This window comes from Streptomyces sp. NPDC096311 (assembly GCF_044763085.1).
GTDB lineage: Bacteria > Actinomycetota > Actinomycetes > Streptomycetales > Streptomycetaceae > Streptomyces.
The window spans coordinates 374,263-431,933 of sequence record NZ_JBIWFN010000009.1 but is presented as its reverse complement, the minus strand read 5'-3'; the positions used below and the strand labels follow the sequence as shown (position 1 = coordinate 431,933).

The window sequence follows — 57,671 nt, the reverse complement described above, 5'->3', positions numbered from 1 at the left end:
TTGTCCGTGTGGTGGAAGTGGAGGCCGCGCAACTGGCGCAGCGCCGGACTGCGCCGGCGGATGGCGTTGAGCGCCCTCAGCAATGGCGCGATGCTACGACCCTCCCGCTCCGCCGACTCCCAATCCCGCGGACGCAGTTGGTACTTCTCGGAGTTCAGGTACTCTTCGCTGCCCGCACGCAGCGGGGTGTTCTCACAGAGCTCGAATCCGCTGTAGACGCCCCAGGTCGGAGACAGCGTCGCGGCGAGCACCGCACGCAGTTCGAAGGCCGGCCGCCCGCCGTGCTGAAGGAACTCGTGCAGGATGTCCGGGGTGTTCACGAAGAAATTGGGCCGCATGGAGGCGGCCGCCTCCCCCGACAGCTCACTGAGGTAGTCGGTGAGCTCCTGCTTCGTGTTGCGCCAGGTGAAGTACGTGTACGACTGCTGGAAGCCGACCGCCCCCAGCGTGCGCATCATCGCGGGCCGGGTGAACGCCTCGGCCAGGAAGATCACGTCAGGGTCGGTGCGGTTGATGTCCGCGATGACCCGCTCCCAGAAGACGACCGGCTTGGTGTGCGGGTTGTCGACGCGGAAGATCCGCACGCCGTGGTCCATCCAGTGGCGCAGCACCCGCAGCGTCTCCTGGACCAGCCCCGGCATGTCCTGGTCGAAGGCGATCGGATAGATGTCCTGGTACTTCTTCGGCGGATTCTCCGCGTACGCGATCGACCCGTCGGCCCGGTGGTGGAACCACTCGGGATGCTTCTGCACCCACGGATGGTCCGGGGAGCACTGGAGCGCGAAGTCGAGCGCGATCTCCAGCCCCTCCCGCTCCGCCCGGCGCACGAACGCGTCGAAGTCCTCGATCGTGCCGAGGTCCGGATGAACGGCGTCGTGCCCGCCCTCCGGGGAGCCGATCGCCCACGGCACACCGACGTCGTAGGCCCCCGCCGAGAGCGTGTTGTCGGGCCCCTTGCGATAGGTGGTCCCGATGGGATGGATCGGCGGCAGATACACCACGTCGAAACCCATCCGCGCGATGGCGGGCAGCCGCTCGGCGGCGGTGCGGAAGGTGCCGTGCACCGGCGGATCGAGATGCCCGCTCTCCGAACGCGGAAAGAACTCGTACCAGGAGCCGTACAACGCCCGCTCGCGCTCCACCAGCAGGGGCAACGGCTCCGAGCTGCTGACCAGCTCACGCAGCGGATGACGCGTGAGGACCCTGTCCACTTCAGGGGTACGGGCGGCGGCGAGCCGGGCCGCCGAGGAACGGCCGGTGTCCCGCAGCGCGTCCGCCGCGGCGAGGACGACATCCCTTCTGCCCTTGCTCTTCGGCACTCCGGCGGCAGCGCGCTCGTACAGCCGGGCGCCCTCCTCCAGGACCAGTTCCGTGTCGATGCCCGCCGGGATCTTGATCCCCGCGTGATGGCGCCAGGTGGAGACAGGATCGCTCCAGGCCTCCACGGTGTACGTCCAGCGGCCGGTCGTCCCGGCACGGACGGTGGCGCCCCAGCGGTCGGTGCCGGGGGCGAGCTCGCGCATCGGGGTCCAGGGGCCGGTGCGGCCCTCCGGATCGCGCAGGACGACGTTCGCGGCGACGGCGTCGTGACCTTCGCGGAAGACGGTGGCCGTGACCTCGAAGACCTCGCCGACAACTGCCTTGGCGGGGCGGCGGCCTTGCAGGACGAGCGGCCGAACGTCGACGACGGGAATGCGTCCGACGCTCTCGCCGCCTTCGGCTGACTGTCCGGAGGGTTGCTCCGGGGCGCGCGGGACGGCGTCGACCTTGCGTAGGGGGGGTGTGTCGGAGGTGGTCGTCGGGGGTGGCGACGTGTGGTGCGTGGCGGGCATGACCGCTCCTGTCCGCGTCAACGTGGGTGGGCGGATGACGGTGTGGGGAGGTGGGGCCTGCGGGGTGTACCGGAGGAGCCTTCCCACCCTATTCGGGTGAGCAATCCGGCAGGTTGCTAACTACTTACGCGTATGTCTACACACAAGACCGGCCTCGTCCGACGGGCGAGGCCGGTGCCTGCTGCGGCGGTTCTTTACGAAGAGCCGATCTGCAGAAGCCTGTTCGGCGAACCGAGCCCCGCACCGCCGACCTTCCCGTACACCGCCCGCTGAACCAAGGCTTTGCCCACTTGGGCCGGGGTCGCCTTCGGATGGCCGCCGAGATACAGCGCCGCCGCGCCCGCGACATGCGGGCTCGCCATCGACGTACCGGAGAAGGTCGCCTTCCCGGTGTCGCTCGTATACGACGCCGACGTGATCGCCACGCCGGGCGCGAACAGGTCGAGCGCCGCGCCGAAGTTGGAGAAGCTCGCCCGGGCGTCGGCCCGGTCGCTCGCTCCGACCGTCAGCGCCTCCTTGACCCGGGCGGGGGAGTACAGCCCGGCGGCCAGTCCGTCGTTGCCCGCCGCGACCGAGTACGTCACCCCGGAGGCGATGGAGTTGCGTACGGCGGCGTCCAGCTGGGCGTTGGCGTGGCCGCCCAGGCTCAGATTGGCGACCGCGGGCTTGTGCGCGTGCCGGGTCACCCAGTCGATACCGGCGATGACCTGCGCGGTGGTGCCGGACCCGGCGTTGTCGAGCACCCGCACGGACACGACCTTGGCCTTCTTCGCCACACCGTAGGTCGTCCCCGCGATGGTCCCGGCGACATGCGTCCCGTGTCCGTTCCCGTCCCCCGCCGCCTTGTCGTTGCCCACGAAGTCCCAGCCGTAACTGGCCCGCCCCCCGAAGTCCTTGTGCGTGATCCGGATCCCCGTGTCGATGACGTACGCCGTCACGCCCGCGCCCGCCGACTCCGGCCACGTATAGCCCTTGTCGAGCGGCAGAGCGGGCTGGTCGATCCGGTCAAGACCCCAGGACGGCGGGTTCTTCTCGAAGTGGTCGAGTGCCACCCGGGTGTCCTGGACGACGGAGGCCACACGGGAGTCCGCCGCGAGCCGCCGCGCCTGCTTCTCGCCCACCTGAACCGCGTACCCGTTGAGTGCCGTGCCGTACGTGTGGCTGATTCGTGCTCCGTACTTCTCGGCGATGCCCTTGCCCGCCGACGACGGAGCCGTCGTACCCCCCTTGAGTGTCACGATGTAACTACCGCTGACGGAACCGGGTTCGCCGGCGCCGAGTATCCGCCCCTGCGGGGCGGCGTGCGCGGGCAGGGTGATGGCCGAAAGCACCGCGGCCGTCGTGACCGCGGTGAGGCATCCTGCCCAGCGCAGACGCCGCTGTCTCGTCTGTGCCATGACGTGAGTTCCCCTCCTCAAGTCGGCGTACGCCGACCGGGACCGACCGGTGTGCGACCGGGGTCACGCGTACGCCACTTGGCAGCCTCTCGTGTGGTGTGAAGCACCACAAGGCCGCCCATGCGGGCGGAATCGGCCATACCCTCCGGGGGTGGGGCGGAATGGTTGCGTCGATTCCCGGTCGACGGTCCCTCTCGCCGACGCCCTCAGCCGAGCCCGTCGGCCGCGGGCCGGTGGGGGCCGTTTGCGCAGTTCCCCGCGCGCCCGGAGCGGGGCTGCGCCCCGATCCCCCGCCCGGGTGATTCGTTCGACTGGCGGCCGGTGGGGGCTGGTCGCGCAGTTCCCCGCGCCCCTGAGGCGGGGGCTGCGCCCCGCCCGGGATCCCCACGCCCCCGACCCACCCACGCGCCGCCACCCACGACGCCGGAGTTCATCGATGCGCCGTGTTGTGGAAACACCCTCGCCGCTACCGTCGTCGGTGACGTACTTCCCGCCGCATACGTCTTTTGTGAAGGTGGAACTTGTGAAGGCAATCCGCAGATTCACCGTTCGCCCCGTACTGCCCGACGCCCTTCACCCGCTCAGCGACCTCGCCCGCAATCTGCGCTGGTCCTGGCACGCCGAGACCCGCGACCTCTTCCAGTCCGTCGACCCCGAACGCTGGACCGCCTCCGACGGCGACCCCGTACGCCTGCTCGGCAGCGTCGCTCCCCACCGCCTCGCGGAACTCGCCGAGGACCGCCGCTTCCTGCGCCGCCTCGCCGCCGTAGCCGACGACCTGCGCGACTACGTGACCGGCGAACGCTGGTATCAGACCCAGACCCAGATTCCCGACCTCCCCGCCGCCATCGCCTACTTCTCACCCGAGTTCGGCATCACCGCGGCCCTGCCCCAGTACTCCGGCGGCCTCGGCATCCTCGCCGGCGACCACCTCAAGGCGGCCAGCGACCTCGGCGTACCCCTCATCGGCGTAGGACTCCTCTACCGGCACGGCTACTTCCGTCAGTCCCTCTCCCGAGACGGCTGGCAGCAGGAGCACTATCCCGTCCTCGATCCCAACGAACTCCCTCTCGTACCCCTGCGCGAATCCGACGGCGCCCCGGCCCAGGTCACCCTCGCCCTCCCCGGCGCCCGCCCCTTGCGCGCCCGCATCTGGCTGGCCCAGGTCGGTCGCGTCCCCCTCCTCATGCTCGACTCCGACGTCGAGGAGAACGACCTCGGCGAACGCGGGGTGACCGACCGGCTGTACGGCGGCGGCAGCGAGCACCGGCTGCTGCAGGAGATGCTGCTCGGCATCGGCGGGGTGCGCGCCGTACGGACGTACTGCCGGCTGACCGGCCACGCCCAGCCCGAGGTGTTCCACACCAACGAGGGCCACGCGGGCTTCCTCGGCCTCGAACGCATCGCCGAACTCGCCGAGGGGCAGGACGGGCACGACGGGCTGGACTTCGAGGCCGCTCTCGAATCCGTCCGCGCCGGTACCGTCTTCACCACCCACACCCCCGTCCCCGCCGGCATCGACCGCTTCGACCGCGAGCTGGTCGCCCACCACTTCGGCCCGGACGCCGAACTCCCCCGTATCGACGTCGAACGCATCCTCGGCCTCGGCATGGAGACCTATCCGGGCGGTGAGCCGAACCTCTTCAACATGGCCGTGATGGGGCTCAGGCTCGGCCAGCGGGCCAACGGGGTGTCGCTGCTCCACGGTCACGTCAGCCGCGAGATGTTCTCCGGGCTGTGGCCGGGTTTCGACCCGGACGAGGTCCCGATCACCTCGGTCACCAACGGCGTGCACGCACCGACCTGGGTGGCACCGGAGGTCTTCCGTCTGGGCGCCCGCCAGATCGGCGCCCAGCGCACCGAGGACGCGATGACGGTCGGCGGCTCGGACCGCTGGGACGCGGTGGCGGACATCGCCGACCAGGAGATCTGGGACCTGCGCCGGGTGCTGCGCGAGCAACTGGTCCTCGAGGTACGCGAACGCCTGCACGCCTCCTGGCGCCAGCGCGGTGCCGGAACGGCCGAACTCGGCTGGATCGACGGGGTGCTGGACCCGGACGTCCTCACGATCGGCTTCGCCCGTCGCGTCCCTTCCTACAAGCGTCTGACCCTGATGCTGCGCGACCGCGACCGCCTGATGGACCTCCTCCTGCACGCCGAACGCCCGATCCAGATCGTGGTCGCGGGCAAGGCACACCCCGCCGACGACGGCGGCAAGCGACTCGTGCAGGAACTGGTCCGGTTCGCGGACGACCCGCGTGTGCGCCACCGGATCGTCTTCCTCCCGGACTACGGGATGGCGATGGCGCAGAAGCTGTACCCGGGCTGCGACATCTGGCTGAACAACCCGCTCCGCCCGCTGGAGGCCTGCGGCACGTCCGGGATGAAGGCGGCACTCAACGGCTGTCTGAACCTCTCCGTCCTGGACGGCTGGTGGGACGAGTGGTTCCAGCCGGACTTCGGCTGGGCGATCCCGACGGCGGACGGTACGGATGGGGGTCCCCCCACGCGTTCAGCAGTGGGGGAGGACGACGACCGCCGGGACGACCTGGAGGCGGCGGCCCTCTACGAGCTGCTGGAACAGCGCGTGGCGCCCCGCTTCTACGAGCGGGGTCAGCACGGTCTGCCCGACCGGTGGATCGAGATGGTCCGCCAGACGCTGACCCATCTCGGCCCGAAGGTCCTGGCGGGCCGGATGGTGCGCGAGTACGTGGAGCGCCTGTACGCCCCCGCGGCCCGCGCCCACCGCGCCCTGGCCCCGGAGACGGCCCGCGAACTGGCCGCCTGGAAGTCCCGCGTCCGGGCGGCCTGGCCCCGGGTCACGGTGGATCATCTGGAGGCCTCCGCCGCCACCACGACCGCCGAACTGGGCACCAGCCTCTCCCTGCGGGTGCGGGTGGCGCTGGCCGACCTCGTCCCGGACGACGTCGAGGTCCAGGCGGTCTCGGGCCGCGTCGACTCGCAGGACCGCATCGCGGACGCGAGCTGCGTCCCGCTGAAACCGGCGGGCGGTCCGGACCTGGAGGGGCGCTGGGTGTACGAGGGTCCGCTCTCCCTCGACCGCACCGGCCCGTTCGGCTACACGGTCCGTATTCTCCCCACGCACCGACTGCTCGCGTCCGGCGCCGAGCTGGGCCTGGTGACGATGCCTTCGGAGGAGGTGGGGGAGGAGGCCGGGGTCCTGATGCGCTGAGCGAGCCGCAAGCGGAAGGCGGACAGCGGGCCTACGGTTCGAACCCCGCGCACAGCCGGCGCAGTACCGTCCCGCAGCGCCGTGCGTAGGCGTGCTGGAGCCCCCGGGTCGCCGGTCCGCCCGCACGGGTGTACCACTTGGCCGCACGGCTGAAGGCGGTCACGGTCAGCCAGACCGTGCCGTCGCCCGTGCGGTCGACCACGAAGGCCTCCTCGCCGCGCTCGGGGTGGCCGGGCAGGGTGCCGTAGGCCCAGCCGGCCCGGCGGTACTCCTCGACCGTCCAGACCACACGGCAGGGGGCCTTCAGGGGGCCGAGCCCGACGGTGACGTCGACTCCGGGGGCCGCCTTGTCGGCGGTGGCGGTTATACCCACGCCCATCGCGCGGTGCATCTCCCAGGTCATCACCGCTTCGGACGCGGCGCGGAAGACGGCCTCGCCCTCGCCGACGCGGGTGCGCAGGTGCAGGGGGTGGAACCCCGGCGGGCAGCGGCCGTCGCGCGTTGCGCCCACGTCCTCGTATGTGAAGGGGTTGTCCGGGGAGACCATGGGGGACAGCGTAGGGCGGTACCCGGAGGTGCTTTCTCTCCGGGTACCGCCCAAGTGCTCAAGCGGGTCTCGAGGACCCCGTGGGCACTAGCTCACGTTGACCGCGGTCCAGGCCGCGGCCACCGCCTTGTACTCGGCGCTGGTCGAGCCGTACAGGGCGGACGCCGCGGAGAGCGTCCCCGTGCGGGCCGACTTGTAGTTGGTCGTCGACGTGAAGTACGTCGTCAGCGCCTTGTACCAGATCTGCAGGGCCTTGTCCCGGCCGATGCCGGTGACGGCCGTGCCGTTGTACGTGGGCGAGTTGTAGCTGACGCCGTTGATGGTCTTGGCGCCGCTGCCCTCGCTCAGCAGGTAGAAGAAGTGGTTGGCGACACCGGACGAGTAGTGCACGTCCAGGTTGCCGACGCTGGAGGACCAGTAGTCGGCGGAGCCGCCGTCCTTGCTGGGCTTGTCCATGTAGCGCAGCGGGGTGCCGTCGCCGTTGATGTTGATCTTCTCGCCGATGAGGTAGTCACCCACGTCGGAGGAGTTCCCCGCGTAGAACTCGACGCCGGTGCCGAAGATGTCGGAGGTCGCCTCGTTCAGACCGCCGGACTCGCCCGAGTAGTTGAGACCGGCCGTGTTGGCGGTGACGCCGTGACTCATCTCGTGACCGGCCACGTCCAGCGAGGTCAGCGGGTGGTTGTTCCCGGAGCCGTCGCCGTACGTCATGCAGAAGCAGCTGTCGTCCCAGAACGCGTTGACGTACGCGTTGCCGTAGTGGACCCGGGAGTACGCGCCGACACCGTTGTTCTTGATGCCGCTGCGGCCGAAGGTGTTCTTGTAGAAGTCCCACGTCTCCTGCGCGCCGTACGCGGCGTCGGCCGCCGCGGTCTGGTCGGTGGTGGAGCTGGAGGCCGCGCCGGTGCCCCAGACGTCGTCCGCGTCGGTGAACAGGGTGCCCGCGGAGGAGGAGGTGGTGTGCGACTTGTTGTACGTCTTGTGGCCGCCGCGGGTGCCGTCGGTCAGCTGGTACGTCGAGCCCGACAGGGTGGTGTTGAGGCTGACCGTGCCCGAGTAGAGGGTCTTGCCGGTGCCGGTCTCGATGCCCTGGTACTCGTAGAGCTTCTTGCCGGTGGCCGCGTCGGTGATGACGTGCAGCTCGTTCGGGGTGCCGTCGTCCTGGAGACCGCCGATGACCGTCTCGTAGGCGAGGGTGGGCTTGCCGGTGGCGGCCCAGATCACCTTGCGGGGAGCGCGGTCGGCCGTGGTCTTCTCCGAGCCGGCGGCCTTCGCGGCGGTGAGAGCCTGCTTCTCGGCCTTCGCGGTGGTGACCTGCGGCTTCAGCGAGGCGACCTTGATGGCCGTCTTCACGGCCTTGGTGACGCCCTCGGTCTTGCCGGCCTTGGACTCGTGGACGACCAGGTCGCCACCGAGGACCGGAAGGCCGTTGTACGTGCGCTCGTAGCGGGTGTGCACGGTGCCGTCCGCGTCCTTGAGGACGTCTCTGACGACGAGCTTCTCCTTGGCGCCGAGGCCTATCTGCTGGGCGGTCTCGGGCGCGGCCGCGTCGGCCTGCTGGATCAGGCTCGTGCGCGCGGCGGCGGAGAGCTGGACCGTGGCGCCGGGGATCTTCGCCTTGGCGGCGGCCGACTCGGTCTGGGCGGAGGCACCGGTGGTCAGACCAGTGGTGAGCAGGGCTCCGGCAGCGACAGCGGTGGCGATGGCCAGAGTGGTGCGCTTGTGACGCGCGTAGAGGGGGGTCACGCAATCTCCTCTTGTGGGGGCGACCGGACGGCGTGGGGTGGCCGTACGGAAGGTGCGAAGTTGCGGTGCGGGTGAGCCGTGCGGTGGAAGAGTGACATCCGGGACGCGTACATGTCAGGAGGGCGATGGAATCTTGGCCGAAAAGCGTCCGGTGGATGAAGATCGCCGTTCGCTACGCGGATCTCGATCTTCGTCAAACGACAGCAAACGCGGAGTCATGGAGCGGCAAAGAGGGCGCCGCCCCGGGAAGTCGAACCCCGGGGCGGCGCCCTCTCGATTCCGCGTGTTCAGACGCGGTCTACGGGAACGTCAGCTTCCAGCTGTTGATGTAGCCGGTGTCCTGCGCGGCCTTGTCCTGGACCCTCAACTTCCAAGTGCCGTTGGCGACTTCGGAGGACGCGTTGACCGTGTAGGTCTCCTGGACGTTGTCCGCCGAGTCGGAGGAGCTGAAGGCCTTCAGGGGGTACACCGTGCCGTCCGGAGCCAGCAGGTCCACGACCAGGTCGCCGCGCCAGGTGTGCACGATGTCCACGTCGACCAGAAGGTTCGACGGGGCGTTGCCGGTACGGCCGGTGACCGCGATCGACGACGTCACGGCCGGCCCGTTGTCCGGAATCGATACGTCGCCGGTGTTCTCGAACGACGTACCGGTGCCGCCGCCACCGCCCGGACGCGAGCCGACCTTCACGGCCGCCCAGGCGTTCTGCACCGCCGTGTACTCGGCGCTCGTCGTGCCGTACAGCTCGCCCGTCGCCGCGAGCGTGCCGGTGCGGGCCGCCGCGTAGTTGGTGGTCGAGGTGAACTTGGTGGTGAGCGCCCGGTACCAGATCTGCAGGGCCTTGTCCCGGCCGATGCCGGTGACCGGAAGGCCGTCGGCGGTCGGCGAGTTGTAGCTGACGCCGTTGATGACCTTGGCGCCGCTGCCCTCGCTCAGCAGGTAGAAGAAGTGGTTGGCGACACCGGACGAGTAGTGGACGTCGAGACCGCCCACGCTGGAGGACCAGTTGTCCGCCGAGCCGCCGTCCTTGCTGGGCTTGTCCATGTAGCGCAGCGGGGTGCCGTCGCCGTTGATGTCGATCTTCTCGCCGATGAGGTAGTCACCGGGGTCGGAGGCGTTGTTGGCGTAGAACTCCACGCCGGTGCCGAAGATGTCCGAGGTCGCCTCGTTCAGACCGCCGGACTCACCGCTGTAGTTGAGACCCGCGGTGTTGGAGGTGACGCCGTGGCTCATCTCGTGCCCGGCCACGTCCAGCGCGGTCAGCGGGTCGGCGTTGCCGGAGCCGTCGCCGTACGTCATGCAGAAGCAGCTGTCGTCCCAGAACGCGTTGACGTACGCGTTGCCGTAGTGGACCCGGGAGTACGCACCCACGCCGTTGTTCTTGATGCCGCTGCGGCCGAAGGTGTTCTTGTAGAAGTCCCATGTCTCGGCGGCGCCGTAGTGCGCGTCGGCGCCCGCGGTCGCGGCGTTCGACGTGGTGCCGTTGCCCCAGGTGTCGCTGGTCTGCGAGAACAGGGTGCCGGTGCCGGACGTGCCGCGGTTGAGGTTGTACGTCTTGTGGCCGCCGCGCGCGCCGTCGGTGAGCGTGTAGTTGGAGCCCGACTGCGTGGTCGTCAGCGTCACCTGGCCGCTGTACTGGGTGTTGCCGATCCCGGTCTCGATGCCCTGGTACTCGTAGAGCTTCTTGCCGGTGGCCGCGTCGGTGATGACGTGCAGCTGGTTCGGGGTCCCGTCGTCCTGGAAGCCGCCGACGACCGTCTCGTACGCCAGGGTCGGCTTGCCGTCCGCCGCCCAGATCACCTTGCGGGGCGCCCGGTCGGCGTCGGTCTTCTTCGAACCGTCGGCCTTGGCGGCGGAGAGGGCCTGCTTCTCCGCCTTGGAGGCGGCGACGGCGGGCGTGAGCGAGGCGACCTTGAGGGTGGCCCGCGTCGCCTTGATGACCCGCTCGGTCTTCCCTGCCTTGGTGGTGTCGACCACCAGGTCGCCACCGAGGACCGGGAGTCCCGCGTACGTGCGCTCGTAGCGGGTGTGGACCGTGCCGTCCGCGTCCTTGATGACGTCGCGGGCGACGAGCTTCTCCTTGGCCCCGAGGCCCAGGTCCTTGGCGGTGGCCGCCTTGGCGGTGTCCGCGTCGCGTATCAGCTCCGCGCGCTGCGAAGGCGTGAGCTGGACGGCGAGAGAACCACGGTTGATCTTGCCGAGGGAGGACTTCTGGGGGGCCGCGCTCGCGGCGCCCGACTGGACGGCCGCGGCCAGCAGGGCGGAGACGCCGACGAGGGCGACGGCCGCGACGCGGCGCTGGGTGGTGTGGGAGGTGCGTCTGTGGGAGGAACTGCTGCTCAACACACTGACTCCTTCTGCGTGGCCACGGCTCGCGCGGCCAGTGGGGATCCGGTCGGGGTGGGTACCCGTCCGGGCAGAACAGGGCAGAACAGGGCAGAACAGGGTGGAACAGGGTGGAACGCGGGACCAGTTGCCTGAGGGTCCACGGCCACGACACGGCGATGGCGCTGTGAGGTTGCTGTGAAGTTGCCGTGGGAAGAGTGGCAGGAGATTTCGCTTTCTGTCAGGACCGCGTCAGGAAGTTGGCCGGAATTCGTCCGTTGTCCGGGTGTTCATGTTCGGCATGCGGACTGTTCGCCGGAGTGCGTCTGGTCTGTGGCGCGGCGCGCAGCCGCGGCCCTGCCGCCCCGCGCGCAGGACGACCGGACGTGACCCGATTCGTCGCGCCCTGAGCGGGTCGGGCGAAGTCCGCTGCGGTGCGGCAGCGCCCTGAAGGCGCGCGGGGAACTGCGCGACCAGCCACCAGGGCGCCGCAGACGCGCGACGGCACATCCCGGTACTTCCAGCGGAGCGCTCAGTCCCCGTGCCACGTCCGCCAAAGTGCCGCGTACGCCCCCTCGGCCGCCACCAGCTCGTCGTGCGTGCCGAGTTCGGTGAGCAGTCCGTCCTCCATCACGGCGACCCGGTCCGCGTCGTGCGCGGTGTGCAGCCGGTGCGCGATGGCGATCACGGTGCGCCCCTCCAGTACGGCGGCGAGCGCACGCTCGGTGTGGCGCGCGGTCGTCGGATCGAGCAGGGCCGTCGCCTCGTCGAGGATCAGGGTGTGCGGGTCGGCCAGCACCACCCGGGCCAGGGCGAGCTGCTGGGCCCGCGACCCGTCCGTCCGGCGGCCGCCGGTACCGAGCTCGGTGTCCAGGCCGTCCGGCAGCTCCCGGACCCAGCCGTCGGCACCGACGGCGGCCAGCGCTGTCCACAACGCCGCGTCATCGGCGGCGGGTTCGGCGATCAGCAGGTTGTCGCGAACGGTGCCAAGGAACACGTGGTGCTCCTGGGTGACGAGGACGACCTGCCGGCGCAGCTGCTCGGGATCGAGGTCGGCGATCGGTACGCCCCCCACGGTCACCGACCCGGACCGCGGCGCGTCGATGCCCGCGAGCAGTCGGCTCAGCGTGGTCTTCCCGGCGCCGGAGGGCCCGACGACGGCCAGCCGTTCCCCGGGCCGCACGGTCAGGTCGACTCCGCACAGCACCTCGCCCCCGCGGTCGTAGGAGTAGCGGACATCCGTCACGTCGATCCGGTCGTCGACCGGGGTGGGCGAGCCCGACGCCACGGCCCGCGGCGCGCGGGCCAGCCCCTCGACGCGGGCGAACGAGGCGCCGCTGCTCTGGAGCTGCTCGACCTGCATCAGGATCTGGTCGAGCGGCTCCGCGAGCTGGCGCAGATACAGGGTCGCGGCGACCACCGCACCCAGGCTCATCGCTCCCCTCGCGTGCAGGGCACCGCCCACCAGGAGGACGGCGACCACGGGAACGACGTACGACACCTCCACGGCCGGGAAGAACACGCTGCGCAGGAACAGGGTCCGCATCCGCCTGAGCCGGGACGCCTCCAGCGTCCGACGGCTCGCGGTGATCCGCCCGCGCTGCAGCCCGAACGCCTCCACCGTACGGGCACCGGACGCGGTGGCCGCGAGGATCTCGGCGACGTCCGAGGTGGCGGTGCCCTCGGCGAGATACGCGGTGCGCGCACGGCGCAGATACCAGCGCAGGGCGAACCAGATCCCGACGAGCCCGAGCACCCCGCAGGCGCCGAGCAGCGGGGCGATGACGAAGACCGCGCCGAGGATGAACAACGCCTGGGCGCAGGAGATGAGCAGTTCGGGTCCGGCGTCGCGCAGGGTGTTGCCCACCACGGTGACATCGGCGGTGCCGCGCGCGGTCAGGTCACCGGTGCCCGCCCGCTCCACGACCGAGGCGGGCAGACTCAGCGCCCGCTCCACGAACTGCTCCCGCACCCGGGCCAGCGTCCGCTCCCCGAAGCGGTGCCCGACGTACCGGGCCCACCGCGCCAGCAGCAGCTGCGCCAGCGAGCACACCAGGATGACCGAAGCCAGCCGGTCCACGACGTCCACACCGTCCCCGGCCCGTACGTCGTCGATGATCCGCCCGAGCAGCCAGGGCCCGACCAGACCGGCCGCGGCGGCCAGCGCGTTGAGGCCGAGCACGGCGGCGAAGGACCGCCCGTCCGCCCGGATCAGCCGCAGTGCCGCCCGGCGCACCTCGGCGGGTTCGGCGACCGGCAGATGCGCGCTCATCGCAGGACCTCTTCCGTGTCGCGGGCCACCAGTGCCCGGTATCCCGGCTCCCCGTCGAGGAGTTCGTGATGGCTGCCGCTCGCCGCGACCTTGCCGTCGACCAGGAAGTGCACGGTGTCCACCTGGTCGAGCATCAGCGGCGAGGTGCTGGTGACGACGGTCGTACGGCCCGAGCGTGCGGCCCGCAGCCGGGCCGCCACGGCCGCCTCGGTGTGCGCGTCGAGCGCCGAGGTGGGTTCGACGGCCAGCAGTACCTCGGGGTCGGCGAGCAGCGCCCGCACCAGGCGTACGCGCTGTCGCTGGCCGCCGGAGAGGCTGCGGCCCTGGGCGGCGACGTCCGAGTCGAGACCGTCGGGGAGACCGAGCACGATGTCGTCCGCCGCCGCCGCGCGCACCGCCCGGGCGATCGCCTCCTCGTCGTGCTCCCGGCGGCCGGAGACCAGCTCGCGCAGGGTGCCCGCGAACAGGTCGGCCTCGTTGTCCGCGACCAGGATCCGCTCGCGCACCTGCGCCAGGGCGATCTCGTCGAGCCGGACGCCACCCCAGGTGACCGCCGACTCCGCGTACCGGCCGAGGCGGTCGACGACGGCCTCGGACTCCGCGGGAACCGCTCCGACCAGCGCGGTGAGCCGCCCCGGCAGCACCCGTACCCCGGAGTCCGGATCGTGCAGTACCGCCGGGGAGGCGGGCGCGTCCCGGGCGTCGGGGCGGTCGGCGACGGGCTCCAGGGACAGGAACCGCACGACGCGCCGGGCGGCGACGACGGCCCTGCTGAGCTGGTAGCCGCTCTCGATGAAGAAGTACACCGGCATCACGAGGACCGCGACATAGCCGTACACGGACACCAACTGGCCGATGGTGATCTCCCCCTGGGCGGCGAGCCGGGCCGCGAGCCAGGTCACGAGGGCGAGGAAAAGGGTCGGCAGTCCCGTGCCCAGGGCCTGGATCCAGCTGGTCGCCGCACCGACCCGGTACCCCTGCGCCCGCAGCCGCTGCGAGTCGCGGCGGAAGGTGTCCGCGAACAGCCCCTTGCCACCCAGGCCGTTGAGGACGCGCAGACCGCCCGCGAGGTCGCCGATCCGCGCGGTCAGCACACCCTGCCGCTCGCGGTACTCGGTCTCCGCACCCTGCAGCCGGCCCATCAGCGGGCCGACGAGCCCGGCGATCAGCGGCACCCCGAGGAGTATCACCACCGACAGCTGGAGCGAGACCGACATCAGCAGCGCGGCCACCACGCCGTAGGTGACGATCGCGGCGATGCCGGGACCCACGACGGTCAGCGACTGGCTGATCGTCTGGACGTCACCGACGCCGATCGTGACGACCTCCCCGGCGCCGACCTGGCGGCCCAGCGCGGCACCCAGCCGCGCCGACTGTCCCACCACGACCTTGACCGTGCGGAAGTTGGCGTCCATCCGGACCTTGGTCATGGTGCGGTGCCGCATGATGCCCAGCCAGGCGTTGAACACGCCGATGCCCAGCACGGCGGCCGTCCAGCCGAACAGGGCGCCCCGGTCGCCCGGCTCCAGGCCGTCGTCGATCGCACGGGACAGCAGGTACGGCGGCAGCGCCAGGAGCGTCATCCACACCGTGGCGAGCAGCGCGCCCGCCGCGCTGCGCCCCGACTGCCGGGTGACCAGCCACCACAGATACCGCCACCCGCCCCGGCAGTCGGGCGTCCCCGGGTCCTCGTGAGCGTCGATCATGCAGCCCTCATGCCTTTCCCTTGCCGTCCGCCGTACGAGTCGTTCGCCGTCCGCTAGACGAGGCTGTCGCGCCACGCCTGGTGCAGGTCCGCGAATCTGCCGGTGGACGCGACGAGTTCGGCCGGGCTGCCGTCCTCGACCACCCGCCCGTGCTCCATCACCAGCACCCGGTCGGCGATCTCCACCGTGGACAGGCGGTGGGCGATGACCACCGCCGTCCGGCCGCGCAGGACCGTCGACATGGCGCGCTGCACCGCCCGTTCCCCCGGGATGTCGAGGGAGCTGGTGGCCTCGTCGAGGATGAGGACGGCCGGGTCGGCGAGCAACGCCCGTGCGAAGGCGACGAGTTGGCGCTGCCCGGCGGAGATACGGCCGCCCCGTTTGCGTACGTCCGTGTCGTAGCCCTCGGGCAGCGCGCTGATGAAGTCGTGGGCGCCGATCGCCTTGGCGGCCCGCTCGATCTCCTCGCGGCTCGCGTCGGAGCGGCCGATGGCGATGTTCTCGGCGACCGTGCCGGAGAACAGGAAGGCCTCCTGGGTCACCATCACCACCCCGCGCCGCAGCTCGGGCACCGACAGCTCGCGCAGGTCGACGCCGTCGAGCAGGACCCGGCCGTCCGTGGGGTCGTAGAAGCGGGCCAGCAGCTTGGCGAGCGTCGACTTGCCCGCGCCCGTCGAGCCGACCACGGCCACCGTCTGCCCCGCGGGGAGCGTGAGCGAGAAGGTGGGCAGCACCTCGCCGCCGGTGCGGTAGGCGAAGCGGACGTCCTCGAAGACGACCTCGCGGCCCGGCTGCGCGGAGGCGAGCGCGGGCAGCCGCTTCGGTTCGGCCGGTTCCGGCACGGACGGCGTCTGGGCCAGCAGGCCCGCGATCTTCTCCAGCGAGGCCGCCGCGGACTGGTAGGCGTTGAGGAACATGCCCAGCCGGTCGATCGGGTCGTACAGGCGGCGCAGGTACAGCACCGAGGCGGCCAGCACGCCCAGCGCCAGCGAACCCCCGGCCACCCGGTACGCGCCCCACAGCACGATCCCCGCGACCGCCGTGTTGGCGACCAGCCGGGAACCGACGACATAGCGGGCCATCTCCAGCAGGGCGTCCCCGTTGGTGCGCTCGTGGCGCTTGTTGAGGACCCGGAACTCGGCGTCGTTGGCGTCCTCACGGCGGAACGCGCGCACCGGCCGGATCCCGTTCATCGTCTCCGCGAACTTCACGATGACGGCGGCGATCGCGGTCGAGCGCAGGCGGTAGATACGGCCGGCGCGGCGCCGGTACTGCCGTACGAGGAGGTAGAGCGGCACGAAGGACGCCACCGCCACCGCGCCCAGACCCAGGTCCAGCCAGAGCAGCATCGCCGAGATGTAGACGAAGGACAGGATCACCGTGATGAGCTCCTGCAGGCCCTCGCTGAGCAGTTCGCGCAGCGACTCGACGTCCGTCGTGGAGCGGGAGATCAGCCGGCCCGAGGTGTAGCGCTCGTGGAAGTCGATGCTGAGCGCCTGCGCGTGGCGGAAGATCCGGCCGCGCAGGTCGAGCAGCACATCCTGGTTGACGCGGGCGGACGCCTGGGTGAAGGCGTACTGGAGTCCGCCGGCGGCCAGCGCGCACAGCAGATAGCCGACACCCACCGCGATCAGCGGGCCGTGGTCGTGCGCGCGGAACGCCGGTACGGCACGGTCGATGGCGTACGCGACGATCAGCGGGCCCGCCTGGATCGCGGCCTGCTGGAGCAGGAGCAGCACCAACGTCAGCACCACACGGGCCTTGAGCGGGGCGAGGAGGGAACGCAGGAGCGCGCCGGTGGCGCCCGGGGGAGTGGGCAGGGCGTCGCGGTCGAAGGGGTCCTGGTGCGGGTGGGACTCCCGCGCGTCCGGACGGTCCTTGCCGGGCACCCCGCCGTCGGGTTCCGGGCCCGCGTCCCGGCCCGGTTCCCGGTCCGGCTCCTTGTCCGGCGCTGTCGTCGTGGGCGCCGTCATCGGTCGGCCTCCTCGTCACCTGACATCAGATGGGCGTACTCGGCGTTGCTGCGCAGGAGTTCGTGGTGGGTGCCGACCGCGGTGATACGGCCGCCGGAGAGCAGGGCCACGCGGTCGGCGAGCAGGACCGTGGACGGGCGGTGCGCCACGATCAGCGCGGTCGTCTCCGCCAGGACGCGGCGCAGCGCGGCCTCGACCGCGGCCTCCGTGTGGACGTCCAGCGCTGACAGGGGGTCGTCGAGGACGAGGAAGCCGGGGCGGCCGACGACGGCCCGCGCGAGGGCGAGGCGCTGGCGCTGGCCGCCGGACAGGCTCAGGCCCTGCTCGCCGACCTGGGTCTGCGTCCCCTGCGGGAGCGCGTGTGCGAAGTCGGCCTGGGCGACGGCGAGGGCACGGTCCAGATCCGCTTCGCCCGCGGTGTCCGGGGCGCCCATGAGCACGTTCTCCCCGACGCCGGCCGAGAAGAGGGTGGGCTCCTCGAAGGCCACGGCCACGCGCGCGCGAAGCTCCTCGCGGGGCATCGCCGTGATGTCCTCGCCGTCCAGCGTGATCCGCCCGGCCGTCACCTCGTGCAGCCGTGGGACGAGGGCGGTGAGGGTGGTCTTCCCGGTGCCGGTCGCGCCGACCAGGGCCATCGACTCACCCGGACGGATGTGCAGATCGATGCGGTCGAGGACGGGGGGCGCGTCCGCCGGGGCGTCGGGATAGCGGAACTGGACGCCGTGGAAGCGGAGTCCGCCCTCGCCCTTCCTGGCGACGACCGTGGATGTCCCGGTGGACTCCGGCTGCTCGTCCATCACCTCGAAGTACCGCTCCGTCGCCGTCGCCGCCTCCTGGCTCATCGCGAGGAGGAAGCCGATGGACTCGACGGGCCAGCGCAGCGCGAGCGCCGTGGACAGGAACGCCACCAGCGTGCCGGCGGACAGCCGGCCGTCGGCGACCTGCACCGTGCCGAGCACGAGGGCGGCGCCGATGGCGAGTTCGGGGAGGGTGACGATGACCGTCAGGATGGCGGCGAGGAGGCGGGCCTTGGCCAGCTCCGTGCCGCGCAGGGTGCGGGACAGCTCGCGGAAGGCGAGGGCCTGGCTGCGGTGGCGCCCGAAGCCCTTGATGATGCGGATGCCGAGCACGCTCTCCTCGACGACCGTCGTCAGATCACCCACTTGGTCCTGGGCCCGCCGCGCCACCAGCGAGTAGTGCCGCTCGAAGAGCCAGCAGACCACCATCAAAGGCACCGCGGGAGCGAGCAGCACCAGGCCGAGGGTCCACTCCTGGGCCAGCATGATCATGACGCCGACGAGGATCGTCACGGAGTTGACCAGCAGGAACGTCAGTGGGAAGGCGAGGAACTGGCGCACCAGCATCAGGTCCGTGGTCCCCCGGGACAGCAGCTGACCGGAGGCCCAGCGGTCGTGGAAGGCGACCGGGAGCCGTTGCAGATGCCGGTACAGATCCGCCCGCATGTCGGCCTCGACGCCCGACAGGGGCCGCGCCACCAGCCACCGCCGAAGCCCGAACAGCACCGCCTCCGCGATCCCGAGCAGCAGCAGATACAGCGCGCCGAGCCAGATGCCCGCCGCGTCGTGTTCGGCCACGGGACCGTCCACCATCCACTTCAGGACGAGCGGGAACACCAGCCCCGTACAGGAGGCGAGGACCGCGACGAAGGCGGCACTGAACAGCCGCGTGCGCACCGGCCGCACGTACGGCCACAGGCGCAGCAGGCTGCGTACGGTCGAATGGCCGGCTCGGCCCGGGGTCACCGCATCTGGAGTGGACATCAGGAGCGAGCCTACGGTTCGGCACTGACAGAGCCCACCGAGTTTTGGCCGGGCCTGAATCGTTCCACGGATCCGGGACCGGTGCCCCGGGACTCGGTCGTATCGCCGCATCAACCGATCGGCTGATGCCGCTTCGAGCGCGATGGACGATGTGCCCGCTGCCGTGCCGACGGGATCCTCGGGACATGTCAGTCATCGAAGTCACCGGACTGCGCAAGTCCTACGGAGGCCGGCCCGTCGTCGACGGTGTCTCCTTCGCCGTCGAGGAGGGCGAGATCTTCGGGATCCTCGGCCCGAACGGCGCCGGCAAGACCACCACCGTCGAGTGCGTCGAAGGCCTGCGGATCCCCGACGCGGGCCGCGTCCGGGTCACCGGGCTCGACCCCGTCGCCGACCACGAACACGTCGCCCGCGTCCTCGGCGCCCAACTCCAGGAGAGCGAGCTGCAGGCCAAGCTCACCGTCCGCGAGGCCCTGGAGCTGTATGCGGCCTTCTCTCCGCACCCCGCCGACTGGCGGCCCCTGGCCGAACGCCTCGGCCTGACCGCCAAGCTCACCACCCGCTTCGCGAAGCTCTCCGGCGGCCAGAAGCAGCGCCTGTTCATCGCACTCGCGCTCATCGGCAACCCCCGGGTCGTCGTCCTCGACGAACTGACCACCGGGCTCGACCCGCGCGCCCGCCGCGACACCTGGCAGCTCATCGAGGACGTCCGGGCGAGCGGGGTCACCGTCCTGCTCGTCACGCACTTCATGGAGGAGGCGCAGCGCCTGTGCGACCGGATCGCCGTGATCGACAAGGGCCGGGTGGCCGCGCTGGACACCCCGTCAGGGCTGATCCGGCGCTCCGCGGGCTCCACCGTCATCAGCTTCACGCCGTCCGCGCCGCTGGACGAGGGTGACCTGAACGCGCTGCCCGCGCTCGCGTCGGTCGAGCACAAGGACGGCCGGATCACGCTGTCCGGCACCGACGAGACCGTCAACGCGGTCATCACGCTGCTCGCCCGGGGCCACATCACCGCCCACCAACTCCGCGTCTCCGACGCCACGTTGGACGACGCGTTCCTGGACCTGACGGAGGTCACCTCATGAACACCGCAGTCCTGCGCACCGAGTTGCGCCTCTTCCGCCGCGAACCGGGCGCCCTCTTCTGGATCCTGGTGTTCCCCACCCTGTTGCTGGTGATCCTCGGTTCCATCCCGTCGTTCCGCCGTCACCACGCCGACCTGGGGGGCCTGCGCACGGTCGACGTGTACGTCCCGATCGCCGTGCTGCTCGGCATGATCGTCGGCACGCTCCAGTTGATGCCGCAGCACATCACCGGCTATCGCGAGCGCGGCATCCTGCGCCGCATGTCGACCACCCCGGTACGGCCGTCCGCCCTGCTGTCCGCCCAGATGCTCGTCTACGGCGCGGCGGCCCTGGCCTCGGCCCTGTGCGCGCTGATCGTCGGCCGACTGGCCTTCGACGTACGACTCCCGAAGCAGCCGTACGGCTATCTCCTCGCCCTGCTCCTCGCGACCCTGGCCGCGCTCGCGCTCGGCGCCGTGGTCTCCGCGCTGTCCCGGACGACGAAGATCGCGGGCGCGATCGGGTCGGCGGTGTTCTTCCCGATGATGTTCTGCGCGGGCGTGTGGCTGCCGGTGCAGTCGATGCCTGACCTGCTGGCCCGGATCGTCGGATACACCCCGTTCGGCGCCGCCGCGCAGGCCCTGAACCGGGCGGCGGCGGGGAACTGGCCGGGCTGGGCGCACCTGGGGGTCCTCGCGGCCTGGACGGTGCTGCTCACGGCGGGTGCCTCCCGCTGGTTCCGATGGGAGTAGGCGAGGGGCCGTGCAGACTGGGCAGATGACCACCAAGGACAGGCAGATCGAGCGGCGTTGGGAGCAACTGCACACCTGGGGGCCGTACGGTCTGCTCGGCATCAGTGTCGTCCTCGCGCTCGCCTCCACCGGCGTGTTCGACCGTTCCACCGAGTGGTACGCCGCCTGGGCCCTGGTCGCCGTCGCGGTCGTCCTCCAGCTGTGGTGGCACGGCACCCGTTCCCGCCGGGCCGGCCGTGGCCGGATCCCGAGCCGGGCGGGGACGGCGTACTACGTCGTCCGCTGGGCCATCGCCTTCGCCCTCGCCTGGATCGACCCGTTCTTCGCGTTCTACGCCGCCGCCGGCTACATGGACGCCGACGAGCTGATCCCCGGCAGGTGGCAGCGGCTCGGACTGTTCGCGAGCGCGGTCACCGTGGCCGGTGCGCAGGCCGGCGGGCTTCCGTTCGGGAGCGGCGTCCAGTGGATCCTCTTCGCGGCGCTCCTGGTCGCCAACTCCGGCCTGCAGATGGTGGTCGCCCATCTCACCCAGCAGGAGGCCCAGCGCTCCCGCGAGCGCACCGAGACCATCACCGAACTCGAACGCACCAACGCCGCTCTGCAACAGGCCCTCGACGAGAACGCCGCGCTGCACGCCCAACTCCTCGTCCAGGCGAGGGAAGCCGGCGTCGCCGACGAACGCCGCCGGCTGGCGGCCGAGATCCACGACACCATCGCCCAGGGCCTGACCGGCATCATCGCGCAGCTCCAGGTCGTCGCGAACACCCCCGATCCGGGGGCCGCCCGCGTACATCTGGGCCGCGCGTCGGAGCTGGCCCGCCAGAGCCTGGGTGAGGCGCGCCGTTCGGTGCACAACCTCGCTCCGGTCGCCCTGGAACACGACGGCCTTCCCGAGGCGCTGAAGAAGACGGTCGCGGACTGGGCCCGACGCACCGGCGTCCGCGCGGACTTCACCCTCACCGGCACGGTGGAACACCTCCACGAGGAGATCTCGGCGACGCTGCTGCGTATCGCCCAGGAGGCCCTGTCCAACGCGTCCCGGCACGCGCGCGCGGCCCGGCTCGGCGTCACCCTCTCCTTCATGGGCGACGAGGTGACCCTGGACGTACGCGACGACGGCCGCGGCTTCGACCCCGCCGCCGTCCCCGAACGCACCGACAACGGCGGCTTCGGCCTGGACGGCATGCGGGCCCGCGCCGAACGCGTCGCGGGCTCCCTCACCTTGGAGTCCGAACCCGGCCACGGTACGGCGGTCTCGGCGCGCGTACCGTTGGTCCGCCATGACCGATGACTCGTTCGCCCCGGCCGATGACGCCGCGATCACCCTCCTCGTCGTCGACGACCATCCCGTCGTACGGGACGGTCTGCGCGGCATGTTCGAGTCCGCGCCGGGATTCACGGTCCTCGGCGAGGCCGCGAACGGTGTCGAGGCCGTCGCCCTCGCCACCTCCCTCGACCCGGATGTCGTCCTGATGGACCTCCGCATGCCCGGCGGCAACGGCGTCGAGGCCATCGCGGAACTCACCCGCCGCGGCGCCCGCGCCAAGGTGCTCGTCCTCACCACGTACGACACCGACTCCGACACCCTCCCCGCGATCGAGGCGGGCGCGACGGGCTATCTGCTGAAGGACGCCCCGCGGGAGGAGCTCTTCACCGCCGTCCGCGCGGCAGCGCAGGGCCGCACGGTGCTCTCCCCGGCGGTCGCCTCCCGCCTGGTCTCGGCGGTCCGCGCGCCCGCCCCGACCCAGGACTCCCTCTCGGCCCGCGAGCGCGAGGTCCTGGCCCTGGTGGCCAAGGGCACCTCGAACCGTGAGATAGCCCGAGTCCTGTTCATCAGCGAGGCCACGGTCAAGACCCACCTCACCCACCTGTACGCCAAGCTGGGCGTCAACGACCGCGCGGCGGCGGTGGCGGTCGCCTACGACCGAGGCATCCTGGGCCGGCACCCCGATTCCCGCGCCCCTTGAGAGCGCCGGCGCGCATCTTTCAGCCCGTCCGGCGTTCGAGGACGAGGACAGGTGTCTCAGCCCACCACGCGTAGCAACAGCACCGCCCGCGCGGGCACGGTGACCGTGCCGCCCGCGCGATGGATCACGCCCGGCGCCCGCGCCTGATCCTCCGTCGAGGTGTCGACCACGAGTTCGTAGCGCGAGGCCCACGGAGGCCCCGGCAGGACGAAGCTCACCGGACGGTCCCCGGCGTGCAGCACCGCGAGGAAGCTGTCGTCCACGACCGGCGCTCCGCGGGCATCGCGTCCGGGGATGTCCCGGCCGGAGAGGTACATCCCCAGGGTCGCGGCCGGCGCGTACCAGTCCCGTTCCGTCATCTCCGCCCCGCGCGGAGTGAACCACGCCAGGTCCCGCAACCCGTCCACCGAATGGGCCCGCCCGGAGAAGAACGCCCGGCGCCGCAGCACGGGGTGCTGGTGCCGGAGGGAGATCAGCCGGGACGTCAGGTCGTACAGCGCCCGCCAGCCCGGTTCCTCCAGCAGGCCCCAGTCGACCCAGCTGATCTCGTTGTCCTGGCAGTACGCGTTGTTGTTGCCGCGCTGGGTGCGCCCGAACTCGTCCCCCGCGACGAGCATCGGCACCCCGGTGGACAGCAACAACGTCGTCAGCAGGTTCCGCAACTGGCGCCGCCGCAACCCCTGTACCCGCTCCTCGTCCGTCTCTCCCTCCGCCCCGCAGTTCCAGGCCCGGTTGTCGTTCGTGCCGTCCCGGTTCCCCTCCCCGTTGGCCTCGTTGTGCTTGCGCTCGTAGGAGACGAGGTCGCGCAGCGTGAAGCCGTCGTGGGCGGTCACGAAGTTCACCGAGGCATAGGGGCGCCGCCCGCCCCACGCGTACAGGTCGCTCGACCCCGAGAGGCGGTACCCCAGGTCCCGTACGTCCGGCAGCGCGCCCCGCCAGAAGTCCCGGACCGCGTTGCGATAGCGGTCGTTCCACTCCGTCCACAGGGGTGGGAAGGCGCCCACCTGGTAGCCGCCGGAACCGACGTCCCACGGTTCGGCGATCAGCTTCACCCGACGCAGGACCGGGTCCTGGGCGATGACCGCGAGGAAGGGGGAGAGCATGTCGACGTCGTGCATCGAGCGGGCCAGCGCCGCCGCCAGGTCGAAGCGGAAGCCGTCCACCCCCATCTCCGTCACCCAGTACCGCAGCGAGTCCGTGATCAGGCGCAGGACGTGCGGCTGCACCACGTGCAGCGTGTTGCCGCAGCCCGTGTAGTCGGCGTACCGGCGGGCGTCCGACTGGAGCCGGTAGTAACCCCGGTTGTCTATGCCGCGCAGGGACAGCATCGGGCCCAGCTCACCGGCCTCCGCCGTGTGGTTGTAGACCACGTCGAGGATCACCTCGATACCGGCCGCGTGCAGCGCCCGCACCATCCGCTTGAACTCGCCGACCTGCTGTCCCGTCGTCCCGGAGGACGCGTAGCCCGCGTGCGGGGCGAAGTAGCCGATCGAGTTGTAGCCCCAGTAGTTCTTCATTCCGCGCCGCAGGAGGTGGTCCTCGTGGGCGAACTGATGGACGGGCAGGAGTTCCACGGCCGTGACGCCCAGCCCGGCCAGGTGCTCGATCGCCGCCGGGTGGGCGAGCCCGGCGTAGGTCCCGCGCAGTTCCTCCGGGATCCCGGGGTGCAGCCGCGTGAAGCCGCGGACGTGCAGCTCGTAGATCACCGAGTCCGCCCACGGGGTCTTCGGGCGGTGGTCGTCCGACCAGTCGTCGTCATCGTGGACGACGACGCCCTTGGGGACGTACGGCGCCGAGTCCCGGTCGTCGCGCACGGTGTCCGCGACCTGCTGCTGGGGCCAGTCCCGGACATGCCCGTACACCTCGGGCGGCAGACTGAAGTCGCCGTCCACCGCACGGGCGTACGGGTCGAGGAGCAGCTTCGCCGGGTTCCAGCGGGCGCCGGTCCACGGGTCCCAGCGGCCGTGCACACGGTAGCCGTAGCGGCGGCCGGGCAGCACGCCGGGGACGAAGCCGTGCCAGATCTCGTGGGTCAGCTCGGTGAGCGGCACGCGCGTCTCGTGGACCTCGCCGTCCCGCTCGTCGAAGAGACAGAGGTCGACGGCCTCCGCCCCGCCCGCCCACAGGGCGAAGTTGGTGCCCGCCGCGCCGTCGGGGCCGACGCGGAAGCGCGCCCCGAGCGGGGTCGGGGCGCCCGGCCACACGGACACGGCGGGCGACGGCGCCCGCTGGGCGCCGTTCAGCACGGGGGACGACTGCGCGGGCAGTTTCTCGCCCGTGGCCCGCCCCTCCGGCACTGCCTCCTGCTCGGCTGCGCTCGACACCGTTCAGCCTCCTGCGGCTCGGTGGACGGCCGGAAGAAGAGCGTGCGGCGTCCCGGCCGCGGCTCCCCTTCGCGTCGTCCTCCCCACTGTTCTGCCCAGCGCTTGGCTCGCACTCACGTTTCCCCAGAGGTGCACACTCGTTGGGCCCGCTGTGAAGCACGAACAGACACGCGCGCGGCACGCAGGGGCCGCACTGGCCGCCGTACTGACCTGGGCCGGCCTGCTCGCCGGAGCCGCCGGCTGCACCTCGCACGGGATGGAGGACGTGCTCGGCAAACCCCCCGCCGCCGAGGACGTCATCCGGATCTCTCCCGACGACAACAGCAAGGGCGTACGCCCGCGACAGGCGCTGCGGGTGCGGGTGCCCGACGGGCGTCTTGAGTCCGTGCAGGTCGTCAAGGACCAGGACGCGCAGGAGTCCGCGGTGCCCGGTCGCATCTCCGCCGACGGCCTGAACTGGGCCCCCGACGACCCGCGGCTCGCGCTCGCCGCCAAGTACACCGTGGACGTGGTGGCTCTCGACGGGCACGGGCGGCGCTCGGCGCGGCACACGACGTTCACGACGTACGTCCCCGAGGAGCGGTTCATCGGATACGTGACGCCGGAGAACCGCTCCACCGTCGGCACCGGCATGATCGTCTCCCTCGCGTTCAACCGGGAGATCGAGAACCGGTCCGCCGTCGAGCGCGCGATCCACATCGAGGCCAGCCCCGCGGTCGAGGTCCGCCCGCACTGGTTCGGCAAGAGCCGCCTCGACTTCCGGCCCGAGAAGTACTGGAAGCCGGGCACGAAGGTCACCGTCGGGCTGCGGCTGCGCGACGTCGAGGGGGCGAAGGGTGTCTACGGACTCCAGTACCGGACCTTCTCGTTCACCATCGGACGCAGTCAGGTCTCGCTGGTCGACGCCGCCGCGCACACGATGGAGGTACGCCGCGACGGCGACCTCCTCGCCACGGTGCCGATCACGGCGGGCGCTCCCAAGAGGACGACGTACAACGGGAAGATGGTCGTCATGGAGATGCTGGACGTGACGCGCATGAACAGCCGCACGGTCGGCTTCGGCGGCGAGTACGACATCCCGGACGTCCCGCACGCGATGCGCATCACCGATTCCGGGACCTTCGTGCACGGCAACTACTGGGCCTCGGGCGTCTTCGGCAACAGCAACGTCAGCCACGGCTGCGTCGGTCTCCAGGACGTGAAGGGCGGCAGCTCCGACACACCCGCGGGCTGGTTCTTCGACCGCACTCTCATCGGCGACGTCATCGAGGTCGTCAACAGCGACGACAAGGAAGTCGCTCCCGACAACGGCCTCGGAGGCTGGAACATGGACTGGAAGCAGTGGAAGGCGGGCGGCGCGGTGAAGTAGCCCGGCGAAGCAGCCCGGTCAAAGGGGGGAAGCACGTGTCGTAGGGCAGGGGACTCCAGCGCGCCCCCACACGGTCGAACTTGGGACTGAACGGTGACAAACCCGGGGAGCCATCTCTCAGGGCCGTGTGATTAATTAGCGCGATACGCGCGGCGACGCGCTGGGGTGCGGGCCTGATCAGGCCGTGCGAGGGGAGAACAGACTTGAACGGGCGACCGATATCGGGGGCGTCGGTTGGAACGCGGGCACGGGGGAGCCGGGGGAGCAAGGGGATCCTGGCGCTGCTGCTGGGCGTGCTGCTGCTCGCCCTGACCGCGTGCGGCGGGGGAGGGGACTCGGACGCCGGGTCCGGGAACGGCAAGGGCAAGAGCACGGGCAGCTCCACCAAGGCCGACACCAAGGTCTCGCAGGCCGTGGTGACCATCGCCCCGAAGGACGGCACGAACGGCGTGGCCACCAGCGGGGCCCTCAAGGTCAGCGCGGCCAAGGGCAAGCTGACCGAGGTCACGGTCAAGGACGGCAAGGGCAACGCGGTCGACGGCGCGATATCCGGCGGGGGTGCCACCTGGACGCCCTCGACCCACCTCGCCTCCGCCACCAAGTACAAGGTCCACGCGGTGGCCAAGGACGCCGACGGCCGTGAGGCCGCCGAGGAGTCCGCCTTCACCACGCTGACCCCGAAGAACACCTTCGTCGGTATGTTCACGCCCGAGGACGGTTCCAAGGTCGGCGTGGGCATGCCCTTCTCGGTCCGCTTCACCCGGGGCATCACGCACCCGGACGCCGTCGAGAAGGCCATCAAGATCAAGACCGAGCCGGCCGTCGACGTCCAGGGCCACTGGTTCGGCAACGACCGCCTCGACTTCCGCCCCGAGCAGTACTGGAAGGCCGGCACAAAGGTCACCGTCACCCTCAACCTCGACGGCGTCGAGGGCCGGGCCGGGGTCTACGGCAAGCAGGCCAAGACCGTGTCCTTCACGATCGGCCGCAGCCAGGTCTCCACGGTCGACGCCAAGACCCACAAGATGGTCGTCAAGCGCGACGGCAAGGTCATCAAGACCATCCCGATCACCACGGGCAAGCCGGGCTACGACACCTGGAACGGCCAGATGGTCATCAGCGAGCAGCTCCGGGTGACCCGTATGAACGGTGAGACGGTCGGCTACGGCGGCGAGTACGACATCAAGGACGTGCCCGACGCCCAGCGCCTGACCGACTCCGGCACCTTCATCCACGGCAACTACTGGGGCGGCGACGCCTTCGGCAACTACAACGCCAGCCACGGCTGCGTGGGCCTGCGCGACGTGCGCGGCGGCGGCGACCGCAGTGCCCCCGCCGCCTGGTTCTTCGACCACTCCATCACCGGTGACGTGGTGATCGTGAAGAACTCCCACGACAAGACGGTCGCCCCGGACAACGGCCTCAACGGCTGGAACATGTCCTGGTCGGCCTGGACCGCCTGACCGTTTCGCCTCGACGGGCCCGCTGTGCCAGGTCACTTCTGTGACCGACCACACTGGGCCCGTTGTCGTTAGTCTTCGTTAACCTGCCCTCATGACTGTGCATCTCGAAGTGGCCGAAGGCGTCGGCACCCTCCGCCTGGACCGCCCGCCCATGAACGCGCTGGACGTCGCCACACAGGACCGGCTCAAGGAGCTCGCCGAGGAGGCCACCCGCCGCGAGGACGTGCGCGCCGTGGTCGTCTACGGCGGCGAGAAGGTGTTCGCGGCGGGCGCGGACATCAAGGAGATGCAGGCCATGGACCACGCGGCGATGGTCGTGCGCTCCCGTGGCCTCCAGGACTCCTTCAGCGCCGTGGCCCGTATCCCCAAGCCGGTCGTCGCCGCCGTCACCGGGTACGCGCTGGGCGGTGGCTGCGAGTTGGCGCTCTGCGCGGACTTCCGTATCGCCGCGGACAACGCCAAGCTCGGCCAGCCGGAGATCCTGCTGGGCCTGATCCCCGGCGCCGGCGGCACCCAGCGCCTGTCCCGTCTGATCGGCCCCTCCAAGGCGAAGGACCTCATCTTCACGGGGCGGATGGTGAAGGCCGACGAGGCGCTGTCGCTCGGTCTCGTGGACCGGGTCGTCCCGGCCGACGAGGTGTACGCCCAGGCGCACGCGTGGGCCGCGAAGCTGGCGCAGGGTCCCGCGCTCGCGCTGCGCGCCGCGAAGGAGTCCATCGACGCCGGTCTGGAGACCGATCTCGAGACGGGGCTCGCGATTGAACGGAACTGGTTCGCGGGGCTGTTCGCGACCGAGGACCGCGAGCGCGGCATGCGCAGCTTCGTGGAGGAGGGGCCGGGGAAGGCGAAGTTCCTCTGATCCCCTTGCAGTTGACGCGATGTCTTGTCCGGTGTCCCCCGAAGGGCTGGTTTATGTCAGCCTTAAGGCAACCTTAAGTCTGCCTTGTCGGGGGCGACTGGCGATTGCCGCCAACTGGGGCATTCTGGCAGGTCAGTTGGGTCCTGAGGAGCCCTGAACTGCCGGGGGCATATGCCGACAGGATGTTGTGGAATGGGCGGTTCCGGGGGGCGTATTCCTCCGGAACGGCCCCGAAGCGGGCTCTGTGCGGCCATGATGGGGGGCATGGCGGGGCTGGAGGGTATCGAACAGCCGCGGCGGCACGGGAGTGCGACCGCGGCGCGCTGGTCGCCTGCGGTCGAGGACGAGCGGGCGCTCAAGGCGCTCGAGTTGTTCGGCAATCCGACGGAGGGCGAGGTCCCGCTGCCGTCCCGCCCCGAGTCCGCCGCCACCGCGCGGCGGCTCACCCAGGTCATCGTCCTGCGGCACTGGGGGCTCTCCCCGAAGATGACCGAGGACGCCGTGTTACTGGTGTCCGAACTCGTCGGCAATGCCGTACGGCACACGGGCGCCCGCGTCTTCGGACTTCGGATGCGGCGCCGCCGGGGCTGGATCCGCGTCGAGGTCCGTGACCCCTCCCGCGGTCTTCCCTGTCTGATGCCGGTCCAGGAGATGGACCTGAGTGGTCGCGGTCTCTTTCTCGTCGACAAGCTCTCCGACCGCTGGGGAGTCGACCTCCTGCCCCGCGGCAAGACCACCTGGTTCGAGATGCGCGTCGCCGACCGCTGACCGCTCACCCCCAGGGCCCGCGTCGCGACCCGCACCTTCATCAATCGGACCAATCGCACGTTTTCTTACCATTACACCCTTAAATGGTGCGGGTGATCACGCCCGCTCGTCCCCCTCAGCCGTCCCCCGACGGAAGCTCCGCCGGAAGCCCCCAGGGAAGCTCCGACGGCAGCCCCGACGGAAGCGTCGCGCGTGCGGCGCCGGATCCTCGTACGGTTCCGGATCGGCGTGCGGCGCTGCGGTCGGGTGTCGTGCTCGCCGCCGGGACACTCGCCGCGGGGTGCTCCACGACCGGCGTCGTCGCCCACCCGGCCGCCGTGTCCCGCACGGCCGTCTCTCCCTCCGCGAACCCCTCCGCGAACCTCTCCGCCAAGCCCGCCGCCGCGCCCGCGCCCCGCCGCTTCCCGCAGCAGCCCGCCGAGATCACCCACGGCCCCCGCGACCGTCCGCGGGTCGCCCTCACCTTCCACGGCCAGGGCGACCCGGCCGTCGCCAGGGCACTGCTCGGCGAGGCGGAGAAAGCCGGCGCCCGGGTCACCGTGCTCGCGGTGGGCAGTTGGCTCGATGAGCACCCCGACATCGCCCGCCGCATCCTCGACGGCGGCCACGACCTCGGCAACCACACCCTGCGCCACCTCGCCATCAACACGATGTCCGAGGCGGACGCGGAGGCCGAGATCCGGGGCTGCGCGGATCGGCTGCGGCGGCTGACCGGGTCCATCGGCACCTGGTTCAGGCCCTCCCGGACCCCGACCGCCTCCGCCCTCGTGGCGGGCGTGGCCCGCCGCGTGGGCTACCCGCACGTCCTCTCCTACGACGTCGACTCGCTCGACTACACCTCGCCGGGCGCCCCCGCCGTCACCCGCCAGGTCATCGGCGGGGTCCGCGACGGATCCGTGGTGAGCCTGCACTTCGGGTACGCGGACACGGTCGCCGCGCTCCCCGCCGTCCTGGAAGAACTCGGCCGCCGCGGTCTGCGCGCGGTCACCACCACGGAGCTGCTGAGCTGATGCACCGCAACCGGAACCTCACGAAGCGCGCCCTGCTCGCGGGCGCGGTACTCGCCGCACTCGCCGCACTTCCGGGCTGCGACGGCGAGTCCAAGAACACCGGCCACGAGGCCGTCGGCACCCAGGCCGCCGTCAAACCGGCCCAGCCGAAGCAGCCCGACGGCCTGCCCGGCATGCCGCCCGTGCTCGACCCGAAAGACGTCTACGCCGCCGACCGGCCGAACAAGCTCTCGCCGGTCGTCAAGGACTTCCCGTCCCGCGTGTACGTCCCCAACACCAACTCCAACACGGTCTCCGTGATCGACCCGAAGACGTACGAGGTCATCGAGACGATCCGGGTCGGCGCCCAGCCCCAGCACGTCGTCCCCTCCTGGGACATGAAGACGCTCTGGGTCAACAACGACCGGGGCAACACCCTCACCCCCATCGACCCGAGGACCGGCAAGGCGGGCAAGACCGTCGACGTGCACGACCCGTACAACCTGTACTTCACGCCCGACGGCAAGTACGCGATCGTCATGGCCTCCCTCGACCGCGAGCTGGTCTTCCGCGACGCGCACACCATGAAGCGCGTGCGGACCGAGCCGGTCAACTGCTACGGCGTCAACCACGCCGACTTCTCCCCCGACGGCCGCTACTTCATCGTCTCCTGCGAGTTCAGCGGCGAGCTGCTGAAGGTCGACACCGCGCGGATGAAGGTGGTCGCCCAGGAGAAGCTGCCCTTCCGCGGCGCCATGCCGCAGGACGTCAAGATCTCCCCCGACGGCAAGCGGTTCTACATCGCCGACATGGTGGCCAACGGCGTGTGGGTCGTCGACGGCGACAAGTTCACGAGGCCGTCCTTCCTCCCGACCGGCAAGGGCTGCCACGGGCTGTACGTCAGCCGTGACTCGCGCGAGATGTACATCTCCAACCGGGGCGAGGGCACCATCTCCGTCTTCGACTTCACCCAGAACAGGCTGACCAAGAAGTGGCGCCTGCCGCACGGCGGCAGCCCCGACATGGGCGGCGTCTCCGCCGACGGCAAGGTCCTGTGGCTGTCGGGTCGCTACAACTCCGAGGTGTACGCCATCGACACCCACACCGGCGCCCAGCTGGCCCGCATCCCGGTCGGCAGCGGCCCGCACGGCCTGGCCGTCTACCCGCAGCCGGGCCGCTACTCGCTCGGCCACACCGGCATCTTCCGCTGATCCACGCCCGGTCGACCCGAAGGCGGTGACACGCCGCCGTACGGGTGAAGATCCCCGGCCCGCCGCCGCAGAACCGAGATCGTGCTCCCCATGATCACAACTCGCCTGCGGCGACGGGCCGCCGTCGTCGTCGTCTCCCTCTCGGCCGTCTTCGCGACCTCCGCCGCGACGCTCCCCGCAACCCCCGCCGCCCCGCTCGCCAAAGCCGTCGCGCCCACGTGTCCCCAGTTCGACGACCCGGTCAAGGCCGCCGTCGACCACCGCGTGCAGGTCGACCGCATCACCCCCGAGCCGGTCTGGCGCAAGACCTGCGGCACGCTGTACCGCAGCGACAGCCGGGGCCCCGCCACCGTCTTCGAGCAGGGCTTCCACCCCAAGGACGTCATCGACGGGCAGTACGACATCGAGCAGTACGTCCTGGTCAACCAGCCCTCGCCGTACGTGTCGACGACGTACGACCACGACCTGTACAAGACCTGGTACAAGTCGGGCTTCAACTACTACATCGACGCGCCCGGCGGCGTAGACGTCAACAAGACCATCGGTGACACCCACAAGTGGGCCGACCAGGTCGAGGTCGCCTTCCCCGGCGGTATCGCGCGCCAGTACATCATCGGCGTCTGCCCGGTCGACAAGAAGACCAAGACCGAGATCATGAGCGACTGCGAGAGCAACCCGTACTACGAGCCCTGGCACTGACGCCTACCCGGCGATGAGCAGCGCCTCCGAGCCCACGGGACGGTAGCCGGCGGCCTGGAACGCCCGCATGCTGCGGGCGTTCCCCGGCGCGACCTGGGCCCACAGCGGCTCCGGGGCGAGCTGCCGAGCCGCCGTCACCAGGGCCCGGCCCAGCCCTCGCTGCCGTGCTCCTTCGTCCACCTCGACGGAGACCTCCAGCCGCCCCGCGATCCCTCGCCCCAGCACCAGCACACCGCCCTCCGTCGTCCACGCGCGCACGTCGGCACGGCGCCTGCGGGCGTACGCGATCCGCGGATGCTCGCCGTCCGTGATCTCCCGCAGCGGGAGCGTCGGCTCGCCCGGCAGGGGAGAGCCCACGAGCATCGCGTCGATCGTCTCGGACGTACGCCCCGTCCGCTCGACGAAGGCCGCCAGGAACCGCGCGTTCATCGGCGCGGCGAGGGCGTCGCACGGCACGGCGGCCAGCGTGTCGTGCACCCACCGCGGATCCTCGTCCGTGAAGACCACCGCGTGCGCGGTGAAGGCGAGCACACCCGCGTCCCGGTGGGACGCCTGCGCCACGACGGTCGTGCGACCGTCCGGCGGTGGGAAGACGCCCCGTGCGGCCGCGTCGAGAATGTCCCGAAGAGTCTCCACCACCGCGCTCCTTGAGTCTCCACCCACTGGAAGGCCCAGACTCGCAGACATGATCGACGACGGCACCGGACTTCTCACCATCGGCGAGCTGGCCCGGGCCACCGGACTGACCGTGCGCACCATCCGCTACTGGTCGGACGAGGGCGCCCTGCCCCCGGTGGCCCGCTCCTCGGGCGGCTACCGGCTGTACGACGCCGCGTCCGTGGCCCGCCTCGAACTGATCCGCACCCTGCGCGAACTGGGCCTCGGTCTGGACGCCGTACGCCAGGTGCTGGCCGGTGAGACGACGGTCGCGGAGGTGGCCGCCGCCCATGTGACGGCGCTGGACGCGCAGATCAGTTCGCTGAAGGTGACGAGGGCGGTGCTGTCGTCCGTGGCGCGACGCGGTTCGACCGCGGAGGAGATGACGCTCATGAACAAACTGGCGCGGCTGTCGGCCGCCGAACGCAAACGGATCATGGAGGAGTTCGTGGAGGAGCTGTTCCACGGGCTCGACTCCGTGGACCCGGCCATCCAGGAGCGGATGCGCTCCACCGCGGTGGACCTGCCTCAGGAGCCGACACCCGAGCAGGTGGACGCCTGGGTGGAGCTGGCGGAGATGGTCCAGGATCCGGAGTTCCGGGCGCAGATGCGCGAGGTGGTCGAGTTCAACGCGGCCGATCAGGACCACGCCGCGGCCGCCGGGCGATCCGTGTGGTTCCCCATGCGCATGCTCCAGGTGGGGACCGAGGCCCGCGCCCGGGGAATCGCCCCCGAGTCGCCGGAGGCGGCGGCGCTCCTGCGGGAGGTGCTGGGGGACGGCGACCCGGCCGCCGTACTCGCACGCATGGAGTCGGCGTCCAACGACCGGCTCGCCCGCTACCGGGAGTTGCTGTCCACGGTGAAGGGCGCGGGGACCCCGTCCGGGCACCGTGCGGAGTTCGGCTGGGTGGTCGCCGCACTGAGGGCCGGCGCGGACCGTTAATCTGACCTCCGTCAACACAGCTGTCATGCACTACGAAGGGGCGGATCGGTGGCGGACATCGAGGAAGCACGCAAGCAGTTCGAGCGGATCGATACGGACGGTGACGGTTTCATCACCGCGGCCGAGTTCAAGAGCGCCCTCGCCCAGGGCGGCGACTGGAACGTCACCGACTCGGTGGCGGAGGCCATCATCGCCACCCGCGACCTCAACGGGGACAAGGTCCTCTCGTTCGACGAGTTCTGGACCCACCTGAACAAGTGATCCGGGCCCTGACCAGGTGACCCGGGCACAGGGGCGCCCGCCGACCATCCGGCGGGCGCCCCTTCGTCATGCCGGCCTTCGGATGCGTACGCTCCAGCGTCCGTCCCGCCGCTCCAGGGTCAGCGGCAGGTCGAAGCACTTGCCGACCTGGTCGCCGGTCAGGACGGCCTCGACCGGTCCCCGGGCGAGTTCGCGGCCCTCCCGCAGGAGCAGCGCGTGCGTGGTGCCCGGCGGCAGCTCCTCCAGGTGGTGGGTCACCAGGACCGTCGCCAGGAGCGGGTGTGCGTGACGGAGGGTGTCCAGCGCGTCGAGCAGGTGCTCGCGGCCCGGCAGGTCGAGCCCCGTCGCCGGTTCGTCGAGGAGCAGCAGCCGGGGGTCGGGCATCAGGGCCCGGGCGATCAGGGCGCGACCGCGTTCCCCCTGGGAGAGCGTCGGCCAGCGGGCCTCGCGGCGGCCCGCGAGCCCCAGGGTCCGGATGAGCCGGTCGGCACGGCGTTCCTGTTCCGGCGTCGGCTCCCAGCGGGGCGGACGCTCGACCGAGTTCGTGAGGCCGGTCAGCACCACATCGTGCACACGCAGCGGGGAGCGCAGCGGATGGCGGGGGTTGACGTGGCCGACGTACGAGCGCAGCTCCCGCAGGTCGACGGTGCCCAGCCGTCTGCCGAGCACCTCCACGGTGCCGTGGGTGGGGTGGGTGAGCGCGCCGAGCAGGCCGAGCAGCGTCGTCTTGCCGGCCCCGTTGGCGCCGAGCAGGGCCCAGTGCTCCCCGGCGCGGACGCTCAGCGACACCTCCTGGAGGATCGGGACGCCGTCGCGGACGACGTGCACCTCGTGGGCGCGCAGTACCTCCGTCACAGCGCCCTCGCCCCGTTGACGGCCGACAGCACGGCCTGGACCGAGGCCGTGAGGACGGAGGTGTCGCGGCCCGCACCCCAACGGGTGATCCCGTCGACGCGGCACTGCGCGTAGGCGACCGCCGCGCTGTCGGGGCCGGTGGTGGTCGCGTGTTCGTGGAAGTCGAGGATGTCGATGCGGAGACCGGCGCCGGTGAGGGCGTCCGTGAAGGCGGAGAGCGGGCCGTTGCCGGTGCCCTCGTAGTCACCGGACCGGTCGCCGACCTGAAGGGTGCAGACGAAACGGTGGGCGCCCGACGCCTCCCGGTGGGTGGACCAGGCGTGCAGGAGCACATCGACCTCGGGGAGCAGATACGTCGCGCGGAACAGCTCGTACAACTCCTTCGGCGTCGCCTCGCGACCGCTCGCGTCCGTCGCCTTCTGGACCACGCGGGAGAAGTCCGGACGCATGCGCTCGGGCAGGTCCACCCCGTGGTGGGTCTTCAGCAGATACGCCACTCCGCCCTTGCCCGACTGGGAGTTGACGCGGATGACGGCCTCGTACGTACGCCCCACGTCGGCCGGGTCGATGGGCAGGTACGGGACGGCCCACGGCGCCCGCCCGGCCGGTACCCCCAGCTCCGCCGCTGTCAGGGCGTGGTGGGCCAGGCCCTTGCTGATCGCGTCCTGATGGGTGCCCGAGAACGCCGTGTGGACGAGGTCACCGCCGTACGGGTGGCGCGGATGCACCGGCAGCCGGTTGCAGTGCTCGACCGTCTCCCGCACCCCGTCGAGGTCGGAGAAGTCGACCATGGGGTCCACCCCCTGGGCGTACAGGTTGAGGGCGAGGGTCACCAGGTCGACGTTCCCGGTCCGCTCCCCGTTGCCGAACAGGCACCCCTCCACGCGCTGCGCTCCCGCCAGCACCGCGAGCTCTGCGCACGCCACCCCCGTACCGCGGTCGTTGTGCGGGTGCACGGAAAGGATCACCGAGTCGCGGCGCGCCAGGTGCCGGTGCATGTACTCGATCTGGTCCGCGTAGACGTTCGGGGTCGCGATCTCGACCGTCGCGGGCAGGTTGTGCGTGACCGGGCGGTCGGGGCTCGCGTCCCACAACTCGGTGAGCCCGTCGCAGAGTTCGAGGACGTAGTCCGGCTCGGTGAGGTTGAAGGTCTCGGGCGCGAACTGGAAACGGATGTACGGAGACGGCATCGACGGCGTGGACGGCATCGCGTCCGCCCGCCGGACCATGTGCGCCGCCGCGTCCCGTACCGTCTCCCACACCTGGCCCCGGTCCCGCCCGAGCACCACCTCCCGCCACACCGGCGAGGTCGGGATGTACAGGTGGACGACCGCGCGAGGCAGCCCCTCGATCGAGTCGAACGTGCGGTCGATCAGATCCCGTCGGGCCGGAGTGAAGACCACCGGTGTGACGTCGTCCGGGACGGCGCCGGTCCGCACGAGGTGGACGAGGTGGCGTACGAAGTCGAAGTCCGTCCGGCTCGCGGAGGGATAGCCGACCTCGATCTCCTTGAAGCCGACCCGGGTCAGCAGGTCGAAGAAGCGGCGCTTGCGGGCGGTGTCCATCGGCTCGGCGAGCGCCTGGTTGCCGTCGCGCAGGTCGACCGGCACCCACAGGGGTGCGCGCTCGATGCGGGCGGAGGGCCAACTCCGGTCCTCGGCGGGGACGTCGACCCGTTCGTGGAAGGGGCGGTAGCGGTGGTGCGGCATGGGGCCGGGGCGTTGCGGATTCCAGCGGGGAGTGTCGTACGACGTGGTGGTCATCTCTGGCCTTCGGCTCGGTCGGACGAGGACCGGCAGCACGGCGACCCGCGGCGGGGTGCCGGTCGCGTCAGGCCCCGCCGCGGCAGCCGAGGAGAAGGAGACCGCGAAGCGTCATGCCGGTAGGCTAGCCACGGTTCAACTCCTCAGACAAGTGAATTCCTCTCACTCCTCAGACAAGTCACCCTTCAGGCAAGTCACCCCTTGGACAAGTTGGTGGGAACGCCGATGCAACCGGGCCCCGTCCGCCCCAGCCCCCTGGTCGAGCAGGTCGCCGAACGCCTGCGCGCGCGGATCGCCGACGGCAGCTGGGCCGTGGGCACGAGGCTGCCGGGCGAGACCACGCTCGCCGCCGAACTCGGCGTGGGCCGCTCCACCGTCCGCGAGGCGCTGCGCGCACTCGCCGGGGCGGGGCTGGTGCGGCCCCGGCAGGGCTCCGGCGTCTTCGTCATCGCGGCCCAGCCCGTCGAGGACTGGCCCACCCGGCTGCGCCGCGCCGCGGTGACGGACGTCTACGAGGTGCGGATCCTGGTGGAGGTGCAGGCGGCCCGCCTCGCCGCCGCTCGCCGCACACTGGAGGACGTCACCGCCCTGGACGCCGCGCTGGCCGGCCGCCGCGCCGCGTCCGCCGGGGACGACGCGGCCTTCGTCGACGCCGACATCGCGCTGCACGCGGCCGTGGTCGCCGCCGCCCGCAACCCCGTACTCACCGACCTCTTCAGGGAGTTCGTGCCCGCCCTGCGGGAGGGCCTGATCGAGATGCTGGACCTGGTGGGGATGCGGGAGCACGACCCCGACACGGGCGACGACGCCCACGCGGCGCTGGTACGGGCCGTCGCGGACGGGGACGCGGACACGGCGGGGACGGTGCTCCGGGAGGAGCTGGAGGAGACGCTCGCCCTGTTGCGGCGGCCCGGCACCCGGACGCCGTACGTCCCGGAATAGGCGCGCGTGCACCACGGTTGACGATCACCGTCAGTCCAGTGGCGTCAACCCCGGAAGGGCCTGTCCATCATGAAGATCGGCATCATCGGAGCGGGCAACATCGGCGGCAACCTCACCCGACGGCTCACCGCCCTCGGACACGACGTCTCGGTCGCGAACTCCCGCGGTCCGGGGACCCTCACCGCACTCGCGGAGGAGACCGGGGCGACCGCAGTCAAGGTCGAGGACGCGGCGCGCGACGCCGAGGTCGTCGTCGTCACGGTTCCCCTGAAGGCGGTCCCGAACCTGCCGCACGGGCTTGTGGACCAGGCCGCCGAGGGCGTCGCCGTCATCGACACCGGCAACTACTACCCCCAGCAGCGCGACGGCAGGATCGCCGCGATCGAGGACGAGGGCCTGACCGAGAGCGGCTGGACGGCCCGGGAGATCGGCCACACCGTCGTCAAGGCGTTCAACGGCACGTACGCCCAGGACATCCTGGACCGGCACCGCCCGGCCGGCGCCCCCGACCGACTGGCGCTCCCGGTGGCCGGTGACGACGAGGCCGCCAAGCGGGTCGTACGTGAGCTCATCGACGAACTCGGCTTCGACACGGTCGACACGGGCGGGCTCGACGACTCCTGGCGCCAGCAGCCCGGCACCCCGGTCTACGGCCTCCAGAAGGGCGTCGACGAGGTGACCAAGGCGCTGGCGGAGGCGCCGCGGGAGCGCCCCGCGGACTTCCGCGCGTAACGTCAGACGATCCGCAGCGGAAGGTGCGGCCCGACCGGCAACTCGACCTCGACGGGGTCCCCGGGCCGCACCGCACCGCCTTCCCGTACGACGCTCATGACCCCGGACTTGTAGACGACGCCGCCGCCGTCCTCGTCCCTCCCGACGACCTGCTTGAGCAGCCCCTTCTGGAAGTCGTCGATCTGCGCGCAGGGATTGCGCAGACCGGTGATCTCCACGACGGCCTCGTCCCCGAGACGCAGCAGCGTGCCCACCGGCAGCCCCAGCAGATCGACACCCCGGGTGGTGACGTTCTCCCCGAGCTCCCCGGGCGCGACGGCGAAGCCGTTCTCGCGCAGCTCGTCGAACAGCTCCTCGTGCATCAGGTGCACCTGCCGCAGGTTCACCTGCGACGGGTCCTTCGCCATCCGGAACCGGTGCTTCACGGTGGTTCCCGCGTGCACGTCACCCTCCACCCCGAGCCCGGCGAGCAGCGTGATGCTCTCCCGGTTCGGCTTGGTGAAGGAATACGTCCCGTTGCTGCTGACCGCCGTGACCGCCCCGCCCATCCGCGAGAGCTCCCCTCTCTCCGACAGCTCCCACCGAGCCGCAGGTCAGAGCGTACGCGTCAGGAGAACTCATGGGTCAGCCGGATCTCTCCGACGATGTGGGCGTTGAACTCGTCGAGTTCCTCGGCCGGCACCCACAACTCGAGGATGGTCCGCCCGCCGACCTGCTGGACGGGGTACCGGCTCAGGAACTCCGAGTCGACCTCGAAGCGGGTGACGTAGCCGGCACCGCTGTGCTTCACGTTCCAGTCCCGCGCGATCCTGATCGCGTAGTCCTCGTTGAGCACCGGATAGAAGATCGGCTGCTCGGGCAGCCGGGGCGGCCAGGCGCGCCACCCCGACTGCCGGACCAGGTCCAGCTCCTCGGGACCGGTGGGGCGCCACAGGGTCGTGGTCGCCGGCTGGCTGGACATGCGCACCGCTTTCGAAGGGGGAGGTACGGGGGAGCCCGGACGATACCGGCGTCACGAGCCCGGCGGCCACGAGGTTTCCGTCCGTTCCACAGGGCGCGGCGGACGGCCCGTCAGCCCCCCGTCGCCCACTCCTTCAGCGCGGCCTTGCTGCCGAAGTTGGCGACATCCCTGTCCAGGGGCTCGTCGGTGAACTGGTGGAATCGCCACGAGGCCTCGATACGGGGCTTGCCCGCGGTCACGTAGTCGGCGATCCACAGCCCGTCTCCGGCGTACGAGGTGGTGTCGACGGTGAGCCAGTAGTTGCGGTTGGTGTAGAGGAGGACCCGGTGGTGCGGCCGAAGCTGCTTCACCATCCGGATGAAACGGTCCTTCTCGCCGTTGCTCGCGTGCGTGCCGTCACCGGTGGTCTCCCAGTCGACGGCGAGCAGGTCGCCGGCCTTCTCGGGGGCCTTGCCGACGAAGTACTCCGCCTGGACGGTGATGTTGCCGGGCCACAGGAAGTGGTAGAACCCGACCACGCACCCGGCGTCCCGGGCCGTCTTCACCTGGGCCGTGAGTTTCGGATTGACGTACGTATGGCCCTCCGTCGCCTTGACGAAGACGAAGGAGAGACCCTCGGTGGAGAAAGCGGACGACTGGTAGGCGCTTACGTCGATGCCGCGCAGCATGGGCGACTCCTCCGTGCGTGGGGGGGGGATGAACACGTACCGTCCTGCCTGATACGTGCGGGGACCGACTACTTGTCAAATGCCCCCACTTCCCCCACCACACCCTCGAACAACGGCCCGGACACGGAACCTCCGCTACCGCCTCGTGGCGAGGGTGGAGCCCATGTCCGTGGATGTGAATGTCGCCTCCGAGGTTGGTCGTTATGACGAAATTGTGCCCTTGTCTTGTCCGGGTCCGGGCAAATAGATGAGGGCTGAGAGAACGTGGGGGAGAGCGGCCGTCGGCGCGGTCTCTCTTCGTTCGGTGTCCCGGGGAACGTGGCCGGCGCCCTGGACCTCAGCTCCACCGACAACGGTTACGCGAGCACCACCGGGCCGCAGCTCGACACCCTGCGCAGCTTCTCGGTGTCCGCCTGGGCCAGACTCCCCAAGGCGGAGTCGAACACGGCCCAGATCATCGCGACCCAGGCCGGCGCGCAGCAGAGCGGCTTCGAGCTCTACTACTCGGGCTCGTACCGCAGTTGGGTCTTCAACCGGTACAACTCCGACACCGCGGGCGTCGACCCGACCCGGGCCATGGCCAACCTCGGTAAGCCCGCCGCCGACCAGGTCTACCCCGGCGAAAGCTGGCACCATCTCCTCGGTGTCTACGACAGCACGCTGAAGGAGCGGCGGCTCTACGTGGACGGCGGGCTCGTCTCCATGGTGCCGTTCACACCCGCTCCCTGGGACGCCACCGGTCCGGTACAGGTCGGCGCGGGATCGTACGGTGGCCGACCCGACTCGTTCTTCAAGGGGCAGATCGACGATGTGCGCCTGTACGACCGGGTGGTCTCCAAGGACGAGGCCGGTGACCTGTTCAAGCAGCACCCGCAGGTGAAGGGGCGCTGGAAATTCGACACCACGACGGTGGGCACGCCGGCTTCCAGCCCCGACGACAGCGCCGGCAAGCGGCCGGCGGTTCTGGGCGCACAAGCGGCCGTACAGCCGGACGCCGGATGGGTCGGCGACGGTGGGCTGGTCCTGGACGGGGTGGACGACTACGCCGCCGCAGCGACGGTCCCGGTGAACACCAAGGAGAGTTTCACCGTGACCGCCTGGGTCGACACCGCGGCACGCCCGCAGAAGAAGGTCACCGTCCTGTCGGCGGAAGGAGCGGTCAACAGCGCCTTCACCGTGCGATACGCACCGGACCCCACGGACCCGCAGAAGCAGGGCGGTTACGAACTGGAACTGCCCAGCGCGGACACGGCGGGCGTGGCCCGACCCGTGGTGCGGCATTCGAGTTTCCATTCGGAATTCGACTGGGACCACCTGGCAGTCGTGTACGACGCCTTCGCCGACGAGGCACGGCTGTACGTCAACGGCCGACTGGAGCAGGTCCTGGACGCCATGTCGTGGCGGGCCAACGTCCAGCCGTTCCAGGCGACCAAGCAACTCCAGTTCGGACGCAACAAGGAGAACGGAACACCTGGCGAGTACTGGCCGGGCGTGATCGACGACGTGTGGATCTTCTCCGGCGTGGCCAGTGACGCCCAGATCGTCAAACTCGGCAACGGGCAATCCCTGGACACGGTCCCAGGCCCGTAGATCGCCGTCGGGCTTCCCGACGAGACGTCTCCCTTTGACCCGTGGGCCCATACCCATACCGCCGCGTCGAGCGGCCCGCTTCCACCGGTACACAGCCGACGCGCGGCAGCTCCAGCGCGACGGGGTGATGACGAGCCGGCCTTCCGACGCCCCGGTCCGGCGGGCCGGGTTGCGAGGCCGTCGTGGGCATGGCCGACGTCAGGGCGGATCGAAAGTGACCGAGGATGCCACGAACCCCGGAGGGAAGCCCTGACAGCGCGTAAAGAAACGGACGCGCCGGCCAGGGCCTATGTCCTCAGCACTCGATGATGTTGACCGCCAGCCCGCCCCGTGCCGTCTCCTTGTACTTGACGCTCATGTCCGCGCCCGTCTCCTTCATGGTCTTGATGACCTTGTCGAGGGAGACCTTGTGGGAGCCGTCGCCGCGCATGGCCATGCGGGCGGCGGTGACCGCCTTGACCGCTGCCATGCCGTTGCGTTCGATGCAGGGGATCTGGACGAGGCCGCCGACCGGGTCGCAGGTGAGGCCGAGGTTGTGTTCCATGCCGATCTCGGCGGCGTTCTCGACCTGTTCGGGGCTGCCGCCGAGGACCTCGGCGAGGGCGCCCGCGGCCATCGAGCAGGCCGAGCCGACCTCGCCCTGGCAGCCGACCTCGGCGCCGGAGATGGAGGCGTTCTCCTTGAAGAGCATCCCGATGGCGCCGGCGGCGAGCAGGAAGCGCACGACGCCGTCCTCGTCCGCTCCGGGGATGAAGTTGATGTAGTAGTGGAGGACCGCCGGGATGATGCCCGCGGCGCCGTTCGTGGGGGCCGTGACCACCCGGCCGCCCGCCGCGTTCTCCTCGTTCACCGCCATCGCGTAGAGCGTGATCCACTCCATCGCGTGGGCCAGCGGGTCGCCCTCCGCCCGCAGCTGGCGGGCCGAGACGGCGGCGCGGCGGCGGACCTTGAGCCCGCCCGGCAGGATGCCCTCGCGGGCCATGCCCCGGGAGACGCACGCCTGCATCACACGCCAGATGGCGAGCAGACCCTCGCGGATCTCCTCCTCGGTGCGCCAGGCCCGCTCGTTCTCCAGCATCAGGGCGGAGATCGACAGGCCGGTCTCCTTCGTCAGCCGCAGCAGTTCGTCGCCCGTGCGGAACGGGTACTTGAGCACCGTGTCGTCGAGCTTGATGCGGTCCTCGCCCACCGCGTCCTCGTCGACCACGAAGCCGCCGCCGACCGAGTAGTACGTCTTCTCCAGGACGAGGGTGCCGGAGGCGTCGTACGCGAAGATCGTCATGCCGTTCGCGTGGTACGGCAGGGCCTTGCGGCGGTGCAGGACCAGGTCGTCGTCGAAGGAGAAGGCGATCTCGTGCGTGCTGAGCAGGGCGAGCCGGCCCGACGACTTGATCTGCTCCACGCGGTCGTCGGCGCCCTCCACGTCCACGGTTCGCGGCGACGCGCCCTCCAGGCCGAGGAGTACCGCCTTGGGGGTGCCGTGGCCGTGACCGGTCGCGCCCAGGGAGCCGTACAGCTCCGCCCGGACGGAGGCCACGGAGTCCAGCAGCTCCTCGTTGCGCAGCCGGCGGGCGAACATGCGCGCCGCACGCATCGGGCCCACCGTGTGGGAGCTCGACGGGCCTATGCCGATCGAGAACAGGTCGAAGACCGAGATGGCCACGGGGACTCCTCACAACAGGGGTGGTGCATGGGGGCGGGCGCCGCGCACAGCTCCGGTTCCAGTGTGCGCGGCGTCCCGGTGAATCGTACGTTCCGTGCGAATTTCTGTACGAAAGTGAACTTTCGCAGGAACTGGTGGTGTACTACTTCAGGCCGGGGTACAGCGGGTGCTTGCCGGCCAGGGCGGAGACCCGGGACTTGAGGGACTCCGCGTCGTATGAGGGCTTCAGCGCCTCGGCGATGATGTCCGCGACCTCGGTGAAGTCCTCGGCCTGGAAGCCGCGGGTGGCGAGGGCGGGCGTGCCGATGCGCAGGCCGGACGTGACCATCGGGGGTCGCGGGTCGTTCGGGATGGCGTTGCGGTTGACCGTGATGCCGACCTCGTGGAGACGGTCCTCGGCCTGCTGACCGTCCAGCTCGGAGTTGCGCAGGTCGACCAGGACCAGGTGCACGTCCGTGCCGCCGGACAGGACGTCCACGCCCACGGCCTTGACGTCGTCCTGGACCAGGCGCTCGGCCAGGATCCGCGCGCCGTCCAGCGTGCGCTGCTGGCGCTCCTTGAAGTCGTCGGAGGCGGCGACCTTGAAGGAGACGGCCTTCGCGGCGATCACGTGCTCCAGCGGACCGCCCTGCTGGCCGGGGAAGACCGCGGAGTTGATCTTCTTCGCCAGCTCGGCGGTGGACAGGATCACGCCACCGCGTGGGCCGCCCAGCGTCTTGTGGGTCGTGGTCGTGACCACGTGGGCGTGCGGCACCGGGTTCGGGTGCAGGCCCGCGGCCACGAGGCCCGCGAAGTGCGCCATGTCGACCATCAGGTACGCGCCGACCTCGTCCGCGATCCGGCGGAACGCGGCGAAGTCCAGCTGACGCGGGTAGGCCGACCAGCCCGCCACGATCAGCTGCGGCCTGGACTCCTTGGCGAGGCGCTCGACCTCGGCCATGTCGACCTGACCGGTCTCGTCGTTCACGTGGTACGCGACCACGTTGTACAGCTTGCCGGAGAAGTTGATCTTCATGCCGTGGGTCAGGTGCCCGCCGTGCGCGAGGTTCAGACCCATGATTGTGTCGCCCGGCTTCAGCAGCGCGAACATCGCCGCCGCGTTGGCCTGGGCGCCCGAGTGGGGCTGCACGTTCGCGTGCTCGGCGCCGAAGAGCGCCTTGACGCGGTCGATGGCGATCTGCTCGACCACGTCGACGTGCTCGCAGCCGCCGTAGTAGCGGCGGCCCGGGTAGCCCTCGGCGTACTTGTTGGTCAGGACCGAGCCCTGGGCCTCCATGACCGCGACCGGAGCGAAGTTCTCCGAGGCGATCATCTCCAGGGTGGACTGCTGGCGGTGCAGCTCGGCGTCGACGGCGGCGGCGACGTCCGGGTCCAGTTCGTGCAGGGGCGTGTTCAGAAGCGACATCAGTCAGAAGTCCTTAAGAGCCGGAGAACTCGGTGTACTCGTCGGCGGTGAGCAGGTCGGCCGGCTCGTCCGTGACGCGTACCTTGAACAGCCAGCCGCCCTCGAAGGGGGCGGAGTTCACCAGCGACGGGTCGTCGACCACGTCCTGGTTGGCCTCCACGACCTCGCCGGTGACCGGCGCGTACAGGTCGCTGACCGACTTGGTCGACTCCAGTTCGCCGCAGGTCTCGCCCGCGGTCACCGTGTCACCGACCTCCGGAAGCTGGGCGTAGACGACATCGCCGAGCGCGTTGGCCGCGAACTCGGTGATGCCGACCGTCGAGACGCCGTCCTCGGCGACCGACAGCCACTCGTGCTCCTTGCTGTAGCGCAGCTGCTGGGGGTTGCTCATGGCCTGAATTCTCCTGTACGCGGGGGAGTGCGGATGAACGGGATGACCGAGTGGTCCTGGGATACGAGACGTGACACAGCGGCGTGCGTCACGTGGGCGCGCTGAACGGGGCCCTTTCGACCCCGAAGCTACTTCTGGCGCTTGTAGAACGGCAGCGCCACGACCTCGTACGGCTCATGGCTGCCCCGGATGTCCACGCCGACCCCGGCCGTGCCCGGCGCGGCGTGCGCGGCGTCGACGTACGCCATCGCGATCGGCTTGCCCAGCGTCGGGGAGGGCGCGCCGGAGGTGATCTCGCCGATCACCTTGCCGTCGGCGACGACCGGGTAGCCGGCGCGCGGTACGCGACGGCCTTCGGCGACGAGCCCGACGAGTACCCGCGGGGGGTTCTCCTCGGCGCGGGAGGCGGCCTCCTGGAGCGCGGCACGCCCCACGAAGTCCCCCTCCTTCTCGAACTTCACGACCCGCCCGAGCCCCGCGTCGAAGGGGGTGAGCGAGGTGCTCAGCTCGTGCCCGTACAGCGGCATGCCCGCCTCCAGGCGCAGCGTGTCGCGGCAGGAGAGGCCGCAGGGGACGAGACCGACGGGCGCGCCCGCGTCCGTCAGCGCCTGCCACAGCTTCTCGGCGTCGGACGGGGCCACGAACAGCTCGAAGCCGTCCTCGCCCGTGTAGCCCGTGCGGGCGATCAGCGCCGGGACGCCCGCGACGGTGCCCGGCAGGCCCGCGTAGTACTTCAGGCCGTCCAGGTCGGCGTCGGTCAGCGACTTGAGGATGCCGGGGGACTCGGGGCCCTGCACGGCGATCAGCGCGTACGCGTCGCGGTCGTCGCGCACGAGGGCGTCGAAGCCGGTGGCACGCTCGGTCAGCGCGTCCAGCACCACCTGGGCGTTGGAGGCGTTCGCGACGACCATGTACTCGTTTTCGGCCAGCCGGTAGACGATCAGGTCGTCCAGGATGCCGCCGTCCTCCCGGCAGATCATCGTGTAGCGGGCGCGGCCGACGCCGACGGAGGCGATGTTGCCGACCAGCGCGTGGTTGAGCAGGGTGGCGGCCTGCGGTCCGGTGACCGTGATCTCGCCCATGTGTGACAGGTCGAAGAGACCGGCCCGGGTGCGCACGGCGAGGTGCTCGTCGCGCTCGGAGCCGTAGCGCAGGGGCATGTCCCAGCCCGCGAAGTCGGTCATCGTCGCGCCGAGCGAGCGATGCAGGGCATCGAGCGCGGTGAGACGGGGTGCGTTACTGCTCATCGGTGGGGCTCCCAAGGCATGACGGCGAGGTCGTTCCTCCCCATCTGTCATCGGAACCTGAGAGGTTCATCACGACCCCGCGAACGGAGGTCCTGACTTGCACCTTGGGTGGAGCCACTGGACAGCGGCCCGCTTTTCAGATGTGCCTCGCCCGCGCGGTAACGGGGCCTGAGAGATTCAAGGGAGGGACTTGCTCCTTCGGCGCCCGGGTACCCGAAGGTTCCCGGAACTCTCCCGCGCGGATTCAAGCGGCCGGTATGCAGTTGGCGGGCACATCATCGCACGCGCCGTCCGATCATGGCAGTCCGCATCTGTAACCGGCCTGTGGCAGTCCGCGTACGGAAACGAGAGACACCGCGCATTACCTTCTCTTTACACTCGACGGGGATGGGACTCCAGACCCAAGGGGAGGACGATCACGGTGAACAGGACCACGGCGTACGCCACGACCTCGGGCCTCGCGCTGCCCGAGCAGCCCGGTGCCCCGGCCAGGACCCGGGAGACGTGCGGAGCGCTGCCGACGGCCGTCGTCCGCGACCTCAGAGAGCGCGCGGGACACTCTCCGCACGGTCTGCACTTCGCGGCGGCCGACGTCGTCGTGGTCACCGGATTGCCGGGCAGCGGCAAGTCCACCCTGATGCGCCGCGCCGTCGAGGGTCCGCGCATCGACTCCCAGGACACCCGGGACCGCTGGGACGAGCGGACGGGCGGCCGGCTGCCGTACGCCGTCTACCGGCCCCTCGTCCGCCTCGCGCACTACGCGGGCCTGCGTCGCGCCCTGCGCTCCGGCGCCGGGCTCGTCGTGCACGACTGCGGTGCGCAGGCCTGGGTGCGCCGCTGGCTCGCCCGCGAGGCCCAGCGCCGCGGCGGCACCCTCCACCTGCTGCTGCTCGACGTCACGCCCGGCACGGCGCTCGAGGGCCAGCGTGAGCGCGGCCGGGGCGTGTCGCGGTACGCGTTCGCCCGTCACCGGGGCGCGGTCGCCCGGCTGCTGCGCTCCGTCGAGCGGGGCGACCTGCCGGAGGGCTGCGGCTCGGCGGTGCTCCTCGACCGGGACGCGGCGGACGTACTGCGGCGGATCGGCTTCGGTGGCTGAGGAACGGCCGCGAGTGGCCGAGAGCAGTCGAGAGGGGCCGCGAGCGGTCGGGAAGTCGTACAGGCCCACTAACCTTTCCAGCCAGAACACCAGAACAGTGGTTCACCGCAGGCGGTAGACAGGTAGACAGATGGAAATCCCCGACTTCCCGGACTTCTCGGACTTCCCGGCACCGGCGTACCCGCAACCCGGCCCCCACCCCCACTCGCACGGCGGCTGGCCGGGCAACGAACTGGAGGAGGTGCTCTCCGCGTCCCTCGGAGTGCCCTCGGCCGGCGGCCGCATCGTCGAGGTCCTCGGCCGCAGCTTCGTCTGGGTGCCGCTGCCCAACGGCGGCGGACCGCACGCGGGATCCCTCGACCTGCCCACCCTGGAGATCGAGGGCCAGGCGTACGTGCCGGTCTTCAGCTCCGAGGAGCAGTTCCGCCAGGTCGCCGGCGGCCATCTGCCGTACACGATCGCGCCCGCCGTCGAGTTCGCCCGCGGGCTGCCCCCGCAGGTCGGTATCGCGATCAACCCGGACGGGGTGGTCGGCGTGCCGCTGCCGCCCCTCGCGGTCGCCGAGCTGTGCCGGACCGGGCGCACCCCGCTGGACGGGCCCACGAGCGGTGGCCGGGTGAAGCTCTACGAGCCCGACTGGCAGGACGACCCGGTGGACTTCTTCGCCGCCGCCTCGGCCGAGTTCGCGGCGACGGGAGTCGTCCTGACCGCCCGCCGCTGTCTGGCCAGCATCGAGGGCGACGACCCGGTCATGTTCGTCGGGGTCGAACTCTCCGTGTGGGAGGGAGACCTCCGGACGCTCCCCATGGACGCCCTCTCCCGCGCCCTCTCCCGCGTCGCGGTCAAGTGGCCGGTGAACCTGGTCCTCCTCGACGTCGCCCAGGACCCGGTGGGCGACTGGATGCGAGCCCAGGTGCGGCCCTTCTACCAGCAGGCCCAGTAGAAGCGCCCCGAAAGGGGCGCGAGGCTGTGACCATTGTGCGGCTCCGCCGCGTGGGCGCGCCCGGCCACGAGCAAGCCGCAGCCTGCCGACCCCAACGGGCCCCGAGCTCCCAACGGCTCCCCCGGCGGAGCGCATTCGCCGCTTAAGCTGGTTTCATGGCTCGGCCGGGGTTCGGCCGAGGTGTTGGTCGACGTCATGATTTCTTCGCGAAGGGGCGGTTGAAGGTGAGCGCGTCGGGCACGGCCGCGGCCGGTCAGGTCGAGCACATGCTGCGCCAGGTGACGCCCGGGCGTTACGACGCCTACGAGGCGCTCCTTCGCGCGCTCGCGACCCCGTCGTCCGGCCAGGTGTGGATGCTGCTCTGGCACGGCCAGGCCGGCTCCCCGGACGCCCAGTACGGGAACATGGAGGTGGAGGGCTTCGGCTACGCGCCGTGCGTCACCTCCGCCCAGGAACTCTCGGCCAGTGGCTGGAACCGGTCGTACGAGGTCGTCGACGGTCTCGACGTGGCCCGCACCCTCTACCCCGACCACTTCGGGCTCTGGCTCAATCCGCACGCCCCGGGCGGCGGGGTCGGCATCCCATGGCTGGATCTGCGCAGAATCGCGGCGGGTCTGGAGCGCCAGCCCGCCGGTCCGCTGCGCCTGTCCGAACCCGGCATCGAGATCCCGCAGTTCTACGCCCTGCTCACGCAGAACGCTCATCGCACCACCGCCGTGCGCTCGCTGCGCCGCGCCTGGGTGCAGCCGGCGCTCGGGGCGCCGTATCTGGCCATCGGGCTGGACGTCTACGACACTTCGCCGCCCGCCGTCGACTCGGTGCGGGCGATGATGCAGCAGTCCATCGGCGCGGTTCCGGACGGGCTGCCCGTGTCGACCGTCGCGATGTCGGACGAGTACGACCCGGTGGCGTTGTGGCTGCGCGCCAACGCGCGGCCGTTCTACGACCGAGAGGCCCACGCGGCCCCGGCCCAGGTGCCGTTGGCGGGCGGGTACGGCTATCCGCCGGCACCCGCCGGGTACTGAGTCGCCGTCCGGCGAACCGTGAAGGATCACTACGGGTCCTTCACCGAGCCTCTGCATTTCTTCGCGCGTAGATGACGATGGATTGTCCGGGTAATGCCCGTATTCGCCTCCGGAGTCCCAACTGCCCCGTGTCCGACCCCCGTTACCCGCCGTCCGGATAACGGAACCCCCCTGACAGCATCACGTTTACGCATCCATTCACCGTCAAGTCTGGCTACAGATCGCCGAGGCGTTGAAGACTCCCGCTCCAGGGGGTTTAGCCCCTGTGTACGACGGACTGATCACGCCGCTACAAGCGGCACGTGTGGGCCGGCTACCGCCGGTTGAGAGGGGTCCCTGCCACGATGACGGCACCATTGCACGAGCCGACCACGGACGCGGCACCGAACGCGGCCGAGGAAGCGGCGGCTGCCAGCGCTGCCGAGGCCAAGGCGGCGGTACAGGGGCGGTCCCTCGGGCGGATCGCCTGGGAGCGCCTCAAGCGGGACAAGCTCGCCCTCACGGGCGGCATCGTCGTGCTCGTGCTGATCGCGATCGCGCTGCTCGCCCCCGTGATCGCGAACCTCGTCGGTCAGGACCCCGAGACGCACCACGAGGACCTCATCGATCCGCTCTTCTCGACCCCCACGGGGTCCTACGGCGGCATCAGCGGCACCCACCTCCTCGGTGTCGAACCCGTCAGCGGCCGCGACATCTTCGCCCGGATCGTCTACGGCGCCCGGATCTCGCTCATGGTCGGCTTCCTGTCCGCCCTGGTCGCCGTCGTACTCGGCACCGTTCTGGGCGTGTTGGCCGGCTACTTCGGTGGCTGGGTCGACGCCCTCATCAGCCGGGTCATGGACGGCCTGCTGGCCTTCCCGCAGCTGCTGTTCATCATCGCGCTGGTCTCGGTCATGCCGAACGAGATGCTGGGGCTGACGGGTACGGGCGTACGCCTGTTCGTCATGATCCTCGTGATCGGATTCTTCGGCTGGCCCTACGTCGGACGCGTGGTGCGCGGCCAGACACTCTCGCTGCGTGAGCGCGAGTACGTGGAGGCCGCCCGCAGTCTGGGAGCCGGGCGCTTCTACATCCTGTTCAAGGAGCTGCTGCCCAACCTCGTCGCGCCCATCATCGTGTACACGACGATGATGATCCCGACCAACATCCTGACGGAAGCGGCACTCAGCTTCCTGGGCGTGGGTGTCAAGCCGCCCACGGCGTCCTGGGGACAGATGCTCTCCAGTGCGATCGACTACTACGACTCGGACCCCATGTACATGGTGATCCCTGGTGTAGCGATCTTCATCACTGTGCTCTCCTTCAACCTTTTCGGGGACGGCGTACGCGATGCGCTCGACCCGAAGGGTTCCCGCTGAACTGCCGTACCCCCCAGGGCCCGTGAATTGACCACAGGCCGCTATATATCCGGAGGATCCGAGATCGTGACTACCCAACGCACCACAGGGCGCCGCAAGCAGGCCGCGGCCGCGGCCGCGGTGGTTGCCGCGCTGCTCACCACGGCTGCGTGCGGCGGAGGCGGCGACAAGAGCAGCGACAAGGGCGGTGCCGCCGGCTTCAACGCGGGCAACAACAAGGTCGCCAACGCCTCGGCCAAGAAGGGCGGCACGCTGAAGTTCGCCGGAGCCCAGGACGCCGACTCGTGGGACACCACGCGCGGCTACTACGGCTTCGCCTGGAACTTCATGCGGTACTACAGCCGTCAGCTCGTCACCAACCAGGCCCAGCCGGGTGCCGAGGGTGCCAAGGTCACGCCGGACCTCGCCACCAGCACCGCGAAGGTCACGGACGACGGCAAGACCTACACGTACACCCTGCGTGACGGGGTGACGTGGGAGGACGGCAAGCCGATCACCTCCAAGGACGTCAAGTACGGCATCGAGCGCGTCTGGGCGCAGGACGTGCTGTCCGGCGGCCCGGTCTACCTGAAGGACGTCCTGGACCCGAAGGGCGCCTACAAAGGCCCCTACAAGGACACCTCGAAGGACAAGCTCGGTCTGAAGGCGATCTCGACGCCCGACGACAAGACGATCGTCTTCCACCTGCCCGCGGCGAACTCGGACTTCGAGGAGATGCTCGCGCTGACCTCGGCGTCCCCGGTCCGCCAGGACATGGACACCAAGTCCAAGTACGGTCTGCACCCGTTCTCCTCCGGCCCGTACAAGTTCAAGTCGTACACGCCGAACAAGTCGATCGACCTGGTGCGCAACACCAACTGGAAGCAGTCCTCGGACCCGATCCGCAAGGCGCTCCCGGACGAGATCACGGTCAACTTCTTCACCAACGCCAATGACATGGACCAGCGCCTGATCAACGGCGACTACGACCTGGACATCGGCCAGACCGGTATGTCCCCGCAGGGCCGCACCATCGCCCTGAAGCAGCACAAGGGCAACCTGGACAACCCGGTCTCCGGCTACGTCCGCTACGCGGTCATGCCGCAGACGGTGGCGCCGTTCGACAACGAGCACTGCCGCAAGGCCGTCATCTACGGCGCCGACCACAAGTCGCTGCAGACCGCGCGTGGTGGCCCGGTCGCCGGTGGCGACATCGGCACCAACATGCTCCCGCCGTCCGTCCCGGGCGCCGAGGGCCAGAAGTACGACCCGTACGGCACCGCCGCCAACGACGGCGCCGCGAACGTCGCCAAGGCCAAGGAAGAGCTGAAGGCCTGCGGCAAGCCGAGCGGCTTCAAGACCACCATCGCGGTCCGCAACAACAAGCCGGTCGAGGTGGCCACGGCCGAGTCGCTCCAGGCCTCGCTGAAGCAGGTCGGCATCACGGTCGACATCGAGCAGTACGACGGTGCGCAGACCGCCGGCATCATCGGCAGCCCCTCGAACGTGAAGAAGAAGGGCTTCGGCATCATCATCATGGGCTGGGGTCCGGACTTCCCGACGGTCCAGGGCTTCGGTCTCCCGCTGTGGGACGGCAAGTACATCCTCGACAGCGGTAACAACAACTTCGCTCAGATCAACGACAAGACGATCAACGGTCTCTTCGACAGCTACGTCAAGGAGCTCGACCCCGCGAAGAAGGTCTCCATCTCCACGGAGATCAACCACAAGGTCATGGAGGGCGGTTACTACCTGCCCTTCGTCTTCGAGAAGTTCATCAACTGGCGCTCGACCCGGCTGACCAACGTCTACACGACCGACGGCTACAGCGGTCAGTACGACTTCGTCAACCTCGGCGTGAAGTAATCCCGACCGGCGCACCCGCCATAAGGCACGAAAGGCAGGTGAAGGCCGGAGCGGCGTGAACCGTGGGCCACCGGAAGACCTCCGGTGGCCCACGGCCCCGCCGTCGGGCCGAGAGCAGTGCTCGCTTACCTCATCAGGCGGCTCTTCGCCGCCGCAGTGATGCTGGTGGTCATCATTCTGGTGGTCTTCGGCATCTTCTTCCTCGTCCCGAAGTGGGCGGGCGTCGACCCGGCCACGATGTTCGTGGGCAAGCAGGCCGACCCCGCGGCCATCGAGGCGGTCCGGCAGAAGCTCCAGCTGGGCGACCCGATCTTCGTCCAGGTCTGGGAGTTCTTCAAGGGCATCTTCGTCGGACGCACCTACTCGGGCGGCGGAGACGTCACGCACTGCGCGGCGCCGTGCTTCGGCTACTCCTTCCGCAATGAGCAGGCCATCTGGCCGGTCATCACCGACCGCTTCCCGGTGACCCTGGGACTGGCTCTCGGTGCCGCCGTACTGTGGCTGATCTTCGGTGTCTCGGCGGGTGTGCTCTCCGCGCTCAAGCGGGGTTCGCTCTGGGACCGCGGCGCGATGGTCGTCGCGCTCGGCGGTGTCTCGCTCCCCATCTACTTCACCGGTCTGCTGTCGCTGGCGATCTTCAGTTACGGACTGAACTGGATCGACGCCCAGTACGTGCCGCTCACGGACAGCGTCGGCGGCTACCTCGGCGGCATGATCCTGCCCTGGATCACGCTCGCCTTCCTCTACGCCGCGATGTACGCCCGGATCACCCGCGCCACCATGCTGGAAGTCATGGGCGAGGACTACATCCGCACCGCGCGCGCCAAGGGCCTGCGCGAGCCGGTCGTCATCGGCAAGCACGCCATGCGCTCCACGATGACGCCCATCCTCACCATGCTCGGCATGGACCTCGGCGCCCTCATCGGCGGCGCGATCCTCACCGAGACCACGTTCAGCCTTCCCGGCCTCGGCCAGGCCGTCCTCAAGGCGATCAGCGACAAGGACCTGCCCGTCATCCTGGGCGTCACCCTGATCACCTCGCTCGCGGTGATCGTCGCCAACCTCCTCGTGGACATCCTGTACGCCGTGATCGACCCCCGAGTGAGGCTCGCATGACCGAACTCAGCAAGAGCGGAGCGGTGGCCGAGCCCGTCAAGGACTCGCCCGCACCCTCCGCCTTCCTCGAAGTACGCGACCTGAAGGTGCACTTCCCGACCGACGACGGTCTGGTCAAGTCCGTCGACGGTCTCTCCTTCCAGCTGGAGAAGGGCAAGACCCTCGGGATCGTGGGCGAGTCCGGCTCCGGCAAGTCGGTGACCTCGCTCGGCATCATGGGCCTGCACACGGCCGGCCAGTACGGCAAGCGCAAGGCGCAGATCTCCGGCGAGATCTGGCTGAACGGCACCGAACTGCTGTCCGCCGACCCGGACTACGTGCGCAAGCTGCGCGGCCGGGAGATGGCGATGATCTTCCAGGATCCGCTGTCCGCGCTGCACCCGTACTACACGATCGGTCAGCAGATCGTGGAGGCGTACCGCATCCACAACAACGTGGACAAGAAGACGGCGAAGCGTCGCGCGGTCGAGATGCTCGACCGGGTGGGCATCCCGCAGCCGGACAAGCGCGTCGACAGCTACCCGCACGAGTTCTCCGGCGGTATGCGCCAGCGCGCGATGATCGCGATGTCGCTGGTCAACAACCCCGAGCTGCTCATCGCGGACGAGCCGACGACCGCCCTGGACGTGACCGTCCAGGCGCAGATCCTCGACCTGATGCGGGACCTGCAGAAGGAGTTCGGCTCCGCGGTCATCATCATCACCCACGACCTGGGCGTCGTCGCGGAGCTCTCCGACGACATCCTGGTGATGTACGGCGGCCGTTGCATCGAGCGCGGTCCGGCCGAGAAGGTGTTCTACGAGCCCCGGCACCCCTACACCTGGGGGCTGCTCGGCTCGATGCCGCGCCTGGACCGTGAGCAGACCGAGCGCCTCATCCCCGTCAAGGGCTCCCCGCCCTCGCTGATCAACATCCCGTCCGGCTGCGCCTTCAACCCGCGCTGCCCGTACGCGGACGTTCCCAAGGACAACGTGACCCGCACGGTCCGCCCCGAGCTGACCGAGGTCGGCGGACGGCACTGGGCCGCCTGCCACATGACCCAGGAGCAGCGGGAACGCATCTGGACCGAAGAGATTGCGCCGAAGCTGTGAGCGAGAAAGCCAAGGACGCGGAAGTGACCATTCCCGCACAGGCACAGGACGAAGGCGGCGCCACCCTCACCAAGGACGCCGCCCCGGGTGACGTCCTGCTGAAGGTGACCGGGCTGCAGAAGCACTTCCCCATCCGCAAGGGCCTGCTGCAGCGTCAGGTCGGCGCGGTGCGGGCCGTCGACGGCATCGACTTCGAGGTGCGCTCGGGGGAGACCCTGGGCGTCGTGGGCGAGTCCGGCTGCGGCAAGTCCACCATGGGCCGGCTGATCACGCGGCTGCTCGAACCGACCGCGGGCAAGGTCGAGTTCGAGGGCAAGGACATCACGCACCTCGGTGTGAGCGGTATGCGCCCGATGCGCCGTGACGTCCAGATGATCTTCCAGGACCCGTACTCGTCGCTGAACCCCCGGCACACGATCGGCACGATCATCAGTGCCCCGTTCAAGCTGCAGGGCGTCACTCCCGAGGGCGGCGTCAAGAAGGAGGTCCAGCGACTGCTGTCGGTCGTCGGCCTCAACCCCGAGCACTACAACCGCTATCCGCACGAGTTCTCCGGCGGTCAGCGCCAGCGCATCGGCATCGCCCGCGCGCTCGCGCTCAACCCGAAGCTGGTCGTGGCGGACGAGCCGGTCTCGGCGCTCGACGTGTCGATCCAGGCGCAGGTCGTCAACCTCCTCGACGACCTTCAGCAGGAGCTCGGCCTGACGTACGTGATCATCGCGCACGACCTGTCGGTGGTCCGGCACGTCTCGGACCGGATCGCGGTGATGTACCTCGGCAAGATCGTGGAGCTCGCCGACCGCGACTCGCTCTACAAGGCGCCGATGCACCCGTACACCAAGGCGCTCATGTCCGCGGTGCCGATCCCGGACCCCAGGCGCCGGAACGTGAAGAGCGAGCGCATCCTGCTCAAGGGCGACGTGCCCTCGCCGATCGCGCCGCCGAGCGGCTGCCGCTTCCACACGCGGTGCTGGAAGGCCACGGAGATCTGCAAGACGACCGAGCCGCCGCTCCTGGAGCTGAAGCCCGGCCAGCAGGTCGCCTGCCACCACCCGGAGAACTTCGAGGACCAGGCGCCGCAGGACACGGTGCTGCTGTCCGCGGCGAAGGAGGCCGCGACGCTCGTGGCCGACGAGGTGCTGGCGGAGTCGGCGGAGACGTCGGCGGCGGTGGCCGCGGAACTGGAAACCACGGAGGAGACTCCGGAGCCCGCCGCGGAGACGACCACCGAGCCTGCCGAGGAGGCCGCACCCGAGGAGGCCGCCCCCGAGGAGGCCGCTGCCGAAGAGGCTTCCGAAACGGTCGCCGTCGACGAGTCGGACTCGTCGGAGGAGTCGGGAACCGACAGCCAGAAGTGATCGGGTAAAAAGCAAATGCCCCGGTAGCCAGATAAATGGTTACCGGGGCATTTGTTTTGAAGAATTATCAGGAACTGGTTTCCCAGTAGTGCCAGCCGACCGAAGTTGCCGGAAGCTTGGCCGTGCCCCTCGCGAGCGTCGTCACCGAACAGTTCGGGTTCGTGCGGTTCGACTCCCATCCGACCTTGAAGCCGTTGGAGCCGTACTGCAGGTTCCCGTACTTGTTGGAGCGGATGTTGTGCGAGTACGTGTGGCCGGTCGTGATCGCCACGGACTTCGTGATGCTGCCGCTCACCGACGCCTTGGCCGAGGCGAAGAGGTAGCTCGCGCTCACCTCCAGGGAGGCGGAGACGCTGTACGTGATGGTGGACGCCCTGGTGACGGAGGCGGTGATGGTGCCGCCCGGGCCGTCCTTGAAGTAGGCCCCCGAGGCGGGAATCCGATAGGCCGAGTGCGAGGTGATCAGGACCCCGTAATCGACCGGGCACGACCTTTTCGGAGTCACGACCGCCGAGGCCGGCGCCGCACCCGCGACGAGCGGCATTACTCCGGCGACGACGAGTGTGGCCAGCTTGGTTCTCTTACGCATGAATTTCCCCCATGCAAGTGGTCCGGCCTCCGTTTCGGCGGAGCCCGTCAAGCTGGAATGAGCCTATGAAGTTGACCGAGACCGGTCAATCACATTCTGTGGAGTTGAGCAACAATTGAGCCTGTCGCTCCGAGCGGTAAAAGCTCGGAAATGCCAGGGTCTTCGTACGGTCAAATGGCGGACCGTTACCGCCCGCCCGGAGGGACCGGAAGCCGATCGTCAGGAGTCAACTGACAGGTAGGCCATGACGATTGGGCAAAGTCATGAGCATGTCCGAATGGAAGAGTGCAGAGTCTCGCGTGTCCAACTGATCGGGAACGATCGGAACACGTACGAAAGGGACGCTCATGGCACTCTCCCGTTCGGCACGTTTAGGGGCCCTCGCGACCGCGGCGGCCTCCTTCCTCGTCATCGCCGCCTCCTCCGCCCCGACCCCGGGCGCCGACGGCATCGGCGACTCCTACTTCCCCCAGCTCGGCAACGGCGGCTTCGACGCCCGCCACTACGACCTGAACGTGGCGTACGACCCGGACACCGACCGCCTGGACGGCCGTACGACGCTCACGGCCCGCGCCACCCAGTCCCTCTCCTCCTTCGACCTCGACCTCCAGAGACTGGAGGTCACGCGCGTCGAAGTGAACGGCAGACGCGCCGACTTCACCCGCGACGGCGACGAGATCCACATCACCCCGCACGGGGCGATCCGCAAGGGCAGCACCTTCACCGTCACCGTCACCTACGGCGGCGTCCCCGAGGCCCTCAACGGTCCCATCGTCTTCGGCTCCGACTACGGGTGGATGAAGACCGCCGACGGAGTCTTCGTCGCCTGTGAGCCCAACGCCGCCTCCACCTGGTTCCCTTCCAGCGACCACCCCTCCGACAAGGCCACCTACGACATCCGGATCAAGGCACCCAAGGGCCTGACGGGCGTCTC

At 70.2% G+C, this 57,671-nt stretch carries 47 protein-coding genes and 1 riboswitch (2 of these 48 only partly in view); of the genes, 26 read left to right on the top strand and 21 right to left on the bottom strand.

Annotation, left to right across the window (positions count from 1 at the left end):
- The coding region annotated (locus ACIRA5_RS24985) for an alpha-1,4-glucan--maltose-1-phosphate maltosyltransferase (protein ID WP_403693855.1) crosses the window boundary (this coding region is incomplete at its 3' end): on the bottom strand, window positions 1-1,832 show 1,832 of its 1,996 nt. The annotated region extends 164 nt beyond the left edge of the window.
- Between the two features lie 194 nt (window positions 1,833-2,026).
- Entirely contained in the window at window positions 2,027-3,229 is a 1,203-nt protein-coding gene (locus ACIRA5_RS24980) for a S8 family peptidase (protein ID WP_403693854.1), read from the bottom strand.
- A 523-nt stretch (window positions 3,230-3,752) separates the two neighbouring features.
- Between ACIRA5_RS24980 and glgP the strand changes: the two genes are divergently transcribed.
- Complete coding sequence (gene glgP, locus ACIRA5_RS24975) at window positions 3,753-6,422, top strand: alpha-glucan family phosphorylase (protein ID WP_403693852.1); 2,670 nt, start codon at window positions 3,753-3,755, stop codon at window positions 6,420-6,422.
- A 31-nt stretch (window positions 6,423-6,453) separates the two neighbouring features.
- Here glgP and ACIRA5_RS24970 read toward each other — a convergent pair whose 3' ends face one another.
- From ACIRA5_RS24970 to ACIRA5_RS24940, 7 genes are all read right to left on the bottom strand, one after another.
- Window positions 6,454-6,969, bottom strand: coding sequence for a DUF1990 domain-containing protein (locus ACIRA5_RS24970; RefSeq protein WP_352049299.1), 516 nt, complete (start codon window positions 6,967-6,969; stop codon window positions 6,454-6,456).
- Window positions 6,970-7,056: 87 nt separating this feature from the next.
- Complete coding sequence (locus tag ACIRA5_RS24965; protein WP_403693849.1) at window positions 7,057-8,715, bottom strand: M4 family metallopeptidase; 1,659 nt, start codon at window positions 8,713-8,715, stop codon at window positions 7,057-7,059.
- A gap of 298 nt (window positions 8,716-9,013) precedes the next feature.
- Window positions 9,014-11,056 (bottom strand): M4 family metallopeptidase, encoded by a 2,043-nt coding sequence (locus tag ACIRA5_RS24960; RefSeq protein ID WP_403693848.1) that lies wholly within the window; start codon window positions 11,054-11,056, stop codon window positions 9,014-9,016.
- 514 nt (window positions 11,057-11,570) lie between these two features.
- Entirely contained in the window at window positions 11,571-13,310 is a 1,740-nt protein-coding gene (locus tag ACIRA5_RS24955) for an ABC transporter ATP-binding protein (protein ID WP_403693847.1), read from the bottom strand.
- On the bottom strand, window positions 13,307-15,016 hold the full coding sequence (locus tag ACIRA5_RS24950; protein ID WP_403693845.1) for an ABC transporter transmembrane domain-containing protein: 1,710 nt from the start codon (window positions 15,014-15,016) through the stop codon (window positions 13,307-13,309). Before ACIRA5_RS24950 ends, ACIRA5_RS24955 begins: the two co-directional genes overlap by 4 nt.
- A gap of 53 nt (window positions 15,017-15,069) precedes the next feature.
- Window positions 15,070-16,989 carry an ABC transporter ATP-binding protein gene (locus tag ACIRA5_RS24945; RefSeq protein ID WP_403693843.1) on the bottom strand — a complete coding sequence of 640 codons (1,920 nt, stop codon included), beginning with the start codon at window positions 16,987-16,989 and terminating at the stop codon, window positions 15,070-15,072.
- Window positions 16,986-18,770: an ABC transporter ATP-binding protein gene (locus ACIRA5_RS24940; protein WP_403693842.1), complete on the bottom strand. Its 1,785-nt coding sequence runs from the start codon at window positions 18,768-18,770 to the stop codon at window positions 16,986-16,988. The genes ACIRA5_RS24945 and ACIRA5_RS24940 overlap by 4 nt, the downstream gene beginning before the upstream one ends.
- Window positions 18,771-18,955: 185 nt before the next feature.
- Between ACIRA5_RS24940 and ACIRA5_RS24935 the strand changes: the two genes are divergently transcribed.
- The 4 genes from ACIRA5_RS24935 to ACIRA5_RS24920 are packed head-to-tail and all read left to right on the top strand — an operon-like array spanning window position 18,956 to window position 22,556.
- Window positions 18,956-19,858: an ABC transporter ATP-binding protein gene (locus ACIRA5_RS24935; protein WP_403693840.1), complete on the top strand. Its 903-nt coding sequence runs from the start codon at window positions 18,956-18,958 to the stop codon at window positions 19,856-19,858.
- Window positions 19,855-20,589 carry an ABC transporter permease gene (locus ACIRA5_RS24930; protein WP_403693838.1) on the top strand — a complete coding sequence of 245 codons (735 nt, stop codon included), beginning with the start codon at window positions 19,855-19,857 and terminating at the stop codon, window positions 20,587-20,589. The genes ACIRA5_RS24935 and ACIRA5_RS24930 overlap by 4 nt, the downstream gene beginning before the upstream one ends.
- A gap of 25 nt (window positions 20,590-20,614) precedes the next feature.
- Window positions 20,615-21,880 (top strand): sensor histidine kinase, encoded by a 1,266-nt coding sequence (locus ACIRA5_RS24925; protein ID WP_403693836.1) that lies wholly within the window; start codon window positions 20,615-20,617, stop codon window positions 21,878-21,880.
- Window positions 21,870-22,556: a response regulator gene (locus ACIRA5_RS24920; protein ID WP_403693834.1), complete on the top strand. Its 687-nt coding sequence runs from the start codon at window positions 21,870-21,872 to the stop codon at window positions 22,554-22,556. Before ACIRA5_RS24925 ends, ACIRA5_RS24920 begins: the two co-directional genes overlap by 11 nt.
- Before the next feature lie 56 nt (window positions 22,557-22,612).
- Here the strand turns inward: ACIRA5_RS24920 and glgX are convergent, their stop codons facing one another.
- Window positions 22,613-24,880 (bottom strand): glycogen debranching protein GlgX, encoded by a 2,268-nt coding sequence (glgX, locus tag ACIRA5_RS24915; RefSeq protein WP_403693832.1) that lies wholly within the window; start codon window positions 24,878-24,880, stop codon window positions 22,613-22,615.
- 151 nt (window positions 24,881-25,031) lie between these two features.
- Here glgX and ACIRA5_RS24910 point away from each other — a divergent pair, with 151 nt between their 5' ends.
- From ACIRA5_RS24910 to ACIRA5_RS24880, 7 genes are all read left to right on the top strand, one after another.
- Complete coding sequence (locus ACIRA5_RS24910) at window positions 25,032-26,249, top strand: Ig-like domain-containing protein (RefSeq protein WP_403693830.1); 1,218 nt, start codon at window positions 25,032-25,034, stop codon at window positions 26,247-26,249.
- 203 nt (window positions 26,250-26,452) lie between these two features.
- The gene (locus ACIRA5_RS24905; RefSeq protein WP_403693828.1) at window positions 26,453-27,712 is read left to right on the top strand and encodes an Ig-like domain-containing protein; all 1,260 of its coding nucleotides are present in this window, start codon (window positions 26,453-26,455) and stop codon (window positions 27,710-27,712) included.
- A 91-nt stretch (window positions 27,713-27,803) separates the two neighbouring features.
- The gene (locus ACIRA5_RS24900) at window positions 27,804-28,571 is read left to right on the top strand and encodes an enoyl-CoA hydratase/isomerase family protein (RefSeq protein ID WP_403693826.1); all 768 of its coding nucleotides are present in this window, start codon (window positions 27,804-27,806) and stop codon (window positions 28,569-28,571) included.
- 264 nt (window positions 28,572-28,835) lie between these two features.
- Window positions 28,836-29,339, top strand: coding sequence for an ATP-binding protein (locus ACIRA5_RS24895; RefSeq protein ID WP_054234655.1), 504 nt, complete (start codon window positions 28,836-28,838; stop codon window positions 29,337-29,339).
- A gap of 251 nt (window positions 29,340-29,590) precedes the next feature.
- A complete protein-coding gene (locus ACIRA5_RS24890) occupies window positions 29,591-30,349 on the top strand; it encodes a polysaccharide deacetylase family protein (RefSeq protein WP_403693824.1) in 759 nt (252 codons plus the stop codon).
- Complete coding sequence (locus tag ACIRA5_RS24885; RefSeq protein WP_403693822.1) at window positions 30,349-31,539, top strand: hypothetical protein; 1,191 nt, start codon at window positions 30,349-30,351, stop codon at window positions 31,537-31,539. The genes ACIRA5_RS24890 and ACIRA5_RS24885 overlap by 1 nt, the downstream gene beginning before the upstream one ends.
- A 90-nt stretch (window positions 31,540-31,629) precedes the next feature.
- Window positions 31,630-32,238 carry an ADP-ribosyltransferase gene (locus tag ACIRA5_RS24880; RefSeq protein ID WP_403693820.1) on the top strand — a complete coding sequence of 203 codons (609 nt, stop codon included), beginning with the start codon at window positions 31,630-31,632 and terminating at the stop codon, window positions 32,236-32,238.
- Window positions 32,239-32,241: 3 nt separating this feature from the next.
- Here ACIRA5_RS24880 and ACIRA5_RS24875 read toward each other — a convergent pair whose 3' ends face one another.
- Window positions 32,242-32,874 (bottom strand): GNAT family N-acetyltransferase, encoded by a 633-nt coding sequence (locus ACIRA5_RS24875; protein ID WP_403693818.1) that lies wholly within the window; start codon window positions 32,872-32,874, stop codon window positions 32,242-32,244.
- A gap of 49 nt (window positions 32,875-32,923) precedes the next feature.
- Between ACIRA5_RS24875 and ACIRA5_RS24870 the strand changes: the two genes are divergently transcribed.
- Together ACIRA5_RS24870 and ACIRA5_RS24865 are read left to right on the top strand one after the other, a co-directional pair.
- Window positions 32,924-33,838 carry a MerR family transcriptional regulator gene (locus ACIRA5_RS24870; RefSeq protein ID WP_403693816.1) on the top strand — a complete coding sequence of 305 codons (915 nt, stop codon included), beginning with the start codon at window positions 32,924-32,926 and terminating at the stop codon, window positions 33,836-33,838.
- 48 nt (window positions 33,839-33,886) lie between these two features.
- Window positions 33,887-34,099: an EF-hand domain-containing protein gene (locus tag ACIRA5_RS24865; RefSeq protein ID WP_095852504.1), complete on the top strand. Its 213-nt coding sequence runs from the start codon at window positions 33,887-33,889 to the stop codon at window positions 34,097-34,099.
- Window positions 34,100-34,165: 66 nt separating this feature from the next.
- Here ACIRA5_RS24865 and ACIRA5_RS24860 read toward each other — a convergent pair whose 3' ends face one another.
- Complete coding sequence (locus ACIRA5_RS24860) at window positions 34,166-34,954, bottom strand: ABC transporter ATP-binding protein (protein WP_403693814.1); 789 nt, start codon at window positions 34,952-34,954, stop codon at window positions 34,166-34,168.
- Window positions 34,951-36,717, bottom strand: a complete 1,767-nt coding sequence (gene leuA, locus ACIRA5_RS24855; protein ID WP_403693812.1) for a 2-isopropylmalate synthase — start codon at window positions 36,715-36,717, stop codon at window positions 34,951-34,953. Before leuA ends, ACIRA5_RS24860 begins: the two co-directional genes overlap by 4 nt.
- Before the next feature lie 225 nt (window positions 36,718-36,942).
- On the opposite strand from leuA, the gene ACIRA5_RS24850 reads away from it, so the two are divergent.
- A complete protein-coding gene (locus ACIRA5_RS24850; RefSeq protein WP_403693810.1) occupies window positions 36,943-37,659 on the top strand; it encodes a FadR/GntR family transcriptional regulator in 717 nt (238 codons plus the stop codon).
- Between the two features lie 60 nt (window positions 37,660-37,719).
- Window positions 37,720-38,391, top strand: coding sequence for an NADPH-dependent F420 reductase (locus ACIRA5_RS24845; protein ID WP_403693877.1), 672 nt, complete (start codon window positions 37,720-37,722; stop codon window positions 38,389-38,391).
- Between the two features lie 2 nt (window positions 38,392-38,393).
- On the opposite strand, the gene ACIRA5_RS24840 is transcribed toward ACIRA5_RS24845, so the two are convergent.
- The 3 genes from ACIRA5_RS24840 to ACIRA5_RS24830 form a co-directional block, all read right to left on the bottom strand.
- Complete coding sequence (locus ACIRA5_RS24840; protein WP_403693808.1) at window positions 38,394-38,939, bottom strand: MOSC domain-containing protein; 546 nt, start codon at window positions 38,937-38,939, stop codon at window positions 38,394-38,396.
- A 59-nt stretch (window positions 38,940-38,998) separates the two neighbouring features.
- Window positions 38,999-39,352 (bottom strand): hypothetical protein, encoded by a 354-nt coding sequence (locus tag ACIRA5_RS24835; protein WP_403693806.1) that lies wholly within the window; start codon window positions 39,350-39,352, stop codon window positions 38,999-39,001.
- A gap of 110 nt (window positions 39,353-39,462) precedes the next feature.
- Window positions 39,463-40,020, bottom strand: a complete 558-nt coding sequence (locus ACIRA5_RS24830; protein ID WP_403693804.1) for a glycoside hydrolase family 25 protein — start codon at window positions 40,018-40,020, stop codon at window positions 39,463-39,465.
- Between the two features lie 318 nt (window positions 40,021-40,338).
- Here ACIRA5_RS24830 and ACIRA5_RS24825 point away from each other — a divergent pair, with 318 nt between their 5' ends.
- Window positions 40,339-41,610, top strand: a complete 1,272-nt coding sequence (locus ACIRA5_RS24825) for a LamG domain-containing protein (RefSeq protein ID WP_403693802.1) — start codon at window positions 40,339-40,341, stop codon at window positions 41,608-41,610.
- Between the two features lie 295 nt (window positions 41,611-41,905).
- Here ACIRA5_RS24825 and ACIRA5_RS24820 read toward each other — a convergent pair whose 3' ends face one another.
- From ACIRA5_RS24820 to gcvT, 4 genes are all read right to left on the bottom strand, one after another.
- The gene (locus ACIRA5_RS24820; protein WP_403693800.1) at window positions 41,906-43,273 is read right to left on the bottom strand and encodes an L-serine ammonia-lyase; all 1,368 of its coding nucleotides are present in this window, start codon (window positions 43,271-43,273) and stop codon (window positions 41,906-41,908) included.
- A gap of 142 nt (window positions 43,274-43,415) precedes the next feature.
- Complete coding sequence (gene glyA / locus ACIRA5_RS24815; RefSeq protein ID WP_403693798.1) at window positions 43,416-44,678, bottom strand: serine hydroxymethyltransferase; 1,263 nt, start codon at window positions 44,676-44,678, stop codon at window positions 43,416-43,418.
- 13 nt (window positions 44,679-44,691) lie between these two features.
- The gene (gcvH, locus tag ACIRA5_RS24810; protein WP_403693796.1) at window positions 44,692-45,069 is read right to left on the bottom strand and encodes a glycine cleavage system protein GcvH; all 378 of its coding nucleotides are present in this window, start codon (window positions 45,067-45,069) and stop codon (window positions 44,692-44,694) included.
- Window positions 45,070-45,197: 128 nt separating this feature from the next.
- Complete coding sequence (gene gcvT, locus ACIRA5_RS24805) at window positions 45,198-46,316, bottom strand: glycine cleavage system aminomethyltransferase GcvT (protein WP_403693794.1); 1,119 nt, start codon at window positions 46,314-46,316, stop codon at window positions 45,198-45,200.
- A gap of 146 nt (window positions 46,317-46,462) precedes the next feature.
- Window positions 46,463-46,563: riboswitch (glycine riboswitch) on the bottom strand.
- A gap of 168 nt (window positions 46,564-46,731) precedes the next feature.
- On the opposite strand from gcvT, the gene ACIRA5_RS24800 reads away from it, so the two are divergent.
- The 8 genes from ACIRA5_RS24800 to ACIRA5_RS24765 all read left to right on the top strand — a co-directional run bounded on the left by ACIRA5_RS24800 (window position 46,732) and on the right by ACIRA5_RS24765 (window position 56,148).
- The gene (locus ACIRA5_RS24800) at window positions 46,732-47,412 is read left to right on the top strand and encodes an AAA family ATPase (RefSeq protein ID WP_403693875.1); all 681 of its coding nucleotides are present in this window, start codon (window positions 46,732-46,734) and stop codon (window positions 47,410-47,412) included.
- Between the two features lie 130 nt (window positions 47,413-47,542).
- The gene (locus ACIRA5_RS24795) at window positions 47,543-48,355 is read left to right on the top strand and encodes an enhanced serine sensitivity protein SseB (protein ID WP_403693792.1); all 813 of its coding nucleotides are present in this window, start codon (window positions 47,543-47,545) and stop codon (window positions 48,353-48,355) included.
- A 224-nt stretch (window positions 48,356-48,579) separates the two neighbouring features.
- Window positions 48,580-49,380 carry an enhanced serine sensitivity protein SseB C-terminal domain-containing protein gene (locus tag ACIRA5_RS24790; RefSeq protein WP_403693790.1) on the top strand — a complete coding sequence of 267 codons (801 nt, stop codon included), beginning with the start codon at window positions 48,580-48,582 and terminating at the stop codon, window positions 49,378-49,380.
- 344 nt (window positions 49,381-49,724) lie between these two features.
- Window positions 49,725-50,738, top strand: coding sequence for an ABC transporter permease (locus tag ACIRA5_RS24785; RefSeq protein WP_099943422.1), 1,014 nt, complete (start codon window positions 49,725-49,727; stop codon window positions 50,736-50,738).
- A gap of 66 nt (window positions 50,739-50,804) precedes the next feature.
- Window positions 50,805-52,583, top strand: coding sequence for an ABC transporter substrate-binding protein (locus ACIRA5_RS24780; RefSeq protein ID WP_388220738.1), 1,779 nt, complete (start codon window positions 50,805-50,807; stop codon window positions 52,581-52,583).
- Window positions 52,584-52,700: 117 nt separating this feature from the next.
- Window positions 52,701-53,699: an ABC transporter permease gene (locus ACIRA5_RS24775; RefSeq protein WP_403693787.1), complete on the top strand. Its 999-nt coding sequence runs from the start codon at window positions 52,701-52,703 to the stop codon at window positions 53,697-53,699.
- A complete protein-coding gene (locus ACIRA5_RS24770) occupies window positions 53,696-54,790 on the top strand; it encodes an ABC transporter ATP-binding protein (RefSeq protein ID WP_099943425.1) in 1,095 nt (364 codons plus the stop codon). The genes ACIRA5_RS24775 and ACIRA5_RS24770 overlap by 4 nt, the downstream gene beginning before the upstream one ends.
- Window positions 54,791-54,813: 23 nt before the next feature.
- Window positions 54,814-56,148 carry an ABC transporter ATP-binding protein gene (locus tag ACIRA5_RS24765; protein WP_403693785.1) on the top strand — a complete coding sequence of 445 codons (1,335 nt, stop codon included), beginning with the start codon at window positions 54,814-54,816 and terminating at the stop codon, window positions 56,146-56,148.
- 67 nt (window positions 56,149-56,215) lie between these two features.
- Here ACIRA5_RS24765 and ACIRA5_RS24760 read toward each other — a convergent pair whose 3' ends face one another.
- A complete protein-coding gene (locus tag ACIRA5_RS24760) occupies window positions 56,216-56,737 on the bottom strand; it encodes a hypothetical protein (RefSeq protein ID WP_099943427.1) in 522 nt (173 codons plus the stop codon).
- A 347-nt stretch (window positions 56,738-57,084) separates the two neighbouring features.
- Between ACIRA5_RS24760 and ACIRA5_RS24755 the strand changes: the two genes are divergently transcribed.
- Window positions 57,085-57,671, top strand: partial view of a M1 family metallopeptidase gene (locus ACIRA5_RS24755; RefSeq protein ID WP_403693783.1) — the beginning only. It continues 805 nt past the right edge of the window; 587 of the gene's 1,392 nt are visible here — the first part of the coding sequence; its start codon is at window positions 57,085-57,087; the stop codon falls past the right edge of the window.

Bases quoted from the DNA above. Each gene is read 5' to 3' on its own strand.
- ACIRA5_RS24830 (WP_403693804.1), bottom strand. From the start codon at position 40,020: ATGCTGCGCGGCATCGACGTAAGCGCCTACCAGTCGTCCGCTTTCTCC.
- ACIRA5_RS24940 (WP_403693842.1), bottom strand. From the start codon at position 18,770: ATGTCCACTCCAGATGCGGTGACCCCGGGCCGAGCCGGCCATTCGACC.
- ACIRA5_RS24980 (WP_403693854.1), bottom strand. From the start codon at position 3,229: ATGGCACAGACGAGACAGCGGCGTCTGCGCTGGGCAGGATGCCTCACC.
- ACIRA5_RS24850 (WP_403693810.1), top strand. From the start codon at position 36,943: ATGCAACCGGGCCCCGTCCGCCCCAGCCCCCTGGTCGAGCAGGTCGCC.
- ACIRA5_RS24795 (WP_403693792.1), top strand. From the start codon at position 47,543: ATGGAAATCCCCGACTTCCCGGACTTCTCGGACTTCCCGGCACCGGCG.
- gcvH (WP_403693796.1), bottom strand. From the start codon at position 45,069: ATGAGCAACCCCCAGCAGCTGCGCTACAGCAAGGAGCACGAGTGGCTG.
- gcvT (WP_403693794.1), bottom strand. From the start codon at position 46,316: ATGAGCAGTAACGCACCCCGTCTCACCGCGCTCGATGCCCTGCATCGC.
- ACIRA5_RS24760 (WP_099943427.1), bottom strand. From the start codon at position 56,737: ATGCGTAAGAGAACCAAGCTGGCCACACTCGTCGTCGCCGGAGTAATG.
- ACIRA5_RS24950 (WP_403693845.1), bottom strand. From the start codon at position 15,016: ATGATCGACGCTCACGAGGACCCGGGGACGCCCGACTGCCGGGGCGGG.
- ACIRA5_RS24945 (WP_403693843.1), bottom strand. From the start codon at position 16,989: ATGACGGCGCCCACGACGACAGCGCCGGACAAGGAGCCGGACCGGGAA.
- ACIRA5_RS24935 (WP_403693840.1), top strand. From the start codon at position 18,956: ATGTCAGTCATCGAAGTCACCGGACTGCGCAAGTCCTACGGAGGCCGG.
- ACIRA5_RS24895 (WP_054234655.1), top strand. From the start codon at position 28,836: ATGGCGGGGCTGGAGGGTATCGAACAGCCGCGGCGGCACGGGAGTGCG.
- ACIRA5_RS24930 (WP_403693838.1), top strand. From the start codon at position 19,855: ATGAACACCGCAGTCCTGCGCACCGAGTTGCGCCTCTTCCGCCGCGAA.
- ACIRA5_RS24785 (WP_099943422.1), top strand. From the start codon at position 49,725: ATGACGGCACCATTGCACGAGCCGACCACGGACGCGGCACCGAACGCG.
- ACIRA5_RS24925 (WP_403693836.1), top strand. From the start codon at position 20,615: ATGACCACCAAGGACAGGCAGATCGAGCGGCGTTGGGAGCAACTGCAC.
- ACIRA5_RS24885 (WP_403693822.1), top strand. From the start codon at position 30,349: ATGCACCGCAACCGGAACCTCACGAAGCGCGCCCTGCTCGCGGGCGCG.
- ACIRA5_RS24900 (WP_403693826.1), top strand. From the start codon at position 27,804: ATGACTGTGCATCTCGAAGTGGCCGAAGGCGTCGGCACCCTCCGCCTG.
- ACIRA5_RS24880 (WP_403693820.1), top strand. From the start codon at position 31,630: ATGATCACAACTCGCCTGCGGCGACGGGCCGCCGTCGTCGTCGTCTCC.
- ACIRA5_RS24955 (WP_403693847.1), bottom strand. From the start codon at position 13,310: ATGAGCGCGCATCTGCCGGTCGCCGAACCCGCCGAGGTGCGCCGGGCG.
- ACIRA5_RS24970 (WP_352049299.1), bottom strand. From the start codon at position 6,969: ATGGTCTCCCCGGACAACCCCTTCACATACGAGGACGTGGGCGCAACG.
- ACIRA5_RS24835 (WP_403693806.1), bottom strand. From the start codon at position 39,352: ATGTCCAGCCAGCCGGCGACCACGACCCTGTGGCGCCCCACCGGTCCC.
- leuA (WP_403693812.1), bottom strand. From the start codon at position 36,717: ATGACCACCACGTCGTACGACACTCCCCGCTGGAATCCGCAACGCCCC.
- ACIRA5_RS24840 (WP_403693808.1), bottom strand. From the start codon at position 38,939: ATGGGCGGGGCGGTCACGGCGGTCAGCAGCAACGGGACGTATTCCTTC.
- glyA (WP_403693798.1), bottom strand. From the start codon at position 44,678: ATGTCGCTTCTGAACACGCCCCTGCACGAACTGGACCCGGACGTCGCC.
- ACIRA5_RS24920 (WP_403693834.1), top strand. From the start codon at position 21,870: ATGACCGATGACTCGTTCGCCCCGGCCGATGACGCCGCGATCACCCTC.
- ACIRA5_RS24870 (WP_403693816.1), top strand. From the start codon at position 32,924: ATGATCGACGACGGCACCGGACTTCTCACCATCGGCGAGCTGGCCCGG.
- ACIRA5_RS24770 (WP_099943425.1), top strand. From the start codon at position 53,696: ATGACCGAACTCAGCAAGAGCGGAGCGGTGGCCGAGCCCGTCAAGGAC.